The sequence below is a fragment of the Natrinema sp. CGMCC1.2065 genome (genome assembly GCF_051225675.1).
In the GTDB taxonomy this organism is placed as follows: Archaea; Halobacteriota; Halobacteria; order Halobacteriales; family Natrialbaceae; genus Natrinema; species Natrinema thermotolerans.
In genome coordinates this window covers 1-54,620 of the sequence record NZ_JBPJSJ010000002.1, presented here as the reverse complement: position 1 = coordinate 54,620, position 54,620 = coordinate 1, and the positions used below count along the sequence as shown (strand labels likewise).

The following is a 54,620-nucleotide window of genomic DNA, read 5'->3' as shown; positions in this document are numbered from 1 at the left end:
AGGAGACGCTCATCCCGACGAGGCAGGCCAGAACGAGCCGTTTCGGCCCGTAGCGATCGGCGAGCAAGCCGGCGGGCAACGCGCCGAGCCCGAACAGCGCGTAGCCGGCCGCGACCGCGATCCCGGCGACCGCGATGGAGATATCGAACGCCTCGAGCCAGACGACCAGAAAGATCGGGATCGCCAGTTCGAACCAGTGGACGGTCGCGTGGGCGAGCATGGCGAAGGCCGCGATCGAGCGGTCGTTGTCGTTGAGCGTCATATCGTCGAAGGGTTGATACTGGCCGGTTCGCGCCCGGCTACTTCAGAACTTGGAAACGAACGGCGAGCGGTTCGTCGGGTGACGGGACGGCAAGCGCCGGCCCGGCTACGGTGTGGCTTCCGCCGACGTGTCGGCGAGGTCCGCGAGGATCTCTTCGGCGTGGCCCTCGGGGGTCACGTCCTCGTAGACCGCCTCGATGCGGCCGTCGGGGCCGACGACGTACGTGTTGCGGAAGACGCCGTCGAAGGTGTTCCCGAACATCTGTTTCTCGCCGTAGGAGTCGTACAGCGTCGCGACTTCGCCGAACTCGTCCGAGAGGAGGTCGAACCCGAAGTCGTACTCGTCGGCGAACGACTCGAGGTCGTCGACGGGGTCGTCGCTGATACCGACGACGCCGACGTCGCGGTCCTCGAAGCGCGCGAGCGCTTCGTCGAACCCGCGGGCCTCGAGCGTACAGCCCTCGGTGTCGGCGCGGGGATAGAAGTAGACGACGAGCCGCTGGCCGTCGAAATCGGACCGCGAGACGGTCTCGCCGTACTGATTTAGCAATTCGAACTCCGGTGCGTCGTCGCCGACGTCGAGCATGGGTTCGAGTTAGCGGGGGTTACTGTAGGCGTTACGGTTTCACACGGTCAGTGCCGTGCCCGCCGATCGGTCCGTGACGGTCAGCAAGGGATGGAAAGTCGGGCGAGCGGAAAACGGCCGGGTAGGGCCGGTCACTCGAGGCGTTCGGCCGCGCCGCGATCGACGAACGGGGCGGCGTTCTGTTCCGGGAGTTCGACCACGTCGTCGCTGCTCAGCGTGTACTCGCGACCGTCGACGCCGTAGATCGACCCGATGTCGTCGGTGATCCGGACGGTCGTCCGGTCTACGTCGTCGTCGCTCGCCCGCTCGTCGTCGGGGGTGGAATCGGCGGCCGCCCCGTCCGCGCCGTCGCTCGAGGGCGACGGGTCGGGTTCGGGAGCGGCTCCCGAATCGGGCTCGACGGACGGCTCCGGGGGAGTCGCCGTGTCCGGAGAACCGCCCGCGTCACCAGGGTCGTCGACCGGCGGTCCGTCGCCGCCCATGACGTCCGCGGGGGAGACGCCGCTCGAGTCGCCGCCGCCCGGACCGGACTCGATCCCGGCGGGCGGCTCCTCGGGCGGTGCCGGCGGGGCGTCGTCGGCGGGTTCGGGTGCCGGCTCGCTCGAGGGCGAGCCGGGCCGTTCCGGACCGGCGTCGCGCGGCTCCGGGGCGGAGGTGTCGTTCGACGGGGCGGCGTCGCCGCCACCGGTCGACTCCTCGACGCCCTCGAGAACGTCGAGGACGCGGCTCTTGTTCGATCCGATGCGGTCGACGAGGTCGTCGAACAGGTCCGCCTCCTCGGCAGTCAGTCCCTCGTCGTCGGCGGCCATGCCGGCCGCCGCGAGGCTGGCTTGCTTGACGAGTTTTCCCATCCGGCGCTCGTAGATCGCCTCGACCACGTCCTTGGCGGTCTCGATCTCGTCGGAGAGCCGACGGACCTCGGGCGAGGAGAAGGGGTCATCGGACGCCTCGGCGACTCGGTCGCGTTCGGCCTCCAGATCGGCGATATACTCCCCGACCTCCTGATAGAACGAGGGGCGAAGGTTCTGGAGGCTGTCCTTCTGGCGCTCCTTGCTCTGGACCGAGCGCAGTTCGTCCAAGTTCATTCTTTCTCCTTCTCGGCGCGGCCGCGTGCCATCAGGAACACGGCGACGTACTCGGGTAGTGACTGGTCACCCTCCGCGACCGTAAAGCTATCTCCTCCGAGTTCGACCTCGCCGCCGTCGGTGACGTCGACGGTGATCTCGTGGCTCTCGAAGGTCTCGGGCACGGCGTCGACGAGGGGATCGAAGTCCGCGATCTCGTCGCGCTCGAGCCGGACAGTCTTCAGGCCGCTGCCGCCGTGGAGGCTGCCCGGCAGTCGGATCAGACGGTTCGTGTCCGTCGTCACGGGCTCGTCGATCGGTGCGTTGTCGCGCTCGACGGCCTCGTTCGCGAACCGCTCGGCCAACTGCGCGATCGCGGTGTGGACGGTCACGTTGCCCGCCTCGAGTCCCTCGCGGTTGTTGCGCGCGGCGTTCAGCGTCGCTTTGGCCTTCCCCTTGCCGATGCCGTCGAACGCCTGTAACCGCTCGAGGGCAGCCTCCTCCTCGAGTTCGAGCAACTCGTCGACGAAGGCCATGAAGTGGGCGTGGATCCGCGCCCCCCAGCCCCCTTCGATCCGGAGGGTTCGGCGTTCGGTCGGGGTCTTCCGCCCCAATCCAGCCACCGTCTCGGTCTCGATCAGTTCGTCGAACTCCAGCCCGATCCCCCGGACGTAGTCGACGATCTCGCGGCGGTGTTCCCGATCGAGGCCCAGGACGTTCTCGTCGCGGACGTGGACGTGATATCCTCGGCCGCCGGAGAAGACGATCTCGAGATCCTCGAAGGCGAAGTCGGTCTCGAGGAAATCGAGCAGCCGAAGCAGGGCGTCCTTGCATTTGGCGAGCATCTCGGCGTAGCTGTCCTCGCCCAGCGTCACGCTGGGCAGGTGGTCGGCGTCGAGGTCGAAGACGAGATCGGCCGACTGCCAATCTTTCTCGTGCATCGAACTCGCGCCGGGGTCGCGAAAGCGCCCCGCCGAGAAGTAGACGTGGCGCGGGCGCTTCCGGACCAGAAACTCGGAGAGATCCCCCAACTCGAGCAGCGAACGGTGGCGGACCATCGTCGTGTCGGGGCCCTCCGTCCACGGGATGAAGCCCCACTCGCGTTCGTTGGCCGCGGGCGGCGGCGTGATCTCCGTCCGTCGGTAGTGGTCGCGAAATCGCCCGCGGAGGTAGGCCCTCGTTCGCTCTTCCATACGATTGGCCTACTCGGGGAGGGGCCGGTATAATTGTATTGGACTGTCCGCGCGGCGGGCCGGGACGGGGCGGCTCGAGCGGTTCGCCGACGGCGGCGGTCACGGGCTCGAGCGGCGCTCAGTCGTCGCCGGGCCGAGTCGCGGGGCCGTCGACCGTGACGAAGCCGTCGCCGCGGAGGATCCGTTCGACGCGGCCGTGCCAGTCCTCGGCGAAGGCCGCGCGTTCCTCGGCCGTCGCTTCGCCGTCGATCAGCGACTGGAGGTGGCGCGTGCCCGGCCCGGCCTCCGGAATCGCCGTCGTATCGTAGGTGACCCGGACGGTCTCGTGGGTGTCGGTGCGAGTGAACTCAAAGGCGACGCCGTCGGTGCCGATCGCCCCGTACCGGAGCAGGTCTTTCCGGCCGCCGTGGCCGCCTGCCAAGCCTGCGAAGCCGTCCTCGCCGGCGGCCCCGGTCACGTACGAGAGCAGCCGCGACGTGACGCCGTAGGCGGGGTCGTTCCGCGGGCCGCCCGCGAGAACTTCGATCTCGCCCCGGACCGGGAGCGAGTCCGGGTACAGCGCCTCGAGGCCGTCCCGTGCCATTCGGTACGCCCCCGCCGCCGTGGGACAGGAGTGGCCCGCCGCCTTCACCACGTCCTCGTAGGTGATGACGATCGGATCGCCCGGCTCGAGGACGGCCAGCGCCTCCGCGGCGGGGTCGCGCAGCCGAATCGGTTCGATATCGTCGTAGTCGATCGCCCAGTTCGTTCGGTCGGTGTCGTTGGTCGTCTCTGTCATTGTGGATTCGAAGGTCGTATCGGTCGGTAGTCAGTACCGCAGCAACCGCATCCCGTTCAGGATCACCAGCAACACGCTGGCGATGTGAAGCAGCATCCCGGCGGCCATGTGGACGGCCCCGGCGACGACGCCGGCCAGCAGCAGGCCGACCGTCGCGACGGCGATCGCAACGTTCTCCGAGACGTTCCGGCGGGTCGCCTTGCTGAGCCCAACGGCCTCGGGAACCCGCTCGAGGTCGTCGGCCAGCAGCGCCATGTCGGCGGTCTCGATGGCCGCATCGGTGCCTGCAGCGCCCATCGCGACCCCGACGTCGGCGGCCGCAAGCGAGGGCGCGTCGTTGATTCCGTCGCCGACCATCGCCACGACGTGGCCCTCAGCCCGGAGCGACTCGATGGCGTCTCGTTTTTCCTCGGGCAGCAGTTCGGCCCGGTAGTCCTCGATTCCGACCGCCTCGGCGACCGACCGTGCGGTACGGTCGTTGTCGCCGGTCAGCATTACCGTGCGGACACCGGCAGCTTCCAGGGTCGCCACGGCGTCGCTCGCTGCGGGTCGGAGTTCGTCCCGTATCGAAACGACGCCGACGACCTCGCTCTCGAGCGCGACGTAGACCGCCGTCTCGCCGGCCGCCTCGCGTTCGCGGGCATGAGCCGCGATCTCGGACGGGACCTCGAGGCCGCGGTCGGCGAGGAGCGCGCGGTTGCCGACCGCGATCGTCCGGCCGTCGTACTGGGCGACGACGCCCTTGCCCGCGACGACGTCGACGGCCTCGGGATCGGGGATCGCCGGCTCGTCGGGCTCGGGGCCCGCCGAATCAGCCGAGTGGTCGGTGACGACGCCGCCGTCGGTGGCGGTCTCGCGGGCGCTGGCGTCGCCCGCTCGAGCGGCCGCGAGGATCGCGTCCGCGAGGTGATGTTCGCTCTTCTTCTCGGCGATGGCCGCGGCGCGAAGCACGTCGTCATCGGCGACCCCGAATCCGTCGACGCTCGCGACGGCCGGCTCGCCCTTGGTCAGGGTGCCGGTCTTGTCGAACGCGACGCAGTCGATCTTCCCGGCGGTCTCGAGGTGTTCCCCGCCTTTCAGCAGGACGCCGGCCCGTGCCGCCGAGCCGATGGCGCTGACGATGCTGACCGGCGGCCCGATGACCAAGGCGCCGGGACAGCCGATGACAAGCAGCGTCAGCGACGTGACGGCGTTTCCGGTGATCGCGTACGTTCCGACCGCCAGCACGACGATCGCGGGCGTGTAGTACCGCGCGAAACGCTCGATGATCGTCTCCGTCGGCGCTTGCGCTTCCTGTGCCTCCTCGACCCGGCGGATGATCCGCTCGAGGGTCGTGTCCCGGCCGGTGTCGGTCGCGACGACCTCGAGTGCCCCCGCCTGGTTGATCGTCCCGGCGTAGACTTCGTCGCCCGCGGACTTGCGAACGGGCGCGCTCTCGCCGGTCACGGGTGACTGATCGATCGCGCTCTCACCGTCGGTGACCTCGCCGTCGACGGGGACTTTCGCGCCGGGTTTGATCACGACGGTCTCGCCCGGTTCGACCTCGCGAGCGGGAACCTCGACAGTCTCGCCGTCGCGGCGGACGATCGCCGTATCGGGGGCCAACTCGAGCAACTCCTCGAGGGCCGACCGGGTCTTGGCCATCGTCCGAGCCTCGAGGTAGTTGCCGAGCGAGAACAGGAAGACGACGGCGGCGGCCTCCCAGTACTCGCCGATGGCGATCGCTCCGACCGCGGCCAGTGTGACGAGGGTGTTGATGCCGACGGTGCCGCTTCGAAGGGTGTAGAAGGCCTTCTTCGCGACGTCGTAGCCGCCGACGGCCGCGGCGAGGATCATCAGTCCCGCGCTCAGCAGGGCCACGTCGTGGAGGGTCCCGACGGTCCAGCCGAGCGAAAGCAACAGGCCGCTCGCCGCGACGACGATCGGTTGCCGGTGGGCGCGAACGTATCGCTTGGCGTTCACGTTTCGTCACCGCACTCGGGGGGTGTACCCCTGTTTCGTGATGGTTCGCTCGAGGTCGTCCGTCTCGACGACACCGTCGTCGTACTCGATCTCGACGCGGCCGGTCGTGTAGTGGACCTCGACGCGGTCGACGCCGTCGGTTTTCGACAGCGCCCGCTCGACGTTGCTCGCACAGGTCGGACAGTCGAAGTCGGTCACGCGGTATTCGATCTCAGACATCGTTGCTCGAATGCGTGTCGGAGCCCCGTTCGTAAATACATCACTCAAATGACTTGTTTGGGCGCACGGACGGGGGATTCCGCCGGTGAAACGACTCGTCTAGACGGCGGGCCGGTCTCGACCGACACACTGTGGGACGTCGCTTCTGCTGTACCGATCGCAGAACACTGTCTCGGTTCGGATCCGTCCGTCGACGAATCAAGAAACCATCAATTTTTGAACATGGGTGCGCTCCCTCGAGGGCGTTCGGCTGAATCACTTTTACCGTTCGACACCCAACCACGACCACTCAATGGCCGAATTCACGTCGGACGTGACGATCGAGGACATCGCGGTCCGGGACACGAACGTCTCGAGCGCCGTCGACGAACCGCTGCGCGCGATGATCCTCGACATGCTGGCGGAACGGGCACGCTCCGTCGCGGAGATCCACGCGGCGCTGGGCGAGCGGGGATACGACCGGACGCCGAACACGGTACGCCACCACGTCAACGAACTCCGCGACGCCGGCCTCGTCGAGGTCGCCCGCCTCGAGGAGGAGGGCGGCGCGACGACGAAGTACTACCGCGCGAATACGATCGTCCTCTCGTACGCGCTGCCCGACGACGCCGACGCGGCGGTCGCGGCGATGGCCGACGAGATCACCCCCGAGGTCGCCGCCCTCGTGGCGGAGTTACGCGAGGAGTACGGCGAGGAGATCGATCGAATCGTCGGGGAGATGGCCCCCTGCGAACACTGCCGCACACAGAAGTACGAGACCTACCTGCTGTCGACGGTCCTCCGCCGGGCGTTCGTCGCGGGAACCGTCAGGGATGGGCCGGCGGCTGACGGATAGCGCGTCGACGAGCCGCAGAACCGGTCGTTACCGCCGAATCAGATCCGAGATCTTGTCCGTGATCCCGACGTCCGCACCCAGTTTCAGATAGTAGGCATCGCCGCCGTCCTCGTAGTAGTCGTCGATCCGGCGCTTGATCTCGAAGCCCAGATGCTCGTAGAACTGGAGGGCGTTCTCGTTGCTCGTCCGGGCATGACACGTGATGGTATCGTGGTCGTCGGCCACGCGGGCAACGAGTCGCTTCCCGATCCCCTCGCTGCGATAACGGGGTGCGACCGCGAGAAAGAGAATATAGCCGTCGCGTCGCACCGCCGCGAACCCGATCAACTCGTCGTTCCGGACGTAGCAGTGGACCTTCGACCGTCGGTACGCGTCGGTAAAGAAGTCGTAGCGCTGTTTGAGTACGCCCTCCTCGCGACGGATCTCCTCTTTGAGTTCCCAGGCGTCGTCGACGAAATCGTCGCTCCCCGGCGCGACGACGCGACTATCGATGTTGACGCTCACTATCACAGTCTACCAGCCTGTCCACTATAATTCCACCGGCAGTACGGTCTCGGGAACGTCGGACGACGGGGTGTGGTACCTCCTCGACACGCCGTTGGTGGCGCCGTCCTCGAGGCCGAACCGACGGTCATACCACCCCCGTCCGCGAAGGGCCGCCACATGGGGTTCGAACTGCGCGATCACACGGCCGACGTCGCGGTCGCTGCGACCGGCGACTCCCTCGAGGCGGTCTTCGAAGCGACGGCCGACGGCCTCGCGGCCGCATCCTCCGACGACATCCCGCCCGAGACCGGCGAGCGGTTCTCCCTGACCGTGACCGCCGAGCGACGCGAGGCGCTGTTGTTCGACTATCTCGGCGAACTGATCTACCTGCGGGACGTCCGCGCCGAGTTGCCCGTCGATAACCGAGTCGAGAGCATCGAAGCGACCGGGGCCGAGAGCGACGCCGACGCGACCGCGTGGTCCCTCGAGGCCAGCGCCCGCGGCGTCCCGCTCGGGGCGGTCGACGCCCGCGAGGTGAAGGCCGTGACCTACTCGGAAATGCGCCTCGAGTTCGTTGCGGACGGCTGGGAGGCCTACGTCGTCTTCGACGTCTGATACGGTTTCCTGTGAGTCATTACCGGCGCAACCGCGACCCGGGCGGCGGTTGCGCCGGGAAACCGTTACAGCAATCCGTCTGACCAGTGGCCGATCGATTCCGTCCGCGAACCGCCGTGATCGGACGGTGAGACGGACTCTCGAGGTCGCTGGCAAGACGAACATCTTTCATCGCCGGGGTCGGATGCTCGGGTATGACTACCTACGACGCCGACGGCATCACGTTAGAGCGGGTCCGAGAGTACGTCTGGGAGATCCCGCGCGAGGGCGACATGCGCGTCCCGGCGCGAGTGTTGGCCAGCGAGGCCCTGCTCGAGCAGATCGAGGACGACAAGACCTTAGCGCAGATCAAAAACACGACTCACCTGCCGGGGATCACCGACCACGCGATCTGTATGCCCGACGGACACCAGGGCTATGGCTTCCCCGTCGGTGGGGTGGGTGCGCTCGATGCCGAAACCGGCTGTATTTCGCCGGGAGCGGTCGGCTACGACATCAATTGCCTTACAGGCGATTCGGAAGTACTCCTCGAATACGGCCGTCGCACCCCGATCGAAACCCTTGAGGACCGCTTCGAAGCGGAGAACGCGATGGTCGCCGATGATGACCTTACGCCGTCACCGATTCAGCTGTTCACCGAACGCGAGAACGCGGCCGTGTACGAAGTAGAGACCGAGACCGGCGACCGTATTACCGCGACTGCGGACCACCCGTTCCGGACGCCCGAGGGGATGCAGCCTCTCGAGGAACTCTCCGAAGGCGACGAGATCCATCTCCAACCGTTCCGCGGCGTTCCCGACGAGAAACCCGAGGATTTCACCGTCCTCAGCGAGGAAGACTTCGCCGACGAGAACTCGCAACTCGTCCGCGCGCTCGAGGAGCGCGATCTCCTCCCATTGAAGTCGACCGACGACGCGTTCAATCGGTTTCTCAAACTCGTCGGGTTCCATACCGGCGACGGTGCGATCGGAAGCGGCGGACAGACGTGGTTTTATGGAGAACCCGCGGATCTCGAATCCATTCAAAACGATATCAAAGCGATCGGGTTCACGCCCTCGAAAATCTACGAGCGGGACCGATCGCACGAGATCGACGGGAAAACGTTCGAGACGACGGAGTTCAGCGTCCGATCGACCTCGAAGGCCTTCCAGCGCGTACTCCTCGCGCTGGGGGCACCCGACGGACGGAAGATCGAATCCGATTTCACGACGCCGTGGTACTTCGATCGACTGACGGGCTGGCAGAAAGCACTGTACGTCTCGGCGTATTTCGGCGCCGAGATGAACGCCCCTGCGGCCCAGCACGACAAGAACCTGTACTGTCCGAAGGTGTCACAGACGCGCGTCGCTGACGTCGCCGATGCCGGTGAGGAATTCATGGTAGAACTGGCTTCCTTCCTCGACGATCTCGGTATCGAGACGAACGAGATCGAACGGTTCGAGACGGACTCGAGTTCGGATCGAGAGACGATCAGACTTCGACTCGGAATCAAAAACGACTCCGAGAACCTGATCGAGTTCTTCTCGACCGTCGGCTACCGTTATAACCACGAAAAGAGGAAAAAGGCAGCCAAAGCAATACAGTATCTCAAGACGAAAGAGGCGGTGATCGATCGTCGAGCGACGATCGCTCGCGAAGCGAAAGCGATGGCCGATGGGGGAACGCCAGCGAGCGACATCAAATCGCAATTCGATATCAACGAGCGGTTCATCGAGCGGAGTATCTGGGGTGGACGAAGCGGACGACCGCGACCGCCGGCGGAGTTTCCCGGATTCGAGGATTACTGTGAAACGACGGAAGTCGGCGAGGATTACACCGTTTCCACCCGGATCAGATCCATTGAGACGGTTGACGAAGCGCAAACGGTGTACGATATCGGCGTCGCTCACGATGCGCACAATTTCGTCGCTAACGGGTTTGTCGTCTCCAACTGCGGCGTCCGGATGATGCGGACGAACCTCACCTACGACGAAGTACAGGGCCGCGAGGAGGAACTCGTCGACTCCCTGTTCGCGAACGTCCCGTCGGGCCTGGGCGGCGGCGGCATCGTCGAGGCCGGCGTCGACACCGTCGAGGAGATCCTGGCCCGCGGCGTCGACTGGGCGCTCGAGAACGGCCACGCCGTCGAGGACGACTTACTGCACTGCGAGGACGAAGGCATGCGCGAGGGCGCGGACCCCGACAAGGTGAGCCAGAAGGCCAAGGACCGCGGCAAGAACCAGATCGGCTCGCTGGGCTCGGGCAACCACTTCCTCGAGGTCCAGCGCGTGACCGACGTCTTCGACGGCGAGGTGGGCGAGGCCTACGGCCTCTCCGAGGACCAGATCGTCGTCCTCATCCACTGCGGGTCGCGCGGGTTGGGCCACCAGACCTGTAACGACTACCTGCGGAAGATCGAGCAGCAACACGAGGGGCTGCTGAACCAGCTGCCGGATACCGAACTGGCGGCCGCCCCCGCTGGCTCGCAGTTGGCCGAGGACTACTACGCGGCGATGAACGCCGCGATCAACTTCGCGTGGGTCAACCGCCAGCTGATCATGCACCGCACGCGGCAGGTCTTCGAGCGCGTGTTCGATCGCTCCTGGGAGGAGATGGACATGCACCTGCTGTACGACGTGGCTCACAACATCGCGAAGAAAGAGACCCACACGGTCGGCGAGGACGGCGAGGAACGCGAACTCTACGTCCACCGCAAGGGCGCGACGCGGGCGTTCCCCGCCGGTCATCCCGAGGTCCCATCTGCCTACCGTGACGTCGGCCAGCCGGTGATCATCCCAGGCAGCATGGGCGCAGGCAGCTACGTCCTCCGGGGCGGCGAGAACTCGATGGACCTGACCTTCGGCTCGACCGCCCACGGCGCGGGTCGGCTGATGAGCCGCACCCAGGCCAAAGACGAGTTCTGGGGCGGCGACGTCCAGCAGGACCTCGAGGAGCAGAATCAGATCTACGTCAAGGCCCAGTCCGGCGCGACCGTCGCGGAGGAGGCCCCGGGCGTCTACAAGGACGTCGACGAGGTCGTCCGGGTCTCGGACGCGCTCGGGATCGGCGACAAAGTCGCGCGGACGTTCCCCGTCTGTAACATCAAGGGCTGATTGGGAACTGTCTGCTGCTTTTATAGACTCGTTCCGTGCTGCCCATCGGAAGAATAATGCGATTTTGCCACGTAAACGCAGGTATGCGGGTCAGTACGGACGACGGCTGTATCCGTCTTCCCGAATCGATCCGGGAAAATTCGGGGACGAGTTCGAACTGATCGATCGCGGGGATCGACTCGTACTTGTTCCGGTCCCGGACGAGCCGCTCGAGGCCCTTCGCGACGAAGCGCGACGGAGCGAAAAAACGGCCGACGAACTCAAAGAGAGCGCGTTGGACGCGACCCTCGAGGAAGCGGGACGAACCGAACTCGAAGAAACGGACTGACCGTCGCCGCTTGCGTTCACTTCAGTCGGTACGGATTGTCCTCGTCCTCGCCGTCGCCTTCGCTGTCGTATGGCTTTCGCGCGGTGATCGTCACCGTCGCCTCGGGGTCGTCCTCGTCGGCCCACGGGCTGTCGTAGGCCGAGATCTCGAGATCGGTCACGTCCCAGCCTTCGTCCTCGATGAGTTCGACCAGCCGCCGCTGGTCCTCGAGCATGTCGTCGTCCATGGCCGGCGGTTCGAGCGCGAGCGGCGTAGACCTTCCGCCGGTCGGCGTCGCCGATCCTCGTAGCGGGCTGACAGGGTTTGCGAACCGAAACCGGTTACGTCGGGTCGAAATTCCCGGCGCGTTTAAGCGGATCCGGCTGCAACTCGTTGGCATGCTCACCGACGAGTTCGGGCGGGAGGTAACCGGGGTACGCGTCTCCCTCACCGACCGGTGTAATTTCGACTGTGTCTACTGTCACAACGAAGGGCTGGGGGACACTCGCGGGCCGATGGACCCACAGGACGACGAGATGTCGACCGACGACGTCGTCCGCTTTCTCGAGGTCGCCGCCGAGTTCGACGTCGATGCGGTCAAATTCACCGGGGGAGAACCGATGTTGCGGCAGGACTTGGAGGAGATCATCAGGCGCACGCCGGATCAAATGGAGGTCTCGCTGACGACGAACGGCACCTTCCTTCCGGGGCGGGCCGAGGACCTCGTCGACGCCGGGTTAGAGCGGGTCAACGTCTCGCAGGACGCGCTCGATCCCGAGGACTTCGCCGCCGTGACGAAAAGCGGGGCGTACGAGAAGGTCCTCGAGGGGGTCGAGGCCGCGCTCGAGGCAGGGCTGGACCCGGTCAAACTCAACATGGTCGTCTTCGAACACACCGCGGGCTACGTCCCGGAAATGGTCGACCACGTCGCGGAAAACGACGGCCTTCAGCTCCAGTTGATCGAGTACATGCCGGAACTGACCGGCAAGCCCGAGTGGAACATCGACATCGAGCGGGTCCACGACTGGCTGGCCGAGCAGGCTGACGAGATCGAACACCGGGAGATGCACGACCGCAGGCGCTACTGGGTCAGCGACGGCTCGAGCGATGCGAACGATAGCAGGTCGAACGCCGAAGGTCGAGGGATGATCGAGATCGTCGACCCCGTCGAGAACCCCACCTTCTGTGCGAACTGCCACCGCGTTCGGGTGACCCACGAGGGCTACCTGAAGGGGTGTCTCAACCGTAACGACGACCTCAAGACGATGGGCGAGATGACGAAGCCCGAGATCCGGGACGCCTTCCGCGAGGTCGTCGCCAACCGAGTACCCTACTACGGGGAGTACATGGTGCAAAACGACGACGGCGAGTGGGAGATCAACGAGAAGTACATCGAGGAGTACGCCGGCGCTTGACATCCTCCTCCGCGTTCACGCGGAGGAATCCCGAGCGGTGGGAGTTTCAGGTCTGCAGTCCAGTCACCGGACTACCAGTCCTTTCGGGCGCGGGTAGTCCCACAACGTCGGACTGGTGGACTGCTGGCGGTGCCAAACCGCTGTTACCCCTATCCTCAACCGTGTACGGCGTCCCGGTGTTGTTTTTGCCACGGGGACGCCGGCAGGCGTCAGCAGAGTTGGGGGTATCGTGATGCTCGCTTTGAGCAGTCGGCACGGACACACTCTTCTGGAATGTGCGTTCACCGACTGCCCTTTCCGGACACTGCCTCGTTACGTGAGCGGACAGGCCGCCTCCGAAGGACGGTTCGGAAGCCGCTCCGTTCCGACCGATTCCTGCTCCTCAGTAGGGCGGTCTGTCACTTAAACGTCACTGTGGGAAACTCACGGCGGGCGTTTGAACGGTGGGACGTTTCCCAGAGTGTGACGGCGCGTATCCACGGCCTTCAGGCCGTGGTATTGCGCCTGTTCAGCCTATAAACGGGTTTCGAGGCGGAAGACGGGACTCGCAGACACCACTGCTCGGTACGCGGTTTGACGGAGTACTCGAGGAGGTGTTCTGCTATTGTGGCAACAGGGAGTAGCCACGCCCTCCCCAGCCGATTCGTTCGTTCCCGTTGGTCACTCACTCATCCCTCGCGCAGTATCGACGGTCGCCCTCGCTAGCGCTCGGTCGACCATCAGCGCGCGCCACCGCGTAGCGGGTGATTAGTCCAGTCGACGGACCGAAGGACATGTGTCGCCCCCTCCCGATAGTCCGGCAAACAGAGCGTCGTATTTACGACGACTGGTCCTACTGTGGTCGGTTCTCCATCCGCTGTTCGGTCGATTCCGTGCGAACGAATCGCATACGAACCGGCCGCCTTTCGTTGCCCTTAAGTAGCAGACAGGGATAGGTCCGGGTGCGATACGTGTAGGGGAGCGATCCCCGAGTCCGAGAGGGCGACGATAGACCGACGGTGTTGTGGTAGCCAAGCGGCCCAAGGCGCATGGTTGCTAACCATGTGGCGTCAAGCCTCCGGGGTTCGAATCCCCGCCACAACGTCGGAACTCAGCTGGCGTTTTCCCGCCAGTCGATTTGCAACGCACGCAGACTAGACACACATACACGACAACATGAGCGCGGAAGAACCTCAAGAGCAAGAAGACGACGAAGATCTCCGCTACTTCGTCCGCATCGGGCAAACCGACCTCGATGGGACGAAGTCCGTCGAGCGCTCGCTCACGGAGATGAACGGGATCGGTCACCGGACCGCCCGGCTCATCGCCGAGGAAGCGGGCGTCGACCGAACGGACACGTTCGGTCGACTCGACGAAGACGTGATCGACGAGGTCGTCGAACTCGTAGAGAACTACGCCGAGGAAGTCCCCGACTGGCTCAACAACCGTCAGGACGACTTCTACTCCGGCGAGACGACCCACGAGATCGGCAACGACCTCCAGCTGACGCGTCAGCACGACATCAACCGGATGAAGATGATCGACTCCTACAAGGGCACGCGCCACAAGCGCGGCCAGAAGGTCCGCGGTCAGCGGACCAAGTCCACCGGCCGAACGGAGGGCACCATCGGAGTCAACGTCGAGGAGATCCGCGAGGAACAGGCCGAAGAGGCTGCCGAAGAAGAGGATGAGGGCGAATAATGCCACTCGGCACTGACACCAAACAATACGAGACGCCGAACCACCCCTACCAGGGTGAACGCATCGCCAGCGAACACTCGCTGCTCGACCGCTACGGCCTCAAGAACAAGGAAGAACTCTGGCGCGCCCAATCCGAGCTTCGCTCCTACCGGCGCGAGGCCCGGGAACTGCTCGGCCAGGCCCAGGGCGACGAGGTCGTCCAACGGCGCTCCGAGGAGTTCCTCGGTCGGCTCAAACGCGTCGGCATCCTCGACGAGGCCGACGAACTCGGCGACATCCTGTCGCTCGAGATCGAGGACATCCTCGAGCGCCGTCTCCAGACGGTCGTCTACCGCAAGGGGCTGGCGAACACGACCCAGCAGGCACGCCAGTACATCACCCACGGCCACATCGTGGTCGACGGGCAGCGTCACCGCGTCCCCTCCTACGTCGTCGACGTCGACGAGGAGGAGCTGGTGGCCTTCGAGGAGAACAGCCCGCTCGCGGACGAACTCCACCCCGAACGCGCGGAGGGCCAGTAAACCATGAGTCAGGACGACGAAAAGTGGGGTATCGCCCACGTGCATGCATCGTTCAACAACACCGTCATGACCGTGACCGACCTCACGGGCGCGGAGACGATCGCCAAGTCCTCCGGTGGGACGGCGGTCAAGCAGAACCGCGACGAGGCGTCGCCGTACGCGGCCATGCAGATGGCCGAGTCCGTCGCCGAGGAGGTCAAGGCCGCGGGCATCACCGGACTCCACGTGCGAGTCCGTGGCCCCGGTGGCAACCTCCAGAAGTCCCCCGGTCCCGGCGCGCAGGCGACGATCCGCGCGCTGGCTCGCTCGGGCATCGAGATCGGGCGCATCGAGGACGTCACGCCGATCCCACACGACGGATCGCGCGCTCCGAAAGGCAAGGGCGGCTACTAGATCATGACTGCTGAGTACGACGTCGAGTTCGTCGAACGCGAGGATCGTGAAGCGCGATTCCTCGTTCGCGGCGTGACACCCGGGTTCGCAAACGGCATCCGCCGAGCGATGATCGCCGACGTGCCGACGATGGCGATCGATACCGTCCGGTTCGTCGAGAACTCGTCGGTCATGTTCGACGAGCAACTCGCCCTGCGAATGGGGCTCGTCCCGCTGACGACGCCGCCGGTCGGCGAGTTCGCCGAGGACGACACCGTCACGCTCTCGATCGACGTCGAAGGGCCGGACACCGCCTACTCCGGCGACCTCGTCTCCGAGGACGACCTCGTCCAACCCGCCGACGAGAACGTCCCGATCATCGATCTCAAGGACGGCCAGCGCCTCGAGGCCGAGGCCGACGCCGTCATCGACCGCGGGAAAGACCACGCCAAACACCAGGGCGGGGTCGCGGTCGGCTACCGACACCTCCAGCGCGTGGAGGTCGAGGGTGACCTACCGGAGTTCGAGGACGAAGAGCGCCGGATCATTCGCGGCGTCATCGAGGACGACGGCGAACTCGTGCCGACAAGCGAGTTCGATCACGATCTCTCGAACCGATACCCGGGCAAGGAAGTCCGCGTCGAGGACGTGCCCGAAGCGTTCGTCTTCCACGTGGAGACGGACGGCTCCTTCAGCATCGAAGAGCTCGTGACTCGAGCAGCGGACACGCTCGAGGCACGCGCGACCGAACTCGAAGACGCAGTACAGCTATAGATATGAACCGACGCCCCCGACCCGAACTGGTCGAGCCGCTCGCCGGTGCCGTCAGCCACGAGGCCGGCGATCGCTCGCCTACTGGAATCGAAAGGGGTTTGAAGGGGCGGCGGATACACGGAAGTGCGAGCAGGGATAGCCAAGTCAGGCCAACGGCGCAGCGTTCAGGGCGCTGTCTCGTAGGAGTCCGCAGGTTCAAATCCTGCTCCCTGCATCCACTTCTTCACCGCCGACCGACACCGATCAGCGACGATCGGCGCGTTGTCGGCCGGCAGCGAACCGATTCCACCATCGGCGAGACGCTTCCTCGCCTCGCCGAGACGACCGTATTTGGAGGATACAATGAGTAGCAAAACCAATCCGAGGCTCAACGATCTCATCGCCGAGCTGAAGTCGACGTCCCGAGAGCGGGACGCCGACGTCTGGCGAGACGTCGCGGATCGACTCGAAAAGCCCCGGCGCACCCACGCTGAGGTAAACCTGGGCCGCATCGAGCGATACGCACGCGAAGAAGAGACTGTCGTCGTTCCCGGCAAGGTGCTGGGATCGGGCGCACTACAAAAGAACGTCACCGTCGCTGCAGTCGATTTCTCCTCGTCCGCCGAGACGAAGATCGACCAGGTCGGTGAATCCGTACCGCTCGAGCAAGCGCTCGAAGCAAACCCCGAAGGCTCCGACGTCCGGGTGATTCGATGAGTCTCGCAGAGTTCGACGCCGATACCGTCGTCGATGCCCGTGACTGCATCCTCGGTCGCGTCGCCAGCGAGGTCGCCCAGCGCGCGCTGGACGGCGAGAGCGTCGCGATCATCAACGCCGAGGACGCCGTCATCACCGGCGACAAGGAAGACATCTTCGAGACGTACCGTACGCGACTCCAGATGGGCTCGGACAGCGGGCCCTACTACCCCCGCCGGCCGGACACGATCTTCAAGCGGTCCGTTCGCGGGATGTTGCCGTACAAGAAGCCCCGTGGTCGCGAAGCACTCGACAGCGTCCGTGTCTACGTCGGCAACCCCTACGAACACGACGACGATCACGAGTCGACGGTTCTCGAGGGTACGTCGCTGGACCGTCTGTCGAACATCCGCTTCGTCCACCTGCACGAAGTGTCCGAACAGTTAGGTGCTAACGTCACATGGTAACCAACACGAGTGGCAAGAAAAAGACGGCCGTCGCCCGCGCCACGGTGCGCGAAGGCGAGGGTCGCGTTCGAATCAATTCCCAGCCGGTCGAGCTGGTCGAACCGGAGACGTCCCGGCTCAAGATGCTCGAACCGTTCCGCATCGTCGGCGAGGACCTCCGCGGCGAGATGGACATCGACGTCGACGTCGAGGGCGGCGGCATCAGCGGACAGGCAGACGCCGTCCGCACTGCCATCGCACGCGGGATCGTCCAGCACACCAACGACGCCGAACTCCGCGACGCGTTCATGGAGTTCGACCGCTCGCTGCTGGTCAACGACGTTCGCCAGTCCGAACCGAAAAAGTGGGGCGGCCCGGGCGCTCGGGCGCGCTACCAGAAGTCCTACCGCTGAGGTGATCCAATCATGATGGTACCGGTCCGGTGTTTCACCTGTGGTAACGTCGTCGGCGAACACTGGGAGGAGTTCGACGAGCGGGCCAACGAGGGCGACGAGGACCCCGAAAAGGTCCTCGACGAACTCGGTGTCGACCGCTACTGCTGTCGGCGCATGCTCGTCAGTCACGAGGATCTCGTCGACGTCGTCTCCCCGTACCAGTAACCCATGCAACAACAACACAACCGCTACGAGAAGGCACGCATCCTCGGCGCGCGAGCGCTGCAGGTCTCCTACGGCGCGCCGGTGTTGATCGAGACGGAGCAGACCCAACCGATCCTCATCGCCGCCGAGGAGTACGACGCCGGCGTGTTGCCCTTTACCGTCAAGCGGGGGTACGACCGGAAATGACGCTGATCACCGACGTTCGGCTGCGTCGCATCCTCGACTCGCGGGGCAACCCGACGGTCGAGGCCGACGTTCTGACCGAAAGCGGCGGCTTCGGCCGCGCCGCGGCACCCAGCGGTGCCAGTACCGGCGAGTACGAGGCCGTCGAACGGCCGCCCGGCGAAGCGATCGCCGCGGCACGGGAACACGCCGTTCCCCGACTGGTCGGCGAGGTCTACGCGGGCAACCAGCGCGACGTCGACGCCGCGCTCCATGCCGCCGACGGGACCGACGACTTCTCGGAGATCGGTGCCAACAGCGCGGTCGCGATCTCGATGGCCGCAGCCAAGGCCGGTGCCGACGTCCTCGGTGCCCCGCTGTTCCAACATCTGGGTGGGACGTTCCGCGGCGACAACTTCCCGATCCCGCTCGGGAACGTCGTCGGCGGCGGCGAACACGCCGCCGACGCGACAGACATCCAGGAGTTCCTCGCCGCGCCCGTCGGCGCGCCGAGCGTCGCCGACGCCGTCTTCGCCAACGCGGCCGTTCACGCCGCCGTCGCCGATCTGCTCGAGGAGCGTGACATCGCCTGTGGCAAAGGCGACGAGGGCGCGTGGGCACCGTCGATCGACGACGGCGAGGCGTTCGAGATCGTCGCCGAGGCGGTCTCCCGTGTCCAGGACGAGGTCGGCTTCAACGTCGGCTTCGGCCTCGACGTCGCCGGCGCGGAGCTGTACGATGCCGATTCCGGCACCTACGAGTACAGCGACCGGAGCCGCGACACCGAGGAACAGATCGCCTACATCGCCGATCTGGTCGAGGAGTACGACCTCGTCTACGTCGAGGACCCGCTCGATGAGGACGACTACGACGCCTTCGCCGATCTCACCGACGAGGTCGGTGACCAGACGCTGATCTGTGGCGACGACCTGTTCGTCACCAACACCGATCGGCTCGTCGAGGGCATCGATCGCGGCGCGGCAAACAGCATCCTGATCAAGCCGAACCAGATCGGGACGCTGTCCGACGCCGTCGACGCGATCGAACTCGCGAGACGGAACGGCTACGACTCGGTCGTCTCCCACCGGTCGGGCGAGACCGAAGACGCGACGATCGCACACCTCGCCGTCGCGACCGACGCTCCCTACATCAAGACGGGCGCGGTCGGCGGCGAGCGAACTGCCAAGCTCAACGAGCTCATTCGAATCGCAGACGACGCGACATGACAGAAAACGACGCAACCCAAGAAGGGCTCGACGCCGCCGAGGAGGACATCGACGAGGAGCCAGCCGAAGGGGCTGGCCCCGCCGCCGAGGAGGACGTCGAGCCAGTAGACGAACAGCCCGCCGACGCCGAGGGAACGCCCGCGGCCGACGCCGACAACGCCGACGACGCCGAGGAAGACGCCGGACCGACCCTCGACGACGACGTCATGTCCGACGAGGAGGCGGACCTGCTGATCCCCGTCGAGGACTACCTCGGCGCGGGGGTCCACATCGGGACCCAGCAGAAGACCGAGGACATGGACCGGTTCATCCACCGCGTCCGGACCGACGGTCTCTACGTGCTGGACGTCTCGAAGACCGACGGCCGCATCCGCACGGCCGCGGACTTCCTCGCGAACTACGACCCCGAACAGATCCTGGTCACCTCGAGTCGCCAGTACGGTCGCTTCCCGGCGGAGAAGTTCGCCGAGGCCGTCGGCGCTCGCGCCCGTACCGGCCGCTTCATCCCGGGCACACTGACCAACCCCAAGTACGACGGCTACATCGAGCCGGACGTGCTGGTCGTCACCGACCCGATCGGCGACGCCCAGGCCGTCAAGGAGGCCATCACGGTCGGCATCCCGGTCATCGCGATGTGTGACTCGAACAACCAGGTCAGCAACGTCGACCTGGTCGTCCCGACGAACAACAAGGGTCGCAAGGCCCTCTCGGTCGTCTACTGGCTGCTCGCCAACGAGGTTCTCGATCGACGCGGTGCCGAGCCGTCCTACTCGCTCGAGGACTTCGAAAGCGGCGTCTGATTCGGTCGGTTTCGACACTGTTCGTTTTCCCACCGCTCGCCTCGATCAGCGGTCGCACTGGAGCGTTCGGGGTCGGCGACCGCGGCGACCGATGCCTAAATACTGGCGTGGAAACTCGCCACAAGGTTTAGTGGGCACGTCGCCGTGCCCGCGACCATGTCCGAGCCAGTGTCCGGCGAGGCGGCCGACGCCGTCGACCGATGGGATCGCATCTTCGAGATACTCGCCGCGGAGCCGCGACGGCAGATCGTCGACGCGCTGTTGGACGCCCCGGCCGGCGAGTCGGTCCCGTTACCGGAAGTCGCGACGAACCCGAGCATCGACACGGACCTCGAGCGGGTACGGCTTCGGTTGCGACATCATCACCTCCCGCTGCTGGAGCGGGAACGGATCGTCGAATGGGAACGGGAGCCGTTGCGTGCCTACCGCGGCTGTAATTTCGAGGACGCCGGACTCGTCCTACAGAGCCTGTACGCGAACGCGGGGGCGTTACCGGACCGGTTGGCCCTGGGCTGTCGAACGCTCGAACGCGAACGGCGGAGTGGGGATCGGGGGAGCGAACTCAGCGGCTAGGCGGAACCGTCGGCCGCCGACGTGGACCGGGCCGCGAGTAACTCCCCGACCAGTTCGGCAGCCTCGACGGCCGTTGCCCCGAAGACGTAGGTCACCGGTTCGATTCCGAACGCGCCCCGGTGGTAGGCGACGGTGGGGACGGCACCGCGGTCCGCGAACCGGTCGCCGAGATGCTCGCTGCGGTCCTCGTAGTCGGCATCGAACTCGAGGGGGTCGATCCCCCGCGATCGGGCCGCAGCGAGCAGGGTGTCGTCGGTAGCGACGTTGATCGCCGCCCGGATATCGGGGTCGGTGTCGTTGGCGGCGAGGACGGCCGTCGCGACGTGTTTCGACGCGCCGAACTCGGGGTTCGCGGGGATCTCGATCCGGCCGCCCATGGCGTAGATCCGGCCGGGGATGGCGGCGACATCGGTCTCGTCGGTCGGGTCGGGAAGCGACATCCCGACGTTGGTCCCGACGTTCGGGACGGCATCAACCATCCCGGGGACCGAAGCGAGTGTCCGTGCCGCCGTCCGGACGTTCGCGAGGACATCCCGCTCGGCGCGGACATCGGGATCGAGGCCCCGGACACAGAGGTCACAGCCCAGTCCCCGTAACGCGGGCATCTCCTCCTCGTGGAGTTCACAGATCGGCCCGCGGTCCTCGAGGCTGCGGACGAGCGAGAGCAGTTCGGACAGGGCGTCGTAGCCGTCCATCTCACCGTCGGCGAGGCCGTCCGCGATCCGGTCGACGGTCGCAACCGTCTCGGGATCGTCGCGAAAGCGGCTGTCGCCGCCGCCCTCGCCGGCGACGTACGTGCTGACTGCGGCCTGCGTGACGCCGAGTTCGGCGGCGATCTCTCGCTGGGTGAGCCCGCGATCCGCGAGTCGGGCGGCCAGCATCGCCCGGACCGTCGGCAGGAACCGGTCGACGACGAGTTCGCTCGGCAAGACCAGCGACATACGAGCGACGAGCCGGCGGATCGACATAAGTCCGACTACCCGCACCGGGGCGACCGGCTCACCGTTCGGCCGCCCGCCGGTCCGCATCGAGGACGCTCCGGAGCGCGTTCGCGACGGTCTCGACGCCGACGATGAGGGCGAGAACGACCACGATCGCCGCCATCACTCGCGTATAGTTCCGGGCCCGGAACGCCATGATCAACGGGTAGCCGATCCCGCCTGCCCCGACGATCCCGAGTACCGAGCTCTTCCGCGCGTTGAGCTCGAGGTAAAACAGCGTCCAGGCCACGTACGCCGTCGTCACCTGCGGGAGCCGGGCAGCGGCCGTCGTCGCGACGATACCTGCGCCCGTCGAGCGAAGGGCGTCGACGGGACCGGGGTCGATCTCCTCCATCTCGTCGGCGAACAGCCGGCCGAGGTCGCCGACCGTCCCCATCGCGATCGCGAGGGTCCCCGCGACGGGACCCAGCCCCGCGAGGACGACGAACAGCAGCGCGTACACCATACTCGGCACCGCACGGAGGCCACCGAGGAGGAGTCGGGCCGGCCCGTAGACGACCCGCGGGGCGACGTTGCTCGCCGCGAGTACGCCCACACACAGCGCCGGCGGCAGGCCGATCGCTGTCCCGACGGCCGCGATCGCGAGCGTCTCGAGGGCTGCCGCGGCCAGCGAGGGGCCGTCGGCGCGCAGCTGCGCCGCGAGCCGGTCCGGAGCCAGCATCTCCTCGAGCAGGATCGAGACAAGGTTCTCCCGGTGGGCGTAGAGGTAGGCGAGGTCGAACCCGAGCCACTGCGCGATCGCGACGACGCCCGCGACGAGGGCGACGAGCAGCGCGGCGCGGCCCGCCGTTCGGCGACGCCACTGCCGCTGGACGCGATCGAACTCGGCGGCGACCGAATTCGATGACGGGGCGTTTCCAGCGCTTTCCTCGGTCGGTTCCGTTCGCGCCGTGCGTTCGGCTGCCGTAGCGGGTTCGACCGCGTCACCCCGATCGGCGGGTCCGCGGTCAGTCATCGTACACCGCCTCGATTCGGGCGTCGTCGACATCGGCGGCCGCGGCGTCGAGGACGAGGCGGCCGTCGGCGAGACCGAGATACCGATCGGCGACGCCGTCGGCCAGCCGGGGTTGGTGGAGGCTGACGACGCCGACGAGCTCCCGCCGGCGGACGACGGCCGCGAGGCGCTCGAGGACCGAGCGGCCCGTCGCGGGGTCGAGGGCGGCGACCGGTTCGTCGGCGAGCAACACCGCGGGCTCTTGCTGGAGCGCGCGGGCGATGCCGACGCGCTGGCGTTGGCCGCCCGAGAGATCCCCGACACGCCGGGCCGCGTAGCCGTCCAGTCCGACGGCGTGGAGCCGTTCGATCGCCGCCCGCTTCGCGGACGGGGCGTGCCAGCCGACCAGTTCCCGCCACGCGGGTTCCCGACCCAGCCCGCCGTCGAGGACGTTCTCGAGCGCGGACTTGCGATCGATCAGCGCCCCCGCCTGAAAGACGAGCGCGACGTCGGTCGGGACCGCCCGCTCGCCCCCGAGACGGACGGTGCCCGAGTCGGGTTCCGTGAGTCCGTCCAGACAGCGGAGCAGCGTCGTCTTGCCGGCTCCCGAGCGGCCGATCAGGACCGTCAGTTCGCCCGGGGCGAGGGCCACGTCGACGCCGTCGACCGCGACCTCGTCCCCGTAGCGTTTCTCGAGGGCGGTTACGGTGAGCATCGGTACGGGACCTAGTCGGATTCGTCTCCGTCTTCCTCCTCCAGATCCGCGATTTCGATGCCGAGTTCCTCGGCGACGTCCCGGACGGGATCGTAGGTGCCGGGTTCGACGGGCCCGTACCTGTCGACCCGGTGGTCCTCGAGGGCCTCGTCCGGCGTCTCGAGCAGTCGCTCGGTCATCTGCTCGCGGACCGTCTCGGGGGTATCGGGCTTCGCGACGATCGGGTCGAACGGAATCGGGTCGCTCTCGGCGAGTTTGACGATCGCGTCGTCGTCCGGATGCTGGAAGTCGCCGTAGGCGGCGGCGTCGACGTGGCCGTTCTCGAGGGCCTGAAGTGACGCGTCGTGACCGAACGACCACTCGATGTCGAAGTCCGCCGCTTCGGTGTCGACGTCGCCGGCATCGAGACCCGCCTCCGAGAGCATGTACCGCGGGAACAGGCCGCCGCTCGTGCTCAGCGGGTCGACCATCGCCACGGTCTTCCCCTCGAGATCGGCGAGGTGCTCGACGTCCGTTTCGGCCCGCGTGGCGACGTACGTGTGGTACGCGTCACTGCCGTGGGACCAGTTGATCGCCAGCGGGTGGATCCCCTCGTCGCGGGCCATGGCGTAGATGACCGGCGAGAGGTTCGCCAGCTCCGTGTGACCCTGCACGACGCTCTCGACGACCGCGCTGTAACTGGTCGTCGGCGCCCCCTCGACCGAATCGACTTCGTCGAACCCGTCCGCAATCCACTCGAACGTGCCGGCGTACTGGGCTTCGAGCTGCTCCGCGTCCTGAAACGGCGGGAGCGCGAACTCGATCGTCCCGTCCGCCCACGCGGCGACCGGGTGGTCGTCACTGTCGATACTCTCGCCGCCGAGACAGCCGCCGATGGCGGCGGTCGCGCCCCCGGCGATGGCTCCGAGATACGTCCGTCGGTTCACAGCCGCTGTCGTCACCACCGGGGTATAACACCTACGAATACGCCGCGGGCGGCGGGATCCGTCCTCGATGGAGCGGCGGGCGACGCTCGCCCGGTAGAGATAGCTATTAACGGCCGTCGGACGAACGGCCGGCCATGACACTCTCGAGCGCTCCCGGCAAGGTGTACCTCTTCGGGGAGCATGCGGTGGTGTACGGCGAGCCCGCCGTCCCGTGTGCGATCGAGCGGCGGGCCCGCGTCGAGGTCCGGCAACGGGACGACGGGCGACTCCGGGTCAACGCGGAGGACCTGAGCCTGAACGGGTTCACCGTCGAGTACGGGGCGACAGCCGACGCTCGTCCCGACGTGGACGTCCCCGAATCGCTGGTGACGGCGGCGACCCAGTACGTCGACGGTGCGATCGAACAGGTCCGCGAGGTCACCGGTGCGGAAGAGGCCGGCTTCGACGTGACCATCGAGAGCGACATCCCGCTCGGGGCGGGTCTGGGGTCCTCGGCGGCGGTCGTCGTCGCCGCCATCGACGCGGCCACTCGGGAACTCGGCGTCACCTTGGACCGCGACGAACTCGCCGAGCGAGCCTATCGAACGGAGTCACAGGTCCAGGATGGCCAGGCCTCCCGCGCCGACACGTTCTGCTCGGCAACCGGCGGCGCGGTCCGTGTCGAGGGAGACGACTGCCGCTCGCTCGAGGCACCGGAACTCCCGATCGTGATCGGGTTCGACGGCGGCGCGGGCGAGACCGGCCAGCTGGTCGCGGGCGTCCGGGACCTCCGCGAGGAGTACGACTTCGCGGCCCACACGGTCGAAGCCATCGGCGACGTGGTTCGCAACGGCGAGGACGCCCTCGCCGACGGCGATGTCGAGGAGATCGGTCGACTGATGGACTTCAACCACGGCCTGCTCTCCGCGCTGGGGGTCTCCTCACGCTCGCTGGACACGATGGTCTGGGCGGCCCGCGACGCGGGCGCTCACGGCGCGAAGTTGACCGGTGCCGGCGGCGGGGGCTGTATCGTCGCGCTCGATCCCACCGAGGAGACCGAGACCGCACTCTCGTTCACGCCGGGCTGTGAGGACGCCTTCCGCGCCGAACTGGCAGAAACCGGGGTGAAGCGGGTCGAATGATCGTCCTGAAACTCGGCGGCAGCGTCATCACCGCAAAGGACCGGCCGGAGACCCTCGACGGCGACGCCCTGGCGCGGGCGGCGGACGCGATCGCCGCGCTCAAGGGCGATGAGGACCTCGTCGTCGTCCACGGCGGCGGCAGTTTCGGCCACCACAACGCCAGCGAACACGGCGTCACCACGACGGCGGGGACCCGCGACGCGACCGCGGCGCTCGATATTCACGGCGCCATGAAGACGCTCAATCAGTTCGTCCTCGGACGGCTGCTCGAGCGCGACGTCGAGGCGGTGCCGGTCCATCCCCTCTCGGCGGGCCATCGCGACGGCGAGGGCGAACTCGATCTGCCGACCGGGCAGGTCGAGACGATGCTCGCCGAGGGATTCGTTCCCGTCCTCCACGGCGATATGATCGCCCACGCAGGCGAAGGCGCGACCGTCGTCAGCGGCGACGAACTGGTGGCGGCGTTGGCTCGAGCCCTCGAGGCCGATCGGGTCGGGCTCTGTTCGACGGTGCCCGGCGTACTGGACGGTGAGGATGCGGTCATCGACCGGATCGACGACTTCGACGCCGTCGCCGACGTCCTGGGAGCCAGCGAGGCGACCGACGTGACCGGCGGGATGGCCGGCAAGGTGCGGACGCTGCTCGGTCTCGAGGCCGAGGCGTCGATCTTCGGGCTCGAGGGCTTGGCGTCGTTCCTCGCGGGCGAGAACCCGGGGACGACGATCGACTGAGGTGGGTTGCTATTACTGGGTCCCGGCGCATCCGTGGTGCAGATCGTGGCCGTGTCGGGACTGACGGGAATCGGACGAACGCGAGAGCAGGGAGCGGGATCGACCGCACGGAGGCGAGCCGATCCGTTCAGCGGGTCCAGAACCCGCCGGTAAAGAGGATCAGTACCGGGATGATCTCGAGGCGGCCGATCCACATCAGGAAGATCATCAGGAGTTTCGATGGGACCGGGAAATCCAGGTAGCTGCCGAACGGTCCGAGGTGGCCGAAGCCGGGGCCGATGTTCCCGATCGTCGCGAGGCTCGCGCTGAAGGCCTCGAGCGGGGAGAAGTTCGCGATCGCGCTGGCCCGACTGACGTCCAGCGCGATCAGCAGGGTCGCGCCGGCGAAGATGATGAGGTACATGAAGGTAAAGCCGAGGACGCCCCGGATGGCGTCCTCGTCGACGACGTTGCCGCCGAGCCGGATCGGACGGACGACCTCGGGGTGGGACGCGGTAAACAGCTCCCGCCGAAGGACTTTGAAGATGATCAGCCATCGGACGACCTTGACGCCACCGCCCGTCGAGCCGGCACAGCCGCCCACGAGCATCGCGAATAGGAGGACGATCTTCCCCGTCGAACTCCAGTCGACGAAGTCACTGGTCGCGTACCCCGTCGAGGTCAACAGCGAGGAGATCTGGAAGGCGCTCTGGCGCAGCGAGTTCTCGAACACGCCTTCGGTCACGCCGCCGAGTTCCGCCAAGGCAGGCGCGGTGCCAACGTAGAGCATCCCGGCCAAGAGGGCAGTGAGTCCGGCGATCGCGGTGATGTAGGCGCGGAACTCGGAGTTGCGGACGAAGCGGTGGCCCTCCCCGCTGAAGACGTGCCAGAACAGCGCGAAGTTGGTCCCGGCGATGATCATGAACGGCACGGCGGTCCACTGCACGGCCGCCGAGAAGGCCGCGACGCTGTCGGCCTCCGGCGAGAACCCGCCGGTCGGGAGCGTCGTGAACCCGTGGGCGATGGCGTTGTACAGCCCCATGTTAGGTGCCGCTCCCGCGAGGTGCAAGCCGTAGAGAATAGCGATATAGACGACGGTAAAGGCGAAGTAGACCAGCCAGAGGATACGGGCGGTCTCCGCGATCCGCGGCGTGAGTTTCTGTAGCTCGGGGCCCGGAGCCTCCGAATCGACGAGCTGGGCACCGCTGACGGCGATTTCAGGGAGGATCGCGACCATCAACACGATGATCCCCATCCCGCCGAGCCACTGGGTGAGCTGTCGCCACATCATGATCGCGTGGGAATGGCGCTCGAGGGAAATTTCGCCCAGGACGGTCGCTCCGGTCGTCGTGAACCCGGACATCGACTCGAAGAGGGCGTTGACGGGATGGGCAAGCGTCGACTCGGTCCCCCAGCCCGCGATCACGTACGGCACTGCCCCCACGACCGCGACCGCGAGCCACGAGATCGCGACGAACAGCATCGCCTCGCGGATATCGAGGTCCGGTTCGGGGCTGAGCCGCTCGAGACCCTCGCCGACTGCGACCGTCAGCGCGATCGTCGCGACGAACGGGACGACTGGATCGCGATAGATAAGCGCCACGACGAGCGGAAGGACCAGCGGCACGGAGAGATACTTGAGAACGGTTCCGACGAGCGCGACGCTGGCGCGCCAGTCAGTTCGGAGCCGCATGGAACACCCCGCTCGCGGAAGTACATCTAGACACGGTAGTTATCGCATTTCGATTCGGTCCCATTAATCCATCGTAAGACGGTTTCCACCCGTGACACCGTTGTGGCCGGCGAAAAAGCGCCTCGAAAATGGGCCTCGAAGGGGGAGTATCGATCGGTTTCGTGAATAGGATTATATACTGACAGCGCGTAGATAGTACTATGCACGTTCGATTACCAAGCGTTCGCCACCCACATACGTTCTACGACGTCTTTGGCGTCGTCGCCGCCGCGGTGGCGATCATGGCCCTCGTCCTTGCCGTCCGATACGGGGAGGTGATCCGACTCGAGATGGCCGTTTTCATCGCGGTCGTCTTCCTGTGGGCCGGTTGGGCGATCGAACGGATTCTGTCGGAAACCACGGAGCGATCGAGACGGCAGCGCCAACGGGACTGGCCGTGGAAATGATCCCGTCCCGGTAGCTCTCTCGACGGATTCGCACGGGATCGAGTTCCTCTCGTTCGGGGCGACCGAGACGGTCACCGAAGCGGTATATTTTCAACGGTCACGCAAGAACACCGATCTAATGTATATCGTCATCGTCGGTGCGGGCGATATCGGCCAACCCCTCATCGATATCGCGACGCGTTCGGGAAACGAAGTCGTCGTCATTGAGAACGATCCCGAACGAGCGGATCGGGCCGCCGGTACGTACGACTGTCTGATTCTCGAGGACGATGCAACCGATCACAATGCGCTTCAGGACGCCGGCATCGAGCGGGCGGACGCCCTGATCAGTACGACCGACCGGGACGCGACCAACATCATGGTCTGTCTGCTCGCCCAGGAACACGAGGTCCCCAACATCGTCTCGGTCGTTCACGATCCCGAACACATGAACGTGTTCCGCCAGATCGGCGTCAACACGATGGAGAATCCGCAGGAACTCATCGCCGAATACCTCTATCGGGCGGTCGCTCGCCCGGCGATCGTCGACTACATGCGGATCGGCGAGCAGGCGGAAGTGTTCGAGATAGAGGTGACGGAAAACGCGCCGATCGCCGGGAAGACCCTCATCGAGGCGGCTGACGGTGACCTCCTCTCCGAGGACGTCCTGGTCGTCGCGATCGAACGCGAGGGCGAGGATCCGCCGATCACGCCACGGGGGAATACGCGGATCGAGGCCGGGGACCTCCTGACGGTCTATTCGGCGTTCGGTGCGGAACCCGAACTCACGGACGTGTTCGGCCATCCCGAAGACCGAGTCCAATGACGGTCGATCGACGGTGGGTCCGGACCGACGCCGCTGGTACCGCACGGCCGTCTTCGGGAGCCCTGCCTCGAGCGGGGCGGCAAGCCCTCACCGTACCGGCGTCTCCGAAGCCGGTGGAGGGTGACGGATGAAGGGGGCGGCACGGACCATCGGACGGGACCTGGGCCGCATCTTTCAGGCGCTGGCCGGACTGCTGTTCGTTTCGATCCTCGTGCCGCTCATCTGGGGGGAGTACTACGCGATTCCGGCACTGGTCGTCGCGGGACTGGTCCCCTTTGCCGTCGGCTACATCTTGACCTCGCGGTTCCGGGACGCGGCCCGGCCCGGCAAGCTCCACGGGATGATCATCGCCGCGCTGGGCTGGTTCTGTGTCGCGATCTTCGGTTCGCTGCCGTTCCTCCTCATCGCGTGGACGGTCGAACTCGCGCCGCCGATCCTCGGCGAGCCGTCCCAGACGTCGACGCTCGCGGCGTTTACGAACCCGATCAATGCCGTCTTCGAGAGCATGAGCGGCTTCACCGGGACCGGGCTGACGATGACCGACAACGAGGAGGTCCTGCCGCGGACGCTGCAGTGGTGGCGGTCGTTCATCGAGTGGATCGGCGGCGTGGGCGTGATCGTCCTCACGACGGCGATCCTCGCCCGGCCGGGGAGCGGCTCGCTGACCCTCTACGAGAGCGAAGCCCGCTCCGAGCGGATCCACCCGAGCATCGTCTCGACCGTGCAGACGATCTGGTGGATCTTCATCCTCTTTACGTTCGTCTCGATCCTGCTGCTGTGGGTCGTCGGAATGCCGCTCTGGGGGGCGATCAACCACGGCATGACGGGGCTGGCGACCGGCGGGTTCTCGATCACTGACAACTCGATCGCGACCTACGACAGCGTGGCCATCGACTTCGCGCTCCTCCCGATCATGCTGCTTGGCAGCATCGCGTTCCCCGTCCACTATCTCATCCTGCAGGGTGACCTGCGGAACCTCTATTCGGACCTGCAGACCCGCTGGGTGTTCATCTACATGGGGATCGGGACGGTTCTGCTGACCGTGCTGGTGTACGTCAGTGACACGTACGACTCCCTGTTTACCGCGTTCCGGTACGGCTCGTTCCAGTTCGTCTCGGCGGCGACCTGTGCCGGCTTCCAGACCGCGACCGACGCGACGAACGTCGCGCTGGGGCGCTGGTCGGCACAGGCCCAGCTCACCGTCGTGTTCGGGATGGTCGTCGGCGGCGCGGCGGGGTCGACGGTCGGCGGGATCAAGCTGATCCGAGCGCTCACCCTCCTGAAAGGGATCCGGTTCCGTATCGCGGACGTCTTCTACCCCGAGACGGCCGTCCGCCGACTGAAGATCAACGGCCGCCGGCTCAACGAGCAGGAAATACGCCAGGAGTTCGAGGAAGCGGCGATCATCGCCGCGCTCTGGTTCCTCTTCCTCGGGCTCGGCACCTTCGCGCTTCTCATCATGCTCCCGCAGGGCGAGTACACCCTCGAGAACGTTATCTTCGAAGTGGCAAGCGCACAGGGGAACGTCGGCCTCTCGGCGGGTATCACCGGGCCGGAGTCGCTCCCGACGCTCGGCAAGGTCATGTTCCTCTTTAACATGTGGATCGGCCGCCTCGAGATCATTCCCGTGCTGGTGACGCTGCGGGCGGTCTTCGACCGCGGGGGGCTCTACCGATGACCGTCTCTGATATCCCGATCGTCGGCGACCTCCTCGAGTCGGGCGCGGAGGACCGGGTCTTCGATTCGCTCCTGCTTGCGGGGCCGGTCCTGATACTCGTCATCGCCTTCCTCGGCCGCTCGACCGTTACGGTCGGCCTCGCAGCGGCGTACGTTCTCTTCTTCGTCGCATACGTCCTTTATCGCGGTATCCGTCGCTGACGGTTGGTGGTGGCCCGTCGCCTCGTCCTCGAGGCGACTGTCGAACCGGGATCGAGACGAGTGACAGTGCTTGGTCGACGAGAGCGGAGGCTGTGGCGACGGAAACTGCGGAGAACGAACAGCGGCGCTAGATCAGGTCGAGGACGTCGTCGAGGACCGTCGCATCGACGAAGACGATGACGTGGTCACCGGGCTCGATGACGGTCGACCCGCGGGGTGTGATGTGGTCGCCGGACCGCGAAATCGCGCCGATGACGACGCCGGGAGGGAGATCGTCGGTCGCGTCGACGATTTCACGCCCGGCGAGGACGCTCTCCGGGCCGATCTCGATCTCGATGACCTCGGCACGGTCGTGTTCGAGCATCGCGATCTTCTCGGTGTTGTCGGTCCGGGTAAACCGGATGATCTCTTCGGCGGTCTCCTCGCGGGGGTTGATCGCGACGTCGATCCCGACGGTCTCGAAGAGGTCGGCGTACTCGGGGTTCTCGATGATCGCGACGGTACGGTCGACGCCGAGCCGATCGGCAAGCAGGGAGACGAGCAGGTTCTTCTCGTCGCTGTCTAAGGCGGCGACGACGACGTCGGCCTCGCCGACGTGTTCGCGCGCGAGGAACTCGGAGTTGGTCGCGTCGCTTTCCATGACCATCGTGTTCGGCAGCGATTCGGCGATCTCGCGGGCCCGTTCGTGGTCCCGCTCGATCAGCCGCGGCCGGAACCCGTGGTCCTCGAACTCGCGGGCCGCCTGGTAACCGACCTCGCTGCCGCCGACGATGACGACCTCCTCGGCGTCGTCCGGTTTGGTCGCGACCTCGTCGGCGAACTCGTTGATCGAGTCGGGACTACCGATGACGACGACCCGGTCGCCCGCCCGAATGTGTGTGTCACCCCGGGTTACGATCATCTCGTCGTCGCGGAAGATCGCCGCGAACGTCAGCGAGTCGTAACAGTCGGCCTCGCTGACGGTCAGGTCCACGATCGGACTATCCGTCGGAATGTCGAACTCGGCCATCCGGACCAGTCCGCCGGCGAACGTGTCGACGTCGTGTGCGCTGGGCAGGCCGGAGATACGGAAGATCGCCCGCGCGGTCAACAGGTCCGTACAGACCATGAAATCGACGCCGAAGGCACCCTGCGATCCCTGCCACGTTTCCAGCAGCGTCCGGCGGCGCACTCGAGCGACCGTGAAGACGTCCGTCGCGGCCTTGGCCGCGCCACAGACGACCGCGTTGGTCTCGTCGTTGTCGGTACAGGCGATGACCAGTTCCGCCCGCTCGAGGTCCGCCTCACGAAGGATCTCGAGGTCGGTCCCGTCGCCCCGAATCGTCAGCACGTCCAGCGAGTAGGTGAGTTCCTCGACGACGTTCGCGTCGCGGTCGATGACGACCACGTCGTGGCCGTCCTCGAGGTTCGCGGCGATCGAGCGCCCGACCTCGCCGGCACCGACGATGATTACGTACACGACGATCCCTCCGAAAGCATGTATTGCCCACCGGTTTCGGCCGAATAGAGAAATGGATTACGGTGTCTCGAAACCCGTGACAGCCCCCCGCGTTCCGCCCGGACCGCCCCCACGAGACGGTCGCTCCGGACGGCCAACCCACTGCGTTTTTAATGCCCGGGCGTGTAGGGGGGAGCAACGAAACCCGCGGGCAAGTGCGCTCGGTGGCTCACGATGTCGTGAGCCGGACGGGGACGATCGTCCCCGCGAGCGCATAGCGGGATGGCCGACGCGCTGCAAGACGCCGGGGCCGTACGACTAGGCGTCCGCGGACAGTTTCGATGAGAGTCCATCACGCGGCTTTCAGTGCTACGAACCATGGAAATCGAAATCGCAACCATTGGCGGCTACGAAGAAGTCGGACGGCAGATGACTGCCGTCCGCGCCGGCGACGACGTCGTCATCTTCGACATGGGTCTGAACCTCTCGCAGGTCCTGATCCACGACAACGTCGAAACCGAACGGATGCACAGTCTCGACCTGATCGATATGGGCGCAATCCCGGACGACCGGGTCATGAGCGACCTCGAGGGCGACGTCAAGGCCATCGTGCCGACCCACGGGCACCTCGACCACATCGGTGCCATCTCGAAGCTGGCACACCGATACGACGCGCCGATCGTCGCGTCGCCGTTTACGATCGAGCTGGTCAAACAACAGATCGAGGGTGAACAGAAGTTCGGCGTCGAGAACGACCTCGTCAAGATGGAGGCCGGCGAGACGATGTCGATCGGCGACCGCAACGAACTCGAGTTCGTCAACGTCACCCACTCGATCATCGACGCCATTAACCCGGTCCTTCACACGCCCGAGGGGGCGATCGTCTACGGGCTTGACAAGCGCATGGACCACACGCCCGTCATCGGCGACCCGATCGACATGGAGCGGTTCCGCGAGATCGGTCGCGAGGGCAACGGCGTGCTGTGTTACATCGAGGACTGTACCAACGCCAGCAAGAAGGGACGGACCCCCTCCGAGAAGGTCGCCCGCGAACACCTCCGGGACGTCCTCTACAGTGTGGAAGATTACGACGGCGGCATCGTCGCGACGACGTTCTCGAGCCATATCGCCCGCGTCAAATCGCTGGTCGAGTTCGCCGACGACATCGGCCGGCAGCCGGTCCTGCTCGGGCGGTCGATGGAGAAGTATTCGGGCACTGCCGAACGGCTCGACTTCATCGACTTCCCCTCGGATCTGGGGATGTTCGGCCACCGGAAATCCGTCGACCGGACGTTCAAACGCATCATGAACGAAGGCAAGGAGAACTACTTGCCCATCGTCACCGGCCACCAGGGCGAGCCCCGCGCGATGCTCACCCGAATGGCCCGCGGCGAGACGCCCTACGAACTGGACGACGGCGACAAAGTCGTCTTCTCGGCACGGGTCATCCCGGAGCCGACCAACGAGGGCCAGCGCTACCAGGCCGAGAAGTTGCTCGGCATGCAGGGCGCACGCGTCTACGACGACATCCACGTCTCTGGTCACCTCAACCAAGAGGGGCACTACGAGATGCTCGATGCGCTCCAACCGCAACACGTCATCCCCGCCCACCAGGACATGAGCGGCTTCTCCAGCTACGTCAATCTCTGTGAGAGCGAGGGCTACAAGATGGGCCGAGATCTTCACGTGACACGCAACGGGAACCTCATCCAGCTAGTCGACTGATATGACGAGCCCAGAGGCACGCGAAGAGGCGGTGCTCGAGGCGGTCCGGAAGCGCCGCGAGCAGGTCAACGACGCGATTCCCGAGGAGCTACCGATCAAGCGGCCCGAGCGGCTCTACGAAGCCTCCCGCTACTTGCTCGATGCGGGCGGCAAGCGACTCCGACCGACGGTGTTGCTGACGACCGCGGAGGCGCTGACCGACGTCGATCCGCTGTCGGCGGACTACCGCTCGTTCGACCCGGTCGACGGGAGCGGGCCGGTCGATATGATGGCCGCCGCGGTCAGCGTCGAGGTCATCCAGTCGTTTACCCTGATCCACGACGACATCATGGACGACGACGACCTCCGCCGTGGGGTGCCGGCCGTCCACAAGGAGTACGACCTCGAGACGGCGATCCTCGCCGGCGACACGCTCTACTCGAAGGCCTTCGAGATCATGCTCGAGACGGGCGCGGAGTCGGATCGGATCGTCGACGCGCTCGACGTGCTGGCGACGACCTGTACGGACATCTGTGAGGGCCAGTCGCTGGATGTCACCTTCGAGGAACGGGCCGACGTTTCCCCCGACGAGTACCTCGAGATGGTCGAGCAGAAGACGGCCGTGTTGTACGCCGCGTCGGCGTGTCTCCCTGCGATCTTGCTCGGGGCCGACGACGAGACCATCGAGGAACTCTACGGCTACGGGCTCGACATCGGCCGCGCGTTCCAGATCCGGGACGACGTCCTCGATCTGACCGTCCCGAGCGAACAACTGGGCAAACAGCGCGGGAGCGACCTCGTCGAGAACAAACAGACCCTGATCACCGTCCACGCCCGCGAGCAGGGCGTCGACGTCGAGAACCTCGTCGATACCGACGACGTCGAGGCGGTCACGGAGGCCGAGATCGACGACGCCGTCGCCGAACTCGAGGCGTCGGGCTCGATCGCCTACGCCGACGAAACCGCGACCGATCTCGTCGAACGGGGCAAGCGCCGACTCGAGGTACTGCCGGACAACGAGGCCCGCGACCTGCTCTGTGAGCTGGCGGATTACCTGATCGAACGCGGCTACTGACGCTCGATCGGGCACCCGCTGGCGGTCGGCACGGGCGACGCACCGCTCGAGACGGCGTTCGATTTCGCCCGGATTCTGTTGCGAATTCCCCACCGAGCGGTTGATATGACTGACGACTCCACGGACGGAGCCGGCGGGCTCTCCCGACGCGACCTACTCGGGACGGCAATGGCGGTCGGTGCGATCGCGACCGCCGACTGTCTCGACTCGGTCCTCGGGACCGCCGGCCCGAACGAAAACGAGATCGACCCCGTCGCGCCGAACGAGCCCCGTGAGGGGACGGCCGGCGAGTTCTACACGCTGGTCGAGCGAACCGACGTTCCGGTCGCATCGCTCCGAGAAGACGAGGGGGACCTCGAGACTGAGACGGGCTATCGTGCCGATCTTTCTGTACGACCACAGGACGGGGATGGGTGTGCCGGTAGTGACTTCCCCGACCCGTCACGGGTAGCCGCCGTTGTGTGCGTCGGTTGCGGCCCGAATCGCGAGGGTTTTGGCCCGGGCGGAAGTACCGCCCGGTAATGGACGACGACTTACGCGAACGCATCGAGCGCGAGGTCGAGAAGCACGCGCTGTTGAACGCCGTCAAACACGAGAGCGACGCCGACGTCGGTGCCATCATGGGGCCGCTGATGGGCGACAACCCCGACTTCCGCCAACACGGCGACGAGATTCCGGGCATCGCCGGCGGCGTCGTCGGCCGGGTCAACGACCTCGGCTACGACGAGAAACGCGAGCGCCTCGAAGAACTCGCGCCCGAGGAACTCGCCGAGATCGAGGCCGAGGCGGAAGAAGACGAACACGACCTCCCCGATCTCCCGAACGCGGACGACTACGACGAGATCCGGATGCGGTGTGCGCCCAACCCCAACGGCCCGTGGCACGTCGGCCACGCCCGGATGCCCGCCGTCATCGGCACCTATCGCGAGCGCTACGACGGCTGGTTCTGCGTGCGCTTCGACGACACCGACCCCGAGACCAAGCGGCCCGATCTCGAGGCCTACGACGCGATCCTCGAGGACCTCGAATATCTCGGCTTCGAGCCCGACGACGTTTACAAGGCCAGCGATCGCCTCGAGACCTACTACGACCACGCCCGCGAGCTGATCGACCTCGGCGGGGCCTACACCTGCTCGTGTTCGGGCGAGGAATTCTCCGAGTTGAAAAACAGCGGCGAGGCCTGTCCCCACCGCGAGAAAGACGTCGAGACGGTCCGCGAGGAGTTCGCGGCCATGATCGACGGGGAGTACGAAAGCGGTGAGATGGTTCTCCGCGTGAAAACGGACATCGAACACAAGAACCCGGCACTGCGGGACTGGGTCGCCTTCCGGATGATCGATACGCCACACCCCCGCGAGGAAGCCAGCGAGTACCGCTGCTGGCCGATGCTCGACTTCCAGTCGGGGATCGACGATCACCTGCTCGGGATCACCCACATCATCCGCGGGATCGACCTACAGGACTCCGCGAAGCGCCAACAGTTCGTCTACGACTACTTCGACTGGGAGTATCCGGAAGTCGTCCACTGGGGCCACGTCCAGCTCGACGACTACGACGTCAAGATGAGTACCTCGACCATCTCGGAGCTGATCGAGCGAGGCGAACTCGACGGCTGGGACGACCCGCGAGCGCCGACGCTCAAGAGCCTGCGCCGGCGCGGTATTCGGGGCGAGGCCATCGTCGAGGCGATGGTGGGCCTCGGCACCTCGACCAGCGACGTCGATCTGGCGATGAGTTCGATCTACGCCGCCAACCGCGACCTGATCGACGAGGAGACGGACCGCCGCTTCTTCGTCCGCGACGGCAATCAGGTCCCCCTCGCCGGTGACCCGCCCGCCGAGGCGAACCCGCCGCTGCACCCCAACCACGAGGAACGGGGCGTCCGAGAGATCCCCGTCGGCGACTCAGTTATGCTCGAGAGCGAGGACCTCCCCGAGCCGGCCGCCGAGGACACGCGACTCTGGTTGAAGGGACTGGGCGGGTTCGAACTCGAGGACGGCGCGTTGCGGTACGCCACCGACGATCTCGACGTGGTCCGCGAGGAGGGCGTTGACGTCGTCCACTGGGTGCCGGCCGACGGCCGCGTCCCCCTCCGCATGCGGACGATCGACGGCGACGTCACGGGTCACGCCGAGCCCGGCGTCGCCGACCTCGAGCCCGACGAACTGGTGCAGTTCGAGCGGGTCGGGTTCGCGCGGATCGATCGGCACGAAAGTGACGAGGAGGACGACGCGGAGACCGTCGCGTACTACACACATCCCTGAGGCCGTTTCGAGACGGGACGGCTCTCTGAGTCGGGGATTCCCACGCTCCTGCCGATTACTCGAGCAGGTCGTCACCCCGATCCGGTAACGGATCGGCGACGACGCCATCCTGCCGACCCAGCACGCGGGCGTGGGCGGCACAGACGTGCCGGTTCTCGTCCCACGGAACGTGTAACTCGACCGCCGCTTGGCGCTGACAGTCGGGTTCGGTACAGTCCATCATTCTCCGTGAACGATACCCACGACTTCAGTGTTTCCCGCGGCTCACAGCAGGAAGACCGCGACGAGAAAGCCAAGCAAAATCGTGGCCGTCAACAGCACCTGGACCGCCGTCGACGCGAGGGTCCCGACCGTCGTGTAGACCGCCGACCGGGCGCTGCCCTCGAGTTCCTCGCCGCGGACGAACTCGAGGACGAAGACGGTCCCGAAGAGGCCGGCCAGTAGCCCGACCGGGCCGGTGACGAGCATGAGGACGATGCCGACGCCGGCGGCGACGGCGGTCGTCAGCCACGACGCGCCACCGGCGCGGGCGGCGATCGACCCGCCGAAGAACTCGATGAGTGCCGTGACGACGGCGATGACGGCCAGGACGGCGAACGTGAGGACGCTGATCTCCGCGGTGCCGGACCCCCACCAGTAGACGCCGAGCCCCGCCAGCGAGAGGAGACCGCTGGGCACCATCGGGACGGCCGCGCCGACGATCGCACCGGCGAGCAACGCGACGGCGACGACGAGGACCACGTCGACCATACTGACGGCGACGACGGACTGCGGCAAATGCCTACCGCCTTCAGTAGGGTTAGGTACGCGGCTCCGAACCTGTGGATATGACACAGCAACCCGGTGCGATCGTCGTCGGCGCGTCCTCGGGGATCGGCGAGGCGCTTTCCCGACGGCTGGCGGCCGACGGCTACGAGATCGGACTTGCGGCCCGGCGAACCGAACGGATGCGGCGGATCGGGAACGAACTACCGACCAAGTCCTACGTCGCGACGATGGACGTCACCGCAGTCGAGGACGCCAGACAGGGCTTTTTCGACCTCGCGGAGGCGATGCCGTCGGTCGACCTCGTCGTCCTCAGCGCCGGGGTCGCGACCGTCAATCGGGACCTCGAGTGGGAGCCCGAACGGCAGACGATCGACGTCAACGTCCGCGGGTTTACCGCGCTGGCGACGGCCGCGATGGAATACTTCGAGTCGACGCCGGACCACGCCAGCGAGTCGGACGGCCACCTCGTGGGGATCTCGTCCGTGGCGGCCCACATCGGTAACGACGACGCGCCGGCGTACAGCGCCTCCAAGGCCTACGTCTCGACGTATCTGGAAGGGCTTCGCTATCGGGAGGGCGATCGCGATACGGACGTGGCGATCACGACCATCGAGCCGGGGTTCGTCGACACCAAGCTGTCGCTGGGCGGCTTCTGGGAGTGTTCGCCCGAAACGGCGGCCGCACAGATCGCTCGAGCGATCGAGAAGAAGCGAACGCACGCCTACGTCACGCGGCGCTGGCGGGCCATCGCGTGGCTCGTTGATCTCCTTCCCGAGCGGCTGCGTCGACGGCTGTTTTGAGGGTGCGTGCCGGGGACGGCGTCTCGGAGAGCGGAATCATGCCGGACATCTATACTGGGGGTTCCCATTGGCAGGGACGATGACGGATCAGACCGAGAGTGAGATCGTTCACCGGACGCTCGACCCCGACGGCGAGAACCCGACGGTACAGATCATCGAGGCGATCATGGACCTCGAGGGCGTCGATTCGACCGACCTCCCGACGATATACGACTGTGTGGACGGGATGCTCGCCGAACTCTTTTCGAACCCGCCGGCACCGGAGGCCCAGATGGAGGTCGAGTTCAGTTATCACCGGTATCGGATCGCCGTCGAACAGAACGGGACGGCGAAGTTCGTGAAAACGGGGTGAGGGACGGCCCGCCGTTCGCGGTACTGCGGACTCACTCGTCGGCGAACCGCTCCCGAACCGCGAGCACCGCCGCGGTCCCGTAGCGATCGACCAGCGGACAGACGGCGTCGCCCAGCGCGCGCATACACTGGCTGGTCGAATGGAACTCGAGGCGGTCGGCAACGGACTCCCAGTCCCGGGCCTGCAGAACGCGCAGGACGAGCAGCCGCTCCTCGCGGGCGGTCAGGTCGACACCGTCGGGGTCGTCGGCGAGGTATCGGACGACGAGACCGCGGAAGGGGCCGGGGTCGACGTCGAACAGGCCCGGCCCGTAGGCGGCTCCGGCGACGACCCGCCACTCGTGATCGGACAACTCGAGCGGCGGCGCGGCCTCGGCGTCGACGCTCCGGAGGACGGCACGGGCCACGTCGGGCTCGAGGTCGGCGAGCGAGTCCGAACAGCAGGCCCCGAATCGGCCGGCAAACCACTCGGCGTGGCGGTCGTGGAGCCGCCGGCCCGCGTCCGTCGTCGGCGCGAGCATGAGCGCGGAGTACTCGCCGCTCGAATCGTTGCGGGTCGTCGAGACGTGGACCGTCCGATAGCCGTTCGCCCGCCAGAACGCGAGCAGGCCGGGGGTCGCGCCGAAGCCGGTCCCGAGCCAGTCGATCGAATCCGCGCCGTCGCCGAACTCCTCGCGAACGCGCTCGAGCAATAACGAGCCCAGCCCCCGCGAGCGGGCCGCGTGGTGGGTCGCGATGCGGACGACCCGCAGGCCCGCGGGCTCGCCGGCGGCCTCGTCGCGCAGCTGGCTGGTCAGCACGTCCGGCAGCATGTTACCCCGAATCCGGCCGCCCTCGTACATCATCGCGCGGCGATCGGGCGACAGGTTCCCCTCCCGCGCGAGCAGGGCGACGCTGACGACGTGGCCGTCCCGTACCAACGCGCGGGCCTCGAGGTTGGGGGCGTCGAGCAGGCGCGCGAGGTCGTTGGGTTCGGTCCGGTAGTGTGCGAGGACGAGCAGGCCGAAGGCCTCTCGGAGCAGGCGCTCGTCCGCGAGGAGGGCGTCGGGCTCGAGCCGGCGGTACTCGACCGAGTCGGGGTCGGCGTCGGCGACCAGCGGCTCGACCGGCGGCCGGGCGTCGAGCAGCAACGCGCGGAAAGCCCACACCTCGACGGGATCGCCCCCGGCGTACCGGATCGGCTCGACGAGCCGGCAGTCGGTCACCTCGTGGTCGCTCTCGGTCAGCCGGTCCCGGAACCGGACCGAGAAGCCCCGACCGGCTCCCTCGTAACCGTGGATCGTCGTCGCGAACGCGACCCGGTCCGCGGTCAGCAGGGACTCGAGGGTCGCAACGGGAAGCGCAGCGGCCTCGTCGACGAGGACGATATCGGCCGTTTCGGTCGTTTCCGCCGCGGCCGTCGGCTCGCGGAACCGGACCGAGCCGCCCGCGCTCGTCTCGATCCGGCGGGACTCGACCGTCGCGTCGTCGTCGAGCGTCCGGCAGAGTTCGCCCGCGCGATCGAACAGTTCCGCCGCGTTTCGGGCCGCCGGGGCGGTCACAAGGACGTCCTCGCCGGCGGTGGCGAACGCGCCCGCGGCGATCCCCGCCGCGCTGGACTTGCCCCGTCCTCGGTCGGCCTCGAGGACGACGGCCCGATCGGCCTCGGACAGCGACTCGAGGGCGGCGACGGCGTCGGCCTGATCGCCCGTCAGGCAGGCCTCGTAGGCGGCCATCGGGAACCGTCGATCCGGCGGCGGTGCGGGATCGGCCGTCGCCAGCCGCGGGGACGGGTGGGTCAGGCCGTCGGCCTCGATCCGTCCTGACTCGAGGTCGACGATGGCGACGCCGCGGTGCGCCCGTACGGTCTCGACGAGCCGTCGTCGGAAGCGGCCGGAGACATCGTCCAGTTCGAACGGCGGGACGGCAAGCGATTCGTCGAACCCGTCGCGGCGGTCCGGCCACGCCTCGAGCGGCGGCACGAGCAAGACGAGGAGGCCGCCGCCGTCGACCGCACCGGCGACTTTCCCGACGGCGTTGGGCCGGAGTTCCGCGTGAGCGTCGACGGCGATCACCTCTCGCGTCGTTCCCAGCAATTCGCTCGCGTTGGCCTGGGGCAACTGTTCGCAGCGAAGTCGGTCGTCGGGCCCGACCAGCGTCGTCGCCGTAATCGGGACCGACAGGGTATCGAGGATCGACTCGAGACGATCGTACCCGCGCTCTCGGTCTCCCGCAAGGACCAGCGCCCGCCGTTCGTTGGCGCGCTCGGCTTCTGCATGGAGTGTTCGCGCGAGTGTAACGACGTCCGCGTCCGCGTTCATACGGCCGCTTCGTGTGTGCCGGTATAATTATTCACTCATGCGCGGACGCCGTCGTCGACGGTGCCCTCGACCATCGCGACTCCGTGTCCCGGCTCGAGGATCGATTCGGCGACTTTCGCCGTCTCCGTCCGTCGAACCGCGTCCGATCGGGACGGCAATTTCCGGAAACTCATAACCTGTTCATCATTTCCACGCTATGAGAACTGCTGTCCGATTTCAAGACCGGTCGTATCAATAATCTAAGTGTGGTTGTACATGTACGACAGGACGGATTCACACTGGCCGTGCCGGCGAAACGGGACGTCGATCGGGAACACGGAGGGAAGATCATATGAGTAACGAACAACCCCAGCGACAGGACGGATCGGAACGGGAGGCGTACTTCGTCGGCGGGGGGATCGCATCCCTCGCCGGAGCCGCGTTCCTCGTCCGTGACAGCGAACTGCCGGGCGAGAACGTCCACGTCCTAGAGAAACTGGACGTGATGGGCGGGGCACTCGACGGAGCCGGCTCGCCCGAGGAGGGATACGTCATTCGAGGCGGCCGGATGCTCAACTTCCCGACGTACGAGTGTACGTGGGACCTGCTCGAGACGATTCCGTCGCTCGAGGACCGCGAGCGATCGGTCAAGGACGTCATGGACGAGTTCAACGAGGACCATCAGACGTACGCCGTCGCTCGGTTGCTGGGCGACGAACAGGAGGTCCTCGACGTCTCGTCGTACGGGTTCGAGATGGAGCATCGGCTCTCCTTGCTCCAACTGGTCCTGACGCCCGAGGAGCAACTCGGCGACACGCGGATCGAGGAGTGGTTTTCCGACTCCTTTTTCGAGACGACGTTCTGGTACATCTGGGCGACGACGTTCGCCTTCCAGCCCTGGCACAGCGTCGCGGAGATGCGACGATACATGCACCGCTTCATGCACGAGTTCCCCCGGTTGAACACCATGGAGGGGATCCACCGGACCAAGTACAACCAGTACGATTCGATGGTCCGACCGATTCGGCGGTGGCTGGAAGACCACGGCGTCGAGTTCCGGGGCGGCTGTGAAGTGACCGATATGGATATCGTACCCGGTCGGGACGGCAAGACCGTCGAAACGATCCACTACGAGGCCGACGGTGTAGCCGAGACGATCGACGTCGAGCCGACGGATCTCGTCTTCGTGACCAACGGCTCGATGACCGACGGCTCGGATCTCGGATCGATGACCGAAGCGCCCGACCTGAACACGACGGGGGCGTCCTTCGAACTGTGGAAGAACATCGCCGAGGACAACCCCGAGTTCGGGACGCCGTCGGCGTTTGCCGACCACGTCCAGGAGACGAAGTGGCCGTCTTACACCGTCACGCTCGACGAGCCGGACCTGCTCGAACACATCGTCGAGGTCACGGGCGAAGCGCCCGGGAACGGATTGATCACCTTCACCGAGTCGAACTGGCTGATGTCCATCGTCGTCGCCGCCCAGCCCCACTTCGCGAACCAGCCCGACGACGTGAAGGTCTTCTGGGGATACGGCCTGTTCCCCGAAGAGGAGGGGAACTACGTCGAGAAGAAGATGGGGAACTGCACCGGCGAAGAGATCCTCGAGGAACTGTGCTACCACCTCGGCTATCTCGATGAACTCCCGTCGGTCCTCGAGGACGCGAACTGTATACCCTGTAATATGCCGTTTATCACGAGTCACTTCATGCCGCGGACGCCCGGCGATCGGCCGGACGTCGTCCCACCGGGATCGAACAACCTCGCGTTCATCGGCCAGTTCGCGGAGCAACCCCGGGACGTGGTGTTCACCGTCGAGTATTCGGTTCGGTCCGCGATGACGGCCGTCTACGACCAACTCGACGTGGATCGGGACGTGCCAGCGGTGAGTACGCACCAGTACGAACCCGAGGTTCTCGTCGACGCCGCGAAAGCGGCGTTCAGATAGTCCCGATACCGGAGTACTCACCGGCGGTGTGGGAACCCACTGCCGACCGGGAGAACACGACCGTTCGATTCTGTCATTTTTCGCACCCGATGGCGACCCGAACCGACCTCGTCCGTGCGGAGGTGTCTCACTTCGCCATCCGTTTGAACACGCTTTTAAGGGGGGCAACGCTATTCGAGTGTACACCCTACGCGGGGTTGATGATGCTCCTAGCTTCACAGGACTTCCGCCGGGATCGGCCCGGCACGGGTACCCAGTGCCCGGACGGCAGGGGAGCGCGAGCCCACGTGTAGGAGAGGTGAACAACCATGTCAGTCTACGTCAACACCGACATCCCAGCCGACCTCGCCGACGACGCCCTCGAGGCGCTCGAGGTCGCACGAGACACCGGACGCGTAAAGAAAGGAACGAACGAAACCACGAAGGCCATCGAGCGCGGCAACGCCGATCTGGTCTACGTCGCCGAAGACGTCTCTCCCGAGGAGATCGTCATGCACCTGCCCGACCTCGCCGAGGAGAAGGGCATCCCCGTCGTCTTCATCGAGACCCAGGACGACGTCGGCCACGCCGCCGGCCTCGAGGTCGGCTCGGCCGCTGCGGCGATCGTCGACGCCGGCGAGGCAGAAGACGACGTCGAGGACATCGCCGACAAGGTCGAGGACCTCGACTGAGGTGACCAAAGATGAGTGCTGAAGAGGAAGAAAGCGGCTCCACGCCCGCCGAGGTCATCGAGATCGTCGGCAAGACCGGCATGCACGGCGAAGCCATGCAGGTCAAATGCCGAATCAAGGAGGGCGAGAATCAGGGACGCATCATCACCCGTAACTGCCTCGGGCCGGTCCGCGAAGGGGACGTACTCCAGCTTCGCGAGACCGCCCGCGAGGCCGACTCCATCGGAGGACAATAATGGTCGAGAAACGAACCTGCGACTACACGGGCGAAGAGATCGAACCCGGTACGGGCATCATGTACGTCAAAAACGACGGCTCCGTACTCCACTTCGTCGACTCCAAGGCGGAGAAAAACTACAAGCTCGGGCGCGAACCCCGAGACCTGGAGTGGACCGAAGAGGGTCGTCGCGGCAAGGGTCCCACGCAGGACGAGACGCCTGCCGACGAGACCGACGAGGACGAGGACCTCGAGACGGACGCCGACGACGAGGAAGACGCGCCCGCCGGTGACGACGCGGTCGACGAGACCGAGGAAGCGGCGGCCGACGAGGCCGAAGACGCCGAAACCGAGGCCGAGGAAGCATGAGCGATCACGAGCGAACCTTCGTGATGGTCAAGCCCGACGCCTTCGCGCGCGGCCTCGTAGGCGAGGTCGTCTCCCGACTCGAGGACCGCGGGCTCAAGCTCGTCGGCATCAAAGTCGAGAACATGCCCCGCGACCGGGCTGAAGAACACTACGGTGAACACGAGGACAAGCCGTTCTACGACGACCTCGTGGACTTCATCACCTCGGGACCGGTCGTCCCGATGGTCTGGGAGGGCCAGGACGCGACCCGGCAGGTCCGCCAGATGATCGGCGAGACCGACCCGCTCGAGGCCGAACCCGGAACGATCCGGGGAGACTACGCGCTCGACCTCGGTCGAAACGTCGTTCACGCCGCCGACCACGAGGACGAGGGCGCAAACGAACGCGAGATCGCGATCCACTTCGACGAGGACGAGCTGATCGACTACGATCAGCACGACGCCGAGTGGCTCTACGAGTAACGCATTCCGGACCGAACGGCGGCTTCACCGCCGGTTTTGGCTGTCGCTAGTATCAGTTACGGCGAGCTGAGACGTTGTCACACATATATTTTCAGACAGACGTAAAGTCTAATGTGGCGGCCGAAGTAGACGCCCGTGGTGGTTTCGAATGGGAACAGACGGTAGGTGGTTCGTGGATGCGTGAACGGGAGGGTGTATCGACCTTGCAGGCCGACGCGATGCCGTCGCTGGACCTCGTTTTCGATCTCCTCTCGAACAGACGACGGCGCTACGCGCTGTACTACCTCAATCAGCAGTCCGATGGCGTCGCGACGGTCGCAGCCCTAGCACAGAACGTCGTCGCGTTCGAGCGGATCGCCGCCGAGGACGCCGACCGCGACTCGGCACGGTCACCGCCCGACCGGGACGCGGACCCCGCCGACGAACGGGAAACCGTTCGGGTGGAACTCCGACACGTCCACCTCCCGAAACTCGAGGATGCCGGTGTCCTCGAACACGACCGGCGAAGCGAGACGGTGCGGTACTGGGGACAGCCGTCGCTCGAGGAGTGGCTCGAGCATGCACATCACAAGGAGATGTCGTAGACCGCCTGTCACGGACCGCGAACGCGGAGACGACGGTAAGCGGTCGGGTTGGGGTCGCTGATGCGGTTTGCTGTCGCGAGCCCGTTGGGACCACAGGCCAGTCGCGGTCCCACCGGCAATGACGGACCGGAGACGGTCTGAAAGGTTTAAGTCCGAGTCCGTAGTGGTTCCGGTGACGTATCGGGAAATCGCCAGCGGGAGCGGCGATACTTTATGGAGTGTGATATCGTCTCTCTCCTCAAAACTTAACAGGCGAGAAACCGATACGATTCATGAGGTGTATACTATGGCTGACCACGAACTTCCACCACTGCCGTACGATTACGACGCGCTCGAACCGGCACTGTCCGAACAGGTACTGACCTGGCATCACGACACGCACCATCAGGGCTACGTCAACGGCCTCAATGCAGCCGAGGAAACCCTCGCCCAGAACCGCGAGGAGGGCGACTTCGGCTCGACGCCGGGCGCGCTCAGCGACGTCACCCACAACGGCTGTGGCCACTATCTCCACACGCTGTTCTGGGAGAACATGTCCCCCAACGGCGGCGGCGAACCCGAGGGCGACCTCGCCGACCGCATCGAGGAGGACTTCGGCTCCTACGAGGGCTGGAAGGGCGAGTTCGAGGCCGCTGCCGGTGCCGCCGGTGGCTGGGCACTGCTGGTCTACGACCCGGTTGCGAAACAGCTTCGCAACGTCGCGGTCGACAAGCACGACCAGGGCGCACTCTGGGGCTCTCACCCCATCCTCGCGCTGGACGTCTGGGAACACTCCTACTACTACGACTACGGTCCGGACCGTGGCGAGTTCATCGACGGCTTCTTCGATGTCGTCAACTGGGAGAAGGCCGAAGAAGAGTACCAGACCTGCCTCGACCACTTCGAGTAAGCGACGAGCCAGTCGATCCCGAATTTTTCTTGTGCCAGTCCCGGTAGCCGCCGCTGACGGCTCCGACACGACGCCATTGCCGAACCCGCTCGAGTCGATCGCCCGGCGCTCGCTCGCAGACAGTGGCTGTGAATGACTGCCATGGTTTAACTGTTCGTGGGACGATCCCCCATTCTATGGCTGCCGAGGACAGCGGCGTCGACGCGAGGGTCGAGAATCGAGACGAGACGCGACACCGGCCGTCGCTCGAGACGGGAGCGGGCGGCAACGATGCCGGCGGGGAACTCGCGGCCGACCTGCGGGCGGCCGTCGACGGCGACGTTCGGTTCGACGAGTACACGCGGGTCCTCTACGCGACGGACGGGAGCATCTACGGCGCACAGCCGGCCGGCGTCGTCTTCCCGCGGGACACCGCCGACGTCCGCGCGGCGATGACCGTCGCGGCCGACCACGACGTGCCGGTCCTGCCCCGGGGTTCGGGGTCGTCGCTGGCCGGACAGACCGTGGGACCGGGCTGTGTCGTCCTCGACCTATCGCGGCATATGGACGAGATCCGCGAGATCGAGCCCGACGACCGGACCGCCGTCGTCCAGCCGGGGGTCGTCCAGGACGACCTCGACGCCGCCCTCGAGCCCCACGGACTGCGGTTCGCGCCCGATCCGGCCTCCTCGAACCGGGCGACGATCGGCGGCGGGATCGGGAACAACTCGACGGGTGCCCACTCGGTCCGGTACGGAATCACCGACGCCTACGTCGAGGAGTGTCGGGTCGTGTTGGCCGACGGCTCGCTGATTCGGACGCGAGACATCGTCCTCGACAGTCCGGAGTGGGAGCGGCTCGTTTCGAAAGACGACCGCGAGGCCGCGATCTACCGGACGGTGCGGGCGCTCGTCGAGGACAACGCCGACGAGATCGAGGAGCGCTACCCCGACCTCAAGCGCAGCGTCAGCGGCTACAACCTACAGAAAGTCATCAGAGAGACGGCGGACGGCGATCGAGTCATCAACCTCTCGAAACTCCTCGTCGGCGCGGAAGGAACCCTCGGCGTCGTCGTCGAGGCCACGCTCTCGCTCGTGACCCGGCCCGACGAGACCGCGCTCGCGGTCTACTGCTACGACGACCTGCTCGAGGCGCTGGCCGCCGTCCCCGAGGCGCTCGAACTCGAGGCCAGCGCGGTCGAACTGATGGACGACGAGGTGTTCCGGCTGGCGGCCGAGTCGGCGGAGTGCGCCGAGTACGCGGAGCCGATTCCCGAGGGCACCGCGGCCGCGCTGCTGCTCGAGTTCGACTCGGAGGTCGTCGACGATCTGCCTGCGGCCGTCGAAACCGCGACGGCCGATCTCGTCGGTGGCGGGGCGGCGTTCGACTCGCTCGAGGCGTTCGACGCCGCGAAACAGGATCGGCTCTGGAAGCTCCGGAAGGCCGCCATCCCGCTGTTGATGAGCATGGACGGCGATCCGAAGCCCTACCCCTTCGTCGAGGACGCTTCCGTGCCCCCCGCGGAACTGGCAGCGTACGTCGCGGGATTTCAGGAGATCCTCGAGGACCACGACACCGAGGCCGCGTATTTCGCCCACGCGGGCGTCGGAACGTTGCACATCCGGCCGGTCCTGAACCTCAAAGAAGGCGAGGACGTCGAGAAAATGCGGGCCATCGCCGACGACGTGACGGACCTCGTCCGCGAACACAACGGCTCGTTTTCGGGCGAACACGGGGACGGCCTCGCGCGGACGGCGTTCAACCCCAAGCTGTACGGGCCGGACCTCTGGGCGGCGTTTCAGGACCTCAAATCTGCGTTCGATCCGGACTGGCGCATGAACCCCGGCAAGGTCGTCTACCGGGACGACGATCCGACCGACAGCCGGGAGAACCTGCGGTACGGCCCCGACTACGCCTCGCTCGAGCCCCGGACCACCCTCGACTTCGACGACGAGGGCGGCTTCTCGGAACTCGTCGAACTCTGTAACGGCTGTGGGACCTGTCGCCAGACCGACGGCGACGTGATGTGTCCGACCTACCGGGCGACCGAAGAGGAGATCGCCACGACCCGCGGGCGGGCCAACCTGCTCCGGGCAGCGATCAGCGGCGAGATCGACCCCGAGGAGCTGTACAGCGAGCGGTTCCAGTCCGACGTCCTCGACCTTTGTGTCGGCTGCAAGGGCTGTCAAAGCGACTGCCCGACCGGCGTCGACCTCGCGAAGCTCAAGGCCGAAGTCAAACACGGGTATCACGAGCGAGAGGGTGTGAGCCTGCGCGAGCGACTGTTCGCGAACGTCGACCGACTGGCGTCGCTGGGGAGTACGTTCGCGCCGGTGACGAACCACGCGACGGACCTGCCAGGCGCGCGGACGGTCCTCGAGAAGACGATCGGAATCGCACCCGAACGGACGCTGCCGACGTTCCAGCGGGAGTCTCTGGTCGAGTGGTTCGAGCAGCGAGACGTCGACGACATCTCGGAAACGCGAGCGGTAGCGCCGCGAGCGCGCGGCGGACCCCAAGTGGCCCCCGAGGACGCGACGGCCGGCGTCGTCCTCTTTCCCGACACGGACACTAACTACTCCCATCCAGCGGTCGGGAAGGCGGCCGTCGACGTACTGGAAGCCGCCGGTATCCGGGTCGCGGTCCCCGACCTCGGCCCGACCGGGCGAGCCGCCTACTCCGAGGGGCTGCTCGAGACCGCGGCGGAGCAGGGTCGCGAGCTGCTCGACAACCTCGAGCCCTATCTCGAGCGCGGGTGGTCGGTTCTGTTCGTCGAGCCCTCGGACGCGGCGATGGTGGTCGACGAGTACCGATCGCTGCTCGCGGACGACCGGGTCGAGACGCTCGCGGCGAACGCCTACGGCGTCTGTGAGTACGTCGACGAGCGCCGACTGGACGAGGACCTGTCGGTCGACGAGTCGGCGACGGCGGGGCCGTCGGTGACGTTCCACGGCCACTGCCACCAGAAAGCGCGCGGCGCGGACCACCACGCCGTGGGCGTCCTCCGGCGGGCGGGCTATGCCGTCGAGCCGGTCGATTCGACGTGCTGTGGGATGGCCGGGAGTTTCGGCTACGAGGCCGAACACTACGCTCTCTCGAAAGCGATGGGGTCGTTGCTTCGGGAGCAACTCGAGGCGAGCGCGGCCGAGTCGTCGGGTAACGACGGCGAGACGGTCGTCGCTGCGCCCGGCACCTCCTGTCGGACGCAGGTCGGCGATCTCGAGGGGTACGACCGGCCGGTCCATCCCGTCGAACTGCTCGCTCGAGGGCTCGAATCGGCGTAGTTGGTGAGTGAACAGCGGTTTGGTGGGTGAATTACCGGTTTCGTCGAGTGGACAGCGGCTCGAGCCGTCCTGCTATCGTGGCAACACGGAGTAACCACACCCTCCCCAACCGATTCGCTCGGTCACGTTGCTCCCTCGCTCATCCCTCGCGCAGCGTTACGCCGCGGTTCGCCACGGGGGCGAACCGCGGCCCAGCGCGCGCCACCGCATCGCGGGGGATCAACCCTCGTCGTCGACGCCGACCGCCCGCAGGTACTCCTCGAGCAGCGTGGGGAACCGACCGCCGCGGACGTACCGCAGGCCGAACTCGTCGGCCCAGGAGATGATCCCGCGGTCCTCGGTGACGACGCCGGCGTCGAGTTCGCGCGCGAGGATCAGCAGATCGAAGTCCTCGCGGGAGTCGAGGACGCCCTGGCGAAGCGCCCGCCGATATTTGTCGCGCAGGTCCGAGACGACGCGGTCGGCGTCGGTCATGTACTCCTCGCGGTCGCCGTCGCCCGAGCCGTGGGCGAGTTCGTCCGGATCGAGCTGTTCGACCTCGCGGATCGCCTGTTCGGAGACGCGAAGCCCCCGATCGACCCGGTCGCTCATCTCGTCGATGAACTCGTAGACGATGTTCGCCGGAATGGTAACGCCGTACCGGTCGGGGCTCTTGCGGACGACCCACGTGTCGAGCCGCGAGAAGACCTCGTCGTCGACGTCGCGCTCGCGCAGCATCGTCGCGAGCTCGTCGTGGATCGACGGGGGGACATAACAGGAGATGTTGAGTTCGAGGCGTGCGGTCGCAACGAGGTCGAGCAGGCGGATTACGGCCGTCTCTATTCCCTCGTCGTCCCGTCGGATCTCCTCGGTGATGAACAGCGACGTGTCGAGGACGAACCGCTGGCGTGGGGGGTCACCGGACATACGCGGAGGTTCGACGGTCCGACACAAAGAGGTCGGCCCGAAAACGGGTCGGGACCCGGCTGCTCGCGACCGGTCCGAGGACGGCCCGGTGTTTTTGGGCCGGTGCGTGGTCGGACGACGTATGGACCGGGACGCGTATCGCGAGCGGCTCGCGGCCACGACCGACGATCCCGCGGACCTCTTCGAACACTTCGAGGAGCAGTCGGTGGCGGGCCGGACCCACCACGTCCTCACGGCCGCGCGCCACGGGGTCGAACGCGGGACCGTCGTCGTCGAGGACGCCGACGTCGTCGTCCGCGGCTACCCGAGCATCCCGCGGATCCTCGTTCTCGAGCCCGGCATCGAGTCGTTCTTCGCGGGCACCGAGACGGTCGTCGTCGAGGAGAAACTCGACGGGTTCAACGTCCGGATCGCAGCCGTCGGCGGCGAGCCGCTGGCGTTTACCAGAAGCGGCTACGTCTGTCCGTACACGACCGCCCGGGCGCGGGCCCTGCTCGACCTCGAGTCCTTCTTCGACGCACACCCGGACAGGGTTCTCTGTGCGGAGCTGATCGGTCCGGAGACGCCCTATACGACCACCGACTACGAGGGGATCGACTCCCACGACATCCGCGTGTTCGACGTTCGGGACGGAGAGTCCGGCGAGCCGATGTCGGTCGCCGACCGGCGCGCGCTCTGTCGGGCGTTCGACTTCGGCCAGCCGCGGTGTTTCGGGCGGGCGGCCCCGTCGGACGCGGTCGAGATAGCCGCGGCCGCCATCGCCGACCTCGACGCCGCCGGCCGGGAGGGCGTCGTGTTGAAGTCGGCCGACGGGGAATCAATGGTCAAGTACACGACGGCATCCCAGCATCGCGAGGAACTGGCCTACGCGTTCTCCTTGCCGTTCGAGTGTGGCCGCGATTTCGTCTTCTCGCGGATCGTCCGCGAGGCGTTTCGGGCCGCCGAGTTCGCCGAGAACGACGACCGGCTCCGGGAGCGAGCCCACGACCTTGGCGAAGCGATCCTGCTACCGATGGTCGCGACGATCCGTTCGGTGGCCGTCGGTAAACCGATCGGCCAGCGCCACACCGTCAGGGGCGACCCCGACGCGCTCGAGGCGCTGTTCGATCACCTCCGCGAGCAGTCGCTGACCATCGAAATCGAGGCCGACCGCCGCGAGGATGGCGACCGCGTCGTCGCGTTCCGGAAGGTAGCCGACTCGAGCCGGGATCGGATCCGACACTATCTCGACGGCGGGACGCGAGACGAGTGACGGCGCGAGTCAGGACGAGGTGGCGTCCGTCGCTGACTCGGGGCGGTCGGACGCCGAAGGTGCGGCCTCGTTGTCGGCGTCCGGTGTCGCCTCGACGCCGGTGAACTCGAAGCGGGCGCCCCCGGCTTCGCTCTCGGTGGCCGTCGCGGTCCAGCCGTGAGCGGCCGCGATCCCGCGGACGATGCTCAGACCGAACCCGGTTCCGTCCGCGTTCGTCGTGTACCCGTCCTCGAAGACGTCCGCTCCGTCCGGCAGTCCTCGCCCGTCGTCGGCGACGTAGAACCCCGTCTCACCGTCGTCCTCGGTCGCGTCGATCGCACCCACTTCGACCGTGAGCGAGTCGGGACTCGTCGAACCGTGTTCGACGGCGTCCTGCTGAGCGTTCGAAGTAGGGGTTGTCGAGCCATGTTCGACTGCGTTGCGGAACAGGTTCTCGAACAGGCGCGTCACCCGATCGCCGTCCGCGAGGACGGTCGCGTCCGAGGCGACCCGCAGGGTGGCACCACCGGTGTCGACGGTCTCCCAGGCCGTCTCCGCGAGGTCGGCGATCGAGACCGGTTCGGGATCGGTGACGTCGGCACCGTGGCGGGCGAGCGCGAGGACGTCCTCGATGATCGCTTCCATGCGGTCGAGCGACTCGTCGACCTCGTCGAGATACGGCTCCGGATCGTCCCTCTCCCGGGCCAGATCGAGATAGCCGTCGGCGACGTTCAGGGGATTCCGGAGGTCGTGGGAAACCACGTCGGCGAACCGCTCGAGGCGTTCGTTTTGTCGTCTGAGTCGTACTTCGTTTCGCTTGCGCTCGGTGATGTCACGGACGATGACGAGCCAGCCGATGTAGCGGTCCCGGTCGTCGTCGATCGGCGTTACCGAAACGTCGTAGTAGGTGCCGTCGACCTCGAGTTCCCGGCCGTCGCTTTCCACGGTCGCAGTCAGATCGCGGTAGCTCTCGAGCAGTTTCGGCGCGTCGGCGAACAGCGAGCCGATGGATTTTCCGATCGGCGACGCGTCGTACGCCGAGAGGAGCGACCGGCCGACGGGATTGGCGTCGATCACGCGGTCTCGCTCGTCGATGACGAAGATCGCGTCGGAGACGGTATCGACGACCCGGTCGCGGGCGACGGGGACGATGTCGGTCAGTCGGTAGCGGAGGATCGCGACCGTGTAGAGGACGCTGGTGACGACGAACCCGATCGGCGAGGTATCGAAGTCGACGTAGCCCACGACGAAGACGCCGTTGGCGACCCACGCCACGAGCGTCCCGACGAGCAACGCCGCGCTCTGTCCCCGGTACAGCGACCGGGTTCGAAAGAGGAAGCCGACGATCATCGCCGTCACCAGCGCTAGCATGAGATACGAGTAGCCGAGGTGAATCCAGAAGAGGACGCCGGTCTCGACGCCCGCCTCGGTCGTTTCGAAGAAGAGGCCTGCCGGATTGACGGCGGCGAGGACGGTGATCAGTGCCGGCTGGATCGAGAGGGCAGCGAGCGTCCGCCGCGTGACGTACCGTTCTCTGCCGGTGTAGGTCAGCGTGAAGACGAGCAGCGTCAGCGTTGCGAGGCCAACGCCGAGGAACACCGCACCGTTCAGCAGGGACACGAGGGACGGTCGATCGACGAGTTCCAGCCCAGCGAGGGACGCCGACCACAGCGTCCCCGACAGAACGTTCCCCAGCAGCGGGATCGCGCCGGTCCGGTGACGGTGTTTCCAGAGCAACGCCGCGAGCAGGAGGCCGAAAAGCGTCGAGACGACGTAAACGAACCAGATCGAGTCGACGCTCGGTACCATCGTCCCTATTCGAGTCACAAGTCAATAAAGTGTACCGGCCGGACCGGTCTCGCCGGTGACCGGACGATAGATGCGCCGTATCGGTCGTCGTCGGGTCCGACAGCCCGCCGGTCTTGCGATCGACGTCGGCCCGGTTCCCGGCTCCCGAACGAATCATTTAGGCGTCAGCCGGCGGTACGAGGGTGTATGCCCGTACCCAAATCGGAGTTCGAGAGTCTCCCGCCGTGTGACTTCTATACCCCCGCGGAACTGCTCGAGGAGGACCGGATGTACACCGTCTACGAAATCGCCCGCCTGCTCCAGGGGATCGAACCGGACGCCGACATCGACCGCGAGACGGAGGACATCCTGCTCGACTGGGCGATTCCGTGGGTGATGACCAACGCCGACGACCTCGTGGTCGCCGAACCCCGCGACGAGGACGAACCCGGCTACTACGGCCTGCGGGAATGATCCTGCTCGTGGTCGGTGCCGACCGTGTCGACGCCGGCAAGACCACGTTCTCGGCCGGCCTCCTCGAGCGGACCGGCGCGGTCGGCTACAAGCCCCGCGCCGGCAACGACTTCTGGTTCGACCACGACGACTGTCGCCGGGCACTCGCCGACGGGCGACTGTACGGCAAAGACGCCGCGCGACTCTCGGCGGCCGGCGGCCGCGAGCGGCCGCCCGAACGGCTCAACCCCGTCCATCGGCTGTGGC

The 54,620-nt window shown here is 66.4% G+C and carries 60 protein-coding genes, 2 tRNA genes and 2 pseudogenes (1 of these 64 running past the window's edge); 43 read left to right on the top strand and 21 right to left on the bottom strand.

Annotation, left to right across the window (positions count from 1 at the left end; translation table 11 throughout):
• The 7 genes from ACSBP4_RS03525 to ACSBP4_RS03495 form a co-directional block, all read right to left on the bottom strand.
• Nucleotides 1-262, bottom strand: the 5' end (the start) of a protein-coding gene (locus tag ACSBP4_RS03525; RefSeq protein WP_435551370.1) for an MFS transporter. Its footprint begins 1,010 nt before the window's first position; the window shows 262 of its 1,272 coding nt (coding positions 1-262); it begins with the start codon at nt 260-262; its stop codon lies off the left edge, out of view.
• A 105-nt stretch (nt 263-367) separates the two neighbouring features.
• Nucleotides 368-847 (bottom strand): peroxiredoxin, encoded by a 480-nt coding sequence (locus tag ACSBP4_RS03520; protein ID WP_435551369.1) that lies wholly within the window; start codon nt 845-847, stop codon nt 368-370.
• A gap of 131 nt (nt 848-978) precedes the next feature.
• Nucleotides 979-1,932 (bottom strand): hypothetical protein, encoded by a 954-nt coding sequence (locus tag ACSBP4_RS03515; protein WP_435551368.1) that lies wholly within the window; start codon nt 1,930-1,932, stop codon nt 979-981.
• Nucleotides 1,929-3,104: a DNA primase small subunit PriS gene (gene priS, locus ACSBP4_RS03510; RefSeq protein ID WP_049966655.1), complete on the bottom strand. Its 1,176-nt coding sequence runs from the start codon at nt 3,102-3,104 to the stop codon at nt 1,929-1,931. The genes ACSBP4_RS03515 and priS overlap by 4 nt, the downstream gene beginning before the upstream one ends.
• Before the next feature lie 118 nt (nt 3,105-3,222).
• Nucleotides 3,223-3,882, bottom strand: coding sequence for an FmdE family protein (locus ACSBP4_RS03505; RefSeq protein ID WP_435551367.1), 660 nt, complete (start codon nt 3,880-3,882; stop codon nt 3,223-3,225).
• Nucleotides 3,883-3,912: 30 nt separating this feature from the next.
• A complete protein-coding gene (locus ACSBP4_RS03500; RefSeq protein WP_435551366.1) occupies nt 3,913-5,844 on the bottom strand; it encodes a heavy metal translocating P-type ATPase in 1,932 nt (643 codons plus the stop codon).
• Nucleotides 5,845-5,850: 6 nt separating this feature from the next.
• Complete coding sequence (locus tag ACSBP4_RS03495) at nt 5,851-6,063, bottom strand: heavy-metal-associated domain-containing protein (RefSeq protein WP_049966658.1); 213 nt, start codon at nt 6,061-6,063, stop codon at nt 5,851-5,853.
• Nucleotides 6,064-6,355: 292 nt separating this feature from the next.
• On the opposite strand from ACSBP4_RS03495, the gene ACSBP4_RS03490 reads away from it, so the two are divergent.
• Nucleotides 6,356-6,898 (top strand): ArsR/SmtB family transcription factor, encoded by a 543-nt coding sequence (locus tag ACSBP4_RS03490; protein ID WP_049966659.1) that lies wholly within the window; start codon nt 6,356-6,358, stop codon nt 6,896-6,898.
• A 27-nt stretch (nt 6,899-6,925) separates the two neighbouring features.
• Here ACSBP4_RS03490 and ACSBP4_RS03485 read toward each other — a convergent pair whose 3' ends face one another.
• Complete coding sequence (locus ACSBP4_RS03485) at nt 6,926-7,402, bottom strand: GNAT family N-acetyltransferase (protein WP_049966660.1); 477 nt, start codon at nt 7,400-7,402, stop codon at nt 6,926-6,928.
• A 159-nt stretch (nt 7,403-7,561) separates the two neighbouring features.
• Between ACSBP4_RS03485 and ACSBP4_RS03480 the strand changes: the two genes are divergently transcribed.
• From ACSBP4_RS03480 to ACSBP4_RS03465, 4 genes and pseudogenes are all read left to right on the top strand, one after another.
• Nucleotides 7,562-7,999 (top strand): archease, encoded by a 438-nt coding sequence (locus tag ACSBP4_RS03480; RefSeq protein ID WP_435551531.1) that lies wholly within the window; start codon nt 7,562-7,564, stop codon nt 7,997-7,999.
• A 194-nt stretch (nt 8,000-8,193) separates the two neighbouring features.
• A pseudogene (locus ACSBP4_RS03475) lies at nt 8,194-8,502 on the top strand (RtcB family protein); the annotation flags it as partial.
• On the top strand, nt 8,494-11,091 hold the full coding sequence (locus tag ACSBP4_RS03470; protein ID WP_435551530.1) for an RtcB family protein: 2,598 nt from the start codon (nt 8,494-8,496) through the stop codon (nt 11,089-11,091). The pseudogene ACSBP4_RS03475 and the gene ACSBP4_RS03470, both read left to right, overlap by 9 nt.
• 64 nt (nt 11,092-11,155) lie before the next feature.
• Nucleotides 11,156-11,419, top strand: coding sequence for an AbrB/MazE/SpoVT family DNA-binding domain-containing protein (locus ACSBP4_RS03465; protein WP_233274368.1), 264 nt, complete (start codon nt 11,156-11,158; stop codon nt 11,417-11,419).
• A 16-nt stretch (nt 11,420-11,435) separates the two neighbouring features.
• On the opposite strand, the gene ACSBP4_RS03460 is transcribed toward ACSBP4_RS03465, so the two are convergent.
• The gene (locus ACSBP4_RS03460; protein ID WP_435551365.1) at nt 11,436-11,645 is read right to left on the bottom strand and encodes a hypothetical protein; all 210 of its coding nucleotides are present in this window, start codon (nt 11,643-11,645) and stop codon (nt 11,436-11,438) included.
• 151 nt (nt 11,646-11,796) lie between these two features.
• Between ACSBP4_RS03460 and moaA the strand changes: the two genes are divergently transcribed.
• The 15 genes from moaA to ACSBP4_RS03385 all read left to right on the top strand — a co-directional run bounded on the left by moaA (nt 11,797) and on the right by ACSBP4_RS03385 (nt 20,662).
• Nucleotides 11,797-12,813 carry a GTP 3',8-cyclase MoaA gene (moaA, locus tag ACSBP4_RS03455; protein WP_435551364.1) on the top strand — a complete coding sequence of 339 codons (1,017 nt, stop codon included), beginning with the start codon at nt 11,797-11,799 and terminating at the stop codon, nt 12,811-12,813.
• 1,000 nt (nt 12,814-13,813) lie between these two features.
• A tRNA-Ser gene (locus tag ACSBP4_RS03450) sits at nt 13,814-13,896 on the top strand.
• A 72-nt stretch (nt 13,897-13,968) separates the two neighbouring features.
• Nucleotides 13,969-14,493: a 30S ribosomal protein S13 gene (locus ACSBP4_RS03445; protein ID WP_006650698.1), complete on the top strand. Its 525-nt coding sequence runs from the start codon at nt 13,969-13,971 to the stop codon at nt 14,491-14,493.
• Complete coding sequence (locus ACSBP4_RS03440) at nt 14,493-15,014, top strand: 30S ribosomal protein S4 (RefSeq protein ID WP_049966664.1); 522 nt, start codon at nt 14,493-14,495, stop codon at nt 15,012-15,014. The genes ACSBP4_RS03445 and ACSBP4_RS03440 overlap by 1 nt, the downstream gene beginning before the upstream one ends.
• Before the next feature lie 3 nt (nt 15,015-15,017).
• Nucleotides 15,018-15,407: a 30S ribosomal protein S11 gene (locus tag ACSBP4_RS03435; RefSeq protein WP_006182145.1), complete on the top strand. Its 390-nt coding sequence runs from the start codon at nt 15,018-15,020 to the stop codon at nt 15,405-15,407.
• A gap of 3 nt (nt 15,408-15,410) precedes the next feature.
• The gene (locus ACSBP4_RS03430) at nt 15,411-16,160 is read left to right on the top strand and encodes a DNA-directed RNA polymerase subunit D (protein WP_006182146.1); all 750 of its coding nucleotides are present in this window, start codon (nt 15,411-15,413) and stop codon (nt 16,158-16,160) included.
• A 129-nt stretch (nt 16,161-16,289) separates the two neighbouring features.
• Nucleotides 16,290-16,374 (top strand) — tRNA-Leu (locus ACSBP4_RS03425).
• Nucleotides 16,375-16,502: 128 nt separating this feature from the next.
• Nucleotides 16,503-16,856, top strand: coding sequence for a 50S ribosomal protein L18e (locus ACSBP4_RS03420; RefSeq protein ID WP_006182147.1), 354 nt, complete (start codon nt 16,503-16,505; stop codon nt 16,854-16,856).
• Complete coding sequence (locus tag ACSBP4_RS03415; RefSeq protein ID WP_006650700.1) at nt 16,853-17,302, top strand: 50S ribosomal protein L13; 450 nt, start codon at nt 16,853-16,855, stop codon at nt 17,300-17,302. Before ACSBP4_RS03420 ends, ACSBP4_RS03415 begins: the two co-directional genes overlap by 4 nt.
• Nucleotides 17,296-17,694, top strand: a complete 399-nt coding sequence (locus ACSBP4_RS03410) for a 30S ribosomal protein S9 (protein WP_006650701.1) — start codon at nt 17,296-17,298, stop codon at nt 17,692-17,694. The genes ACSBP4_RS03415 and ACSBP4_RS03410 overlap by 7 nt, the downstream gene beginning before the upstream one ends.
• A gap of 12 nt (nt 17,695-17,706) precedes the next feature.
• On the top strand, nt 17,707-17,901 hold the full coding sequence (locus ACSBP4_RS03405) for a DNA-directed RNA polymerase subunit N (RefSeq protein ID WP_006182150.1): 195 nt from the start codon (nt 17,707-17,709) through the stop codon (nt 17,899-17,901).
• 3 nt (nt 17,902-17,904) lie between these two features.
• A complete protein-coding gene (locus ACSBP4_RS03400) occupies nt 17,905-18,087 on the top strand; it encodes a DNA-directed RNA polymerase subunit K (protein WP_006182151.1) in 183 nt (60 codons plus the stop codon).
• On the top strand, nt 18,084-19,289 hold the full coding sequence (eno, locus tag ACSBP4_RS03395) for a phosphopyruvate hydratase (RefSeq protein WP_435551363.1): 1,206 nt from the start codon (nt 18,084-18,086) through the stop codon (nt 19,287-19,289). Before ACSBP4_RS03400 ends, eno begins: the two co-directional genes overlap by 4 nt.
• Complete coding sequence (gene rpsB / locus ACSBP4_RS03390; protein WP_049966666.1) at nt 19,286-20,089, top strand: 30S ribosomal protein S2; 804 nt, start codon at nt 19,286-19,288, stop codon at nt 20,087-20,089. The genes eno and rpsB overlap by 4 nt, the downstream gene beginning before the upstream one ends.
• A gap of 156 nt (nt 20,090-20,245) precedes the next feature.
• On the top strand, nt 20,246-20,662 hold the full coding sequence (locus tag ACSBP4_RS03385) for a hypothetical protein (protein ID WP_435551362.1): 417 nt from the start codon (nt 20,246-20,248) through the stop codon (nt 20,660-20,662).
• Here the strand turns inward: ACSBP4_RS03385 and ACSBP4_RS03380 are convergent.
• Genes ACSBP4_RS03380 through ACSBP4_RS03365 form a run of 4 tightly spaced genes read right to left on the bottom strand, consistent with a single transcriptional unit; the run spans nt 20,659 to nt 24,238 of the window.
• A complete protein-coding gene (locus ACSBP4_RS03380; protein WP_435551361.1) occupies nt 20,659-21,603 on the bottom strand; it encodes a thiamine-phosphate synthase family protein in 945 nt (314 codons plus the stop codon). The genes ACSBP4_RS03385 and ACSBP4_RS03380 overlap by 4 nt on opposite strands.
• Nucleotides 21,604-21,661: 58 nt before the next feature.
• The gene (gene phnE, locus ACSBP4_RS03375; RefSeq protein WP_049966668.1) at nt 21,662-22,618 is read right to left on the bottom strand and encodes a phosphonate ABC transporter, permease protein PhnE; all 957 of its coding nucleotides are present in this window, start codon (nt 22,616-22,618) and stop codon (nt 21,662-21,664) included.
• Nucleotides 22,611-23,312 carry a phosphonate ABC transporter ATP-binding protein gene (locus tag ACSBP4_RS03370; protein ID WP_049966669.1) on the bottom strand — a complete coding sequence of 234 codons (702 nt, stop codon included), beginning with the start codon at nt 23,310-23,312 and terminating at the stop codon, nt 22,611-22,613. Before ACSBP4_RS03370 ends, phnE begins: the two co-directional genes overlap by 8 nt.
• Before the next feature lie 11 nt (nt 23,313-23,323).
• Nucleotides 23,324-24,238 carry a phosphate/phosphite/phosphonate ABC transporter substrate-binding protein gene (locus ACSBP4_RS03365; protein WP_435551360.1) on the bottom strand — a complete coding sequence of 305 codons (915 nt, stop codon included), beginning with the start codon at nt 24,236-24,238 and terminating at the stop codon, nt 23,324-23,326.
• 134 nt (nt 24,239-24,372) lie between these two features.
• Here ACSBP4_RS03365 and mvk point away from each other — a divergent pair, with 134 nt between their 5' ends.
• Both mvk and ACSBP4_RS03355 read left to right on the top strand, forming a co-directional pair.
• The gene (mvk, locus tag ACSBP4_RS03360) at nt 24,373-25,359 is read left to right on the top strand and encodes a mevalonate kinase (protein WP_006650706.1); all 987 of its coding nucleotides are present in this window, start codon (nt 24,373-24,375) and stop codon (nt 25,357-25,359) included.
• Nucleotides 25,356-26,090 (top strand): isopentenyl phosphate kinase, encoded by a 735-nt coding sequence (locus tag ACSBP4_RS03355; protein WP_435551359.1) that lies wholly within the window; start codon nt 25,356-25,358, stop codon nt 26,088-26,090. Before mvk ends, ACSBP4_RS03355 begins: the two co-directional genes overlap by 4 nt.
• Nucleotides 26,091-26,217: 127 nt before the next feature.
• Here the strand turns inward: ACSBP4_RS03355 and ACSBP4_RS03350 are convergent, their stop codons facing one another.
• On the bottom strand, nt 26,218-27,762 hold the full coding sequence (locus ACSBP4_RS03350) for a TrkH family potassium uptake protein (RefSeq protein ID WP_049966671.1): 1,545 nt from the start codon (nt 27,760-27,762) through the stop codon (nt 26,218-26,220).
• Between the two features lie 200 nt (nt 27,763-27,962).
• Between ACSBP4_RS03350 and ACSBP4_RS03345 the strand changes: the two genes are divergently transcribed.
• The 4 genes from ACSBP4_RS03345 to ACSBP4_RS03330 all read left to right on the top strand — a co-directional run bounded on the left by ACSBP4_RS03345 (nt 27,963) and on the right by ACSBP4_RS03330 (nt 30,891).
• A complete protein-coding gene (locus ACSBP4_RS03345; RefSeq protein WP_049966672.1) occupies nt 27,963-28,208 on the top strand; it encodes a hypothetical protein in 246 nt (81 codons plus the stop codon).
• A 118-nt stretch (nt 28,209-28,326) separates the two neighbouring features.
• Nucleotides 28,327-29,013, top strand: a complete 687-nt coding sequence (locus tag ACSBP4_RS03340) for a potassium channel family protein (protein ID WP_049966673.1) — start codon at nt 28,327-28,329, stop codon at nt 29,011-29,013.
• A 127-nt stretch (nt 29,014-29,140) separates the two neighbouring features.
• Complete coding sequence (locus ACSBP4_RS03335; protein ID WP_006650711.1) at nt 29,141-30,691, top strand: TrkH family potassium uptake protein; 1,551 nt, start codon at nt 29,141-29,143, stop codon at nt 30,689-30,691.
• Nucleotides 30,688-30,891 carry a hypothetical protein gene (locus ACSBP4_RS03330; protein ID WP_049966674.1) on the top strand — a complete coding sequence of 68 codons (204 nt, stop codon included), beginning with the start codon at nt 30,688-30,690 and terminating at the stop codon, nt 30,889-30,891. Before ACSBP4_RS03335 ends, ACSBP4_RS03330 begins: the two co-directional genes overlap by 4 nt.
• 127 nt (nt 30,892-31,018) lie before the next feature.
• Here the strand turns inward: ACSBP4_RS03330 and trkA are convergent, their stop codons facing one another.
• Nucleotides 31,019-32,350 (bottom strand): Trk system potassium transporter TrkA, encoded by a 1,332-nt coding sequence (trkA, locus tag ACSBP4_RS03325; protein WP_049966675.1) that lies wholly within the window; start codon nt 32,348-32,350, stop codon nt 31,019-31,021.
• A gap of 357 nt (nt 32,351-32,707) precedes the next feature.
• Here trkA and ACSBP4_RS03320 point away from each other — a divergent pair, with 357 nt between their 5' ends.
• The 4 genes from ACSBP4_RS03320 to ACSBP4_RS03305 all read left to right on the top strand — a co-directional run bounded on the left by ACSBP4_RS03320 (nt 32,708) and on the right by ACSBP4_RS03305 (nt 37,372).
• On the top strand, nt 32,708-34,054 hold the full coding sequence (locus tag ACSBP4_RS03320; RefSeq protein ID WP_006650714.1) for a ribonuclease J: 1,347 nt from the start codon (nt 32,708-32,710) through the stop codon (nt 34,052-34,054).
• 1 nt (nt 34,055) lies between these two features.
• Nucleotides 34,056-35,108, top strand: coding sequence for a geranylfarnesyl diphosphate synthase (gene idsA3 / locus ACSBP4_RS03315; protein WP_006182169.1), 1,053 nt, complete (start codon nt 34,056-34,058; stop codon nt 35,106-35,108).
• A gap of 105 nt (nt 35,109-35,213) precedes the next feature.
• On the top strand, nt 35,214-35,630 hold the full coding sequence (locus tag ACSBP4_RS03310) for a hypothetical protein (protein WP_049966676.1): 417 nt from the start codon (nt 35,214-35,216) through the stop codon (nt 35,628-35,630).
• Nucleotides 35,630-37,372 carry a glutamate--tRNA ligase gene (locus ACSBP4_RS03305; protein ID WP_435551358.1) on the top strand — a complete coding sequence of 581 codons (1,743 nt, stop codon included), beginning with the start codon at nt 35,630-35,632 and terminating at the stop codon, nt 37,370-37,372. Before ACSBP4_RS03310 ends, ACSBP4_RS03305 begins: the two co-directional genes overlap by 1 nt.
• A gap of 55 nt (nt 37,373-37,427) precedes the next feature.
• Here the strand turns inward: ACSBP4_RS03305 and ACSBP4_RS03300 are convergent, their stop codons facing one another.
• Nucleotides 37,428-37,592: a hypothetical protein gene (locus ACSBP4_RS03300; protein WP_172704592.1), complete on the bottom strand. Its 165-nt coding sequence runs from the start codon at nt 37,590-37,592 to the stop codon at nt 37,428-37,430.
• A 44-nt stretch (nt 37,593-37,636) separates the two neighbouring features.
• A complete protein-coding gene (locus ACSBP4_RS03295; protein ID WP_006650718.1) occupies nt 37,637-38,122 on the bottom strand; it encodes a DUF456 domain-containing protein in 486 nt (161 codons plus the stop codon).
• A gap of 77 nt (nt 38,123-38,199) precedes the next feature.
• On the opposite strand from ACSBP4_RS03295, the gene ACSBP4_RS03290 reads away from it, so the two are divergent.
• Nucleotides 38,200-38,940, top strand: coding sequence for an SDR family NAD(P)-dependent oxidoreductase (locus ACSBP4_RS03290; protein ID WP_435551357.1), 741 nt, complete (start codon nt 38,200-38,202; stop codon nt 38,938-38,940).
• Nucleotides 38,941-39,019: 79 nt separating this feature from the next.
• Complete coding sequence (locus tag ACSBP4_RS03285) at nt 39,020-39,292, top strand: HalOD1 output domain-containing protein (protein WP_435551356.1); 273 nt, start codon at nt 39,020-39,022, stop codon at nt 39,290-39,292.
• Nucleotides 39,293-39,323: 31 nt separating this feature from the next.
• On the opposite strand, the gene tmcA is transcribed toward ACSBP4_RS03285, so the two are convergent.
• Both tmcA and ACSBP4_RS03275 read right to left on the bottom strand, forming a co-directional pair.
• Nucleotides 39,324-41,591, bottom strand: coding sequence for a tRNA(Met) cytidine acetyltransferase TmcA (tmcA, locus tag ACSBP4_RS03280; RefSeq protein ID WP_435551355.1), 2,268 nt, complete (start codon nt 41,589-41,591; stop codon nt 39,324-39,326).
• A gap of 35 nt (nt 41,592-41,626) precedes the next feature.
• Entirely contained in the window at nt 41,627-41,764 is a 138-nt protein-coding gene (locus ACSBP4_RS03275; protein ID WP_172704593.1) for a hypothetical protein, read from the bottom strand.
• A 158-nt stretch (nt 41,765-41,922) separates the two neighbouring features.
• Here ACSBP4_RS03275 and ACSBP4_RS03270 point away from each other — a divergent pair, with 158 nt between their 5' ends.
• The 8 genes from ACSBP4_RS03270 (at nt 41,923) to ACSBP4_RS03235 (ending at nt 49,975) form a co-directional block, all read left to right on the top strand.
• A complete protein-coding gene (locus tag ACSBP4_RS03270; protein ID WP_435551354.1) occupies nt 41,923-43,521 on the top strand; it encodes an oleate hydratase in 1,599 nt (532 codons plus the stop codon).
• Nucleotides 43,522-43,829: 308 nt separating this feature from the next.
• Complete coding sequence (gene rpl7ae, locus ACSBP4_RS03265; protein WP_006182179.1) at nt 43,830-44,192, top strand: 50S ribosomal protein L7Ae; 363 nt, start codon at nt 43,830-43,832, stop codon at nt 44,190-44,192.
• Between the two features lie 11 nt (nt 44,193-44,203).
• Nucleotides 44,204-44,428 carry a 30S ribosomal protein S28e gene (locus ACSBP4_RS03260; protein WP_006064297.1) on the top strand — a complete coding sequence of 75 codons (225 nt, stop codon included), beginning with the start codon at nt 44,204-44,206 and terminating at the stop codon, nt 44,426-44,428.
• Nucleotides 44,428-44,778 carry a 50S ribosomal protein L24e gene (locus ACSBP4_RS03255; protein ID WP_373633153.1) on the top strand — a complete coding sequence of 117 codons (351 nt, stop codon included), beginning with the start codon at nt 44,428-44,430 and terminating at the stop codon, nt 44,776-44,778. The genes ACSBP4_RS03260 and ACSBP4_RS03255 overlap by 1 nt, the downstream gene beginning before the upstream one ends.
• Nucleotides 44,775-45,239 carry a nucleoside-diphosphate kinase gene (ndk, locus tag ACSBP4_RS03250; protein ID WP_435551353.1) on the top strand — a complete coding sequence of 155 codons (465 nt, stop codon included), beginning with the start codon at nt 44,775-44,777 and terminating at the stop codon, nt 45,237-45,239. Before ACSBP4_RS03255 ends, ndk begins: the two co-directional genes overlap by 4 nt.
• A 176-nt stretch (nt 45,240-45,415) precedes the next feature.
• Entirely contained in the window at nt 45,416-45,823 is a 408-nt protein-coding gene (locus ACSBP4_RS03245; RefSeq protein WP_049966685.1) for a DUF7344 domain-containing protein, read from the top strand.
• Between the two features lie 286 nt (nt 45,824-46,109).
• Nucleotides 46,110-46,712: a superoxide dismutase gene (gene sod / locus ACSBP4_RS03240; protein WP_006650727.1), complete on the top strand. Its 603-nt coding sequence runs from the start codon at nt 46,110-46,112 to the stop codon at nt 46,710-46,712.
• A 176-nt stretch (nt 46,713-46,888) separates the two neighbouring features.
• Complete coding sequence (locus ACSBP4_RS03235) at nt 46,889-49,975, top strand: FAD-binding and (Fe-S)-binding domain-containing protein (RefSeq protein WP_435551352.1); 3,087 nt, start codon at nt 46,889-46,891, stop codon at nt 49,973-49,975.
• A 219-nt stretch (nt 49,976-50,194) separates the two neighbouring features.
• Here the strand turns inward: ACSBP4_RS03235 and ACSBP4_RS03230 are convergent, their stop codons facing one another.
• Nucleotides 50,195-50,881 (bottom strand): RNA ligase partner protein, encoded by a 687-nt coding sequence (locus ACSBP4_RS03230; protein ID WP_006650729.1) that lies wholly within the window; start codon nt 50,879-50,881, stop codon nt 50,195-50,197.
• 121 nt (nt 50,882-51,002) lie between these two features.
• Here ACSBP4_RS03230 and ACSBP4_RS03225 point away from each other — a divergent pair, with 121 nt between their 5' ends.
• Nucleotides 51,003-52,133, top strand: coding sequence for an RNA ligase (locus ACSBP4_RS03225; protein ID WP_435551351.1), 1,131 nt, complete (start codon nt 51,003-51,005; stop codon nt 52,131-52,133).
• Nucleotides 52,134-52,142: 9 nt separating this feature from the next.
• On the opposite strand, the gene ACSBP4_RS03220 is transcribed toward ACSBP4_RS03225, so the two are convergent.
• Nucleotides 52,143-53,921 (bottom strand): histidine kinase N-terminal 7TM domain-containing protein, encoded by a 1,779-nt coding sequence (locus ACSBP4_RS03220; RefSeq protein WP_435551350.1) that lies wholly within the window; start codon nt 53,919-53,921, stop codon nt 52,143-52,145.
• 186 nt (nt 53,922-54,107) lie between these two features.
• Between ACSBP4_RS03220 and ACSBP4_RS03215 the strand changes: the two genes are divergently transcribed.
• Both ACSBP4_RS03215 and ACSBP4_RS03210 read left to right on the top strand, forming a co-directional pair.
• Nucleotides 54,108-54,374, top strand: coding sequence for a DUF5827 family protein (locus tag ACSBP4_RS03215; RefSeq protein ID WP_006650732.1), 267 nt, complete (start codon nt 54,108-54,110; stop codon nt 54,372-54,374).
• Nucleotides 54,371-54,620, top strand: a pseudogene (locus ACSBP4_RS03210) (ATPase); the annotation flags it as partial. The gene ACSBP4_RS03215 and the pseudogene ACSBP4_RS03210, both read left to right, overlap by 4 nt.

Coding starts and splice junctions, on each gene's coding strand:
- ACSBP4_RS03520 (WP_435551369.1), bottom strand. CDS start 847: ATGCTCGACGTCGGCGACGACGCACCGGAGTTCGAATTGCTAAATCAG.
- ACSBP4_RS03515 (WP_435551368.1), bottom strand. CDS start 1,932: ATGAACTTGGACGAACTGCGCTCGGTCCAGAGCAAGGAGCGCCAGAAG.
- priS (WP_049966655.1), bottom strand. CDS start 3,104: ATGGAAGAGCGAACGAGGGCCTACCTCCGCGGGCGATTTCGCGACCAC.
- ACSBP4_RS03505 (WP_435551367.1), bottom strand. CDS start 3,882: ATGACAGAGACGACCAACGACACCGACCGAACGAACTGGGCGATCGAC.
- ACSBP4_RS03495 (WP_049966658.1), bottom strand. CDS start 6,063: ATGTCTGAGATCGAATACCGCGTGACCGACTTCGACTGTCCGACCTGT.
- ACSBP4_RS03490 (WP_049966659.1), top strand. CDS start 6,356: ATGGCCGAATTCACGTCGGACGTGACGATCGAGGACATCGCGGTCCGG.
- ACSBP4_RS03480 (WP_435551531.1), top strand. CDS start 7,562: ATGGGGTTCGAACTGCGCGATCACACGGCCGACGTCGCGGTCGCTGCG.
- ACSBP4_RS03460 (WP_435551365.1), bottom strand. CDS start 11,645: ATGGACGACGACATGCTCGAGGACCAGCGGCGGCTGGTCGAACTCATC.
- moaA (WP_435551364.1), top strand. CDS start 11,797: ATGCTCACCGACGAGTTCGGGCGGGAGGTAACCGGGGTACGCGTCTCC.
- ACSBP4_RS03445 (WP_006650698.1), top strand. CDS start 13,969: ATGAGCGCGGAAGAACCTCAAGAGCAAGAAGACGACGAAGATCTCCGC.
- ACSBP4_RS03440 (WP_049966664.1), top strand. CDS start 14,493: ATGCCACTCGGCACTGACACCAAACAATACGAGACGCCGAACCACCCC.
- ACSBP4_RS03435 (WP_006182145.1), top strand. CDS start 15,018: ATGAGTCAGGACGACGAAAAGTGGGGTATCGCCCACGTGCATGCATCG.
- ACSBP4_RS03430 (WP_006182146.1), top strand. CDS start 15,411: ATGACTGCTGAGTACGACGTCGAGTTCGTCGAACGCGAGGATCGTGAA.
- ACSBP4_RS03420 (WP_006182147.1), top strand. CDS start 16,503: ATGAGTAGCAAAACCAATCCGAGGCTCAACGATCTCATCGCCGAGCTG.
- ACSBP4_RS03415 (WP_006650700.1), top strand. CDS start 16,853: ATGAGTCTCGCAGAGTTCGACGCCGATACCGTCGTCGATGCCCGTGAC.
- ACSBP4_RS03410 (WP_006650701.1), top strand. CDS start 17,296: ATGGTAACCAACACGAGTGGCAAGAAAAAGACGGCCGTCGCCCGCGCC.
- ACSBP4_RS03405 (WP_006182150.1), top strand. CDS start 17,707: ATGATGGTACCGGTCCGGTGTTTCACCTGTGGTAACGTCGTCGGCGAA.
- ACSBP4_RS03400 (WP_006182151.1), top strand. CDS start 17,905: ATGCAACAACAACACAACCGCTACGAGAAGGCACGCATCCTCGGCGCG.
- eno (WP_435551363.1), top strand. CDS start 18,084: ATGACGCTGATCACCGACGTTCGGCTGCGTCGCATCCTCGACTCGCGG.
- rpsB (WP_049966666.1), top strand. CDS start 19,286: ATGACAGAAAACGACGCAACCCAAGAAGGGCTCGACGCCGCCGAGGAG.
- ACSBP4_RS03385 (WP_435551362.1), top strand. CDS start 20,246: ATGTCCGAGCCAGTGTCCGGCGAGGCGGCCGACGCCGTCGACCGATGG.
- ACSBP4_RS03380 (WP_435551361.1), bottom strand. CDS start 21,603: ATGTCGCTGGTCTTGCCGAGCGAACTCGTCGTCGACCGGTTCCTGCCG.
- phnE (WP_049966668.1), bottom strand. CDS start 22,618: ATGACTGACCGCGGACCCGCCGATCGGGGTGACGCGGTCGAACCCGCT.
- ACSBP4_RS03370 (WP_049966669.1), bottom strand. CDS start 23,312: ATGCTCACCGTAACCGCCCTCGAGAAACGCTACGGGGACGAGGTCGCG.
- mvk (WP_006650706.1), top strand. CDS start 24,373: ATGACACTCTCGAGCGCTCCCGGCAAGGTGTACCTCTTCGGGGAGCAT.
- ACSBP4_RS03355 (WP_435551359.1), top strand. CDS start 25,356: ATGATCGTCCTGAAACTCGGCGGCAGCGTCATCACCGCAAAGGACCGG.
- ACSBP4_RS03350 (WP_049966671.1), bottom strand. CDS start 27,762: ATGCGGCTCCGAACTGACTGGCGCGCCAGCGTCGCGCTCGTCGGAACC.
- ACSBP4_RS03345 (WP_049966672.1), top strand. CDS start 27,963: ATGCACGTTCGATTACCAAGCGTTCGCCACCCACATACGTTCTACGAC.
- ACSBP4_RS03340 (WP_049966673.1), top strand. CDS start 28,327: ATGTATATCGTCATCGTCGGTGCGGGCGATATCGGCCAACCCCTCATC.
- ACSBP4_RS03335 (WP_006650711.1), top strand. CDS start 29,141: ATGAAGGGGGCGGCACGGACCATCGGACGGGACCTGGGCCGCATCTTT.
- ACSBP4_RS03330 (WP_049966674.1), top strand. CDS start 30,688: ATGACCGTCTCTGATATCCCGATCGTCGGCGACCTCCTCGAGTCGGGC.
- ACSBP4_RS03320 (WP_006650714.1), top strand. CDS start 32,708: ATGGAAATCGAAATCGCAACCATTGGCGGCTACGAAGAAGTCGGACGG.
- idsA3 (WP_006182169.1), top strand. CDS start 34,056: ATGACGAGCCCAGAGGCACGCGAAGAGGCGGTGCTCGAGGCGGTCCGG.
- ACSBP4_RS03310 (WP_049966676.1), top strand. CDS start 35,214: ATGACTGACGACTCCACGGACGGAGCCGGCGGGCTCTCCCGACGCGAC.
- ACSBP4_RS03305 (WP_435551358.1), top strand. CDS start 35,630: ATGGACGACGACTTACGCGAACGCATCGAGCGCGAGGTCGAGAAGCAC.
- ACSBP4_RS03300 (WP_172704592.1), bottom strand. CDS start 37,592: ATGGACTGTACCGAACCCGACTGTCAGCGCCAAGCGGCGGTCGAGTTA.
- ACSBP4_RS03295 (WP_006650718.1), bottom strand. CDS start 38,122: ATGGTCGACGTGGTCCTCGTCGTCGCCGTCGCGTTGCTCGCCGGTGCG.
- ACSBP4_RS03290 (WP_435551357.1), top strand. CDS start 38,200: ATGACACAGCAACCCGGTGCGATCGTCGTCGGCGCGTCCTCGGGGATC.
- ACSBP4_RS03285 (WP_435551356.1), top strand. CDS start 39,020: ATGACGGATCAGACCGAGAGTGAGATCGTTCACCGGACGCTCGACCCC.
- tmcA (WP_435551355.1), bottom strand. CDS start 41,591: ATGAACGCGGACGCGGACGTCGTTACACTCGCGCGAACACTCCATGCA.
- ACSBP4_RS03275 (WP_172704593.1), bottom strand. CDS start 41,764: ATGAGTTTCCGGAAATTGCCGTCCCGATCGGACGCGGTTCGACGGACG.
- ACSBP4_RS03270 (WP_435551354.1), top strand. CDS start 41,923: ATGAGTAACGAACAACCCCAGCGACAGGACGGATCGGAACGGGAGGCG.
- rpl7ae (WP_006182179.1), top strand. CDS start 43,830: ATGTCAGTCTACGTCAACACCGACATCCCAGCCGACCTCGCCGACGAC.
- ACSBP4_RS03260 (WP_006064297.1), top strand. CDS start 44,204: ATGAGTGCTGAAGAGGAAGAAAGCGGCTCCACGCCCGCCGAGGTCATC.
- ACSBP4_RS03255 (WP_373633153.1), top strand. CDS start 44,428: ATGGTCGAGAAACGAACCTGCGACTACACGGGCGAAGAGATCGAACCC.
- ndk (WP_435551353.1), top strand. CDS start 44,775: ATGAGCGATCACGAGCGAACCTTCGTGATGGTCAAGCCCGACGCCTTC.
- ACSBP4_RS03245 (WP_049966685.1), top strand. CDS start 45,416: ATGCGTGAACGGGAGGGTGTATCGACCTTGCAGGCCGACGCGATGCCG.
- sod (WP_006650727.1), top strand. CDS start 46,110: ATGGCTGACCACGAACTTCCACCACTGCCGTACGATTACGACGCGCTC.
- ACSBP4_RS03235 (WP_435551352.1), top strand. CDS start 46,889: ATGGCTGCCGAGGACAGCGGCGTCGACGCGAGGGTCGAGAATCGAGAC.
- ACSBP4_RS03230 (WP_006650729.1), bottom strand. CDS start 50,881: ATGTCCGGTGACCCCCCACGCCAGCGGTTCGTCCTCGACACGTCGCTG.
- ACSBP4_RS03225 (WP_435551351.1), top strand. CDS start 51,003: ATGGACCGGGACGCGTATCGCGAGCGGCTCGCGGCCACGACCGACGAT.
- ACSBP4_RS03220 (WP_435551350.1), bottom strand. CDS start 53,921: ATGGTACCGAGCGTCGACTCGATCTGGTTCGTTTACGTCGTCTCGACG.
- ACSBP4_RS03215 (WP_006650732.1), top strand. CDS start 54,108: ATGCCCGTACCCAAATCGGAGTTCGAGAGTCTCCCGCCGTGTGACTTC.